The following is a 57,671-nucleotide window of genomic DNA, read 5'->3' as shown; positions in this document are numbered from 1 at the left end:
GATGATGTTACCGAGCAGCAAGCCCAGGTATATTACAAAAAAATGGTGGAACAGTACGATGAAGATCCCGAAGTCATCATGAAGCGTATCCGCAGCAAAGCAAGGGATAATGCACGTACCCCGATGCAGTGGGATGACAGTGAACATGCTGGCTTCTCCCAGGATCAGCCATGGATTCCGGTTAATCCGAATGCAGCCGAGATCAATGTACAGTCCAATCAGGATAACCCCGATTCCATTTTGCACCTGTATCGCAAGCTGATCCATATTCGCAAGGAAAGCTCGGCTCTTATGTACGGCAAATACGAATGCATTATTTCGGAGCACAAGCAGATTTTTGCTTATACCCGTGAATGGGATGATGAACACTGGATGGTTATCCTGAACTTCTCGCGTTCGGAAGCGGAATTGCAGCTGGATCAGCATCTGGCCGATCGACTGAAAAATGCCGAGCTGATTATCGGTACTCAGGGTGCTCATTCCGAGCAGATTGCCGAGGATGCCAGAGAGCATCGCACCGTAACATTGCGGCCGTATGAATCCCTTGTTTTCCGCGGCCTGTCTATTCTGGACAGCTAGTTCGCGCTTACGTCGTATACGGATATTTTTTCTGTATTGTGCGTTGTGCGTTGTGCGTTGTGCGTTGTGCGTTGTGCGTTGTGCGTTGTGCGTTTAAGTCTATAGAAAAACAACTTCTTTTTGAATCATCAAAAAAGGCATTCCATTATGCAGCTGGAATGCCTTTTTATTGTGAATTGATGTATTTGGTATTATATCCGAAACAGGACTGATCTGCAGGATCGCAGATTTGCTCATCGCTGCTATCCGTCATACGGTATGCAGCATCCGAGCGTGTCCTACCAAATCCAACCTGCTGTTATGCTACCAGCAGCTGGATCACTGTCAGGATCAGACCGACGATAAATCCACAAATCGCGCCGTTGACCCGAATCCACTGCAGATCATTGCCGACTTTCTCTTCCAGCATATGCACCAGTGTATCGTTGTCCATCTGATCCAGATTTTCTTTGACCAGCTGACCGAGACGATAATGGTTGCGTCCGACTACACCGATAATTCCTTGCAGCAGGCGCTCTTCCCAGGCATTGATTTTCTCCTGGTCTTTGCTCAGGTCACGAATAATCGAGCGATACATAATGAACAGGTGACGTCCGCCGCTGTCGCGTTCGCGCTCCAGCATACCGACGATCATACCGCGCAATTCTTCCAGACGCTCCATCATAAAGATATTGGCTGCATCGCCTTCAAGCGTAGCCCGCGTCCAGTCCTTGATGCGGTCCCAGTTGTTCTCTTCATCCACGACCTGGAACAATTGTACCCGTACCTCACGCAAAATGGATTCGCGATATTCGCTATCCGCTTGCTGCAGATTGGACACGGTTGACAGCAGAATATTTTGCAAAATACCACCGAGGCTCTCCGCGTTCATCATACCGGCAAACGCCTGGAAAGCAAATCCTTTGAGACCGCCCAGATTGACATTTTCAAGCTGCTCGCTGGCAATCTCGCCCAGCTTGTCCCGGCTCGCCGGGCGAAGCGCCCATTCATGTACCTGGGTCAGGATATGATCCAGTGCCTTCTCATCATAACGCTCGTTCAGCGCATGCGTAAGTACCTTATTGCCTGCCGCATGCAGATCGGCTTTTTGGGCATAATCAGCCAATCCGGAAGCGATAAAGCGCGATACCGGCTCCAATGGAATACGGCTGATCGGCGGAATGACCAGATCAATCAGCTCGCGCCGGATCGTTTTTTTACCCAGCTGACGTGTAATCGCGGACACGGCGAACGGGAATAATTTGAAATGACGAAGCTTGGCTTCAATACTTTCTTTGTTTAACAGCTCATTCTCCATCGCCGAGATCAGCGAGCGGATAATTTTATCCCGGTTACGGGTTAACAGGGAGGTATGCGGAATAGGCAGACCCAGCGGATGACGGAACAATGCGGTAACCGCGAACCAATCCGCAATCCCCCCGACCAGTCCCGCTTCAAAGCCTCCCTGAATAATCTTGACCAGCAGGGTATCGGGCAAAAACAGCGTGATAATAAAACCCACCGCCATAACCGCCAGCGATATCCCTGCCAAATATCTGGAATTCATAGATTTCCTCCTCGTAACGCCTGAATCTGACAGCCAACCAGCATTTTTCATAGTATACCATACTACGGAATCCAACATATATTAAGCATATCAAGATACAGGTGAATCAATATCTTCTATTTCAGCTGTATTCTGATGAGCAATCCGGCCCAAAGCTGGTTAATGAAGTAACAGGCTGGCAGATATGATCCCAAGTTGCAGTCTTTCTGTTCATGCTACATGATAGATAGACAGATATCTCTGCGCCAATAGCGTTACATAGATGTTTGGCAGCAAAGGATACGATGGAACAAACCGAATATGTATCCGCATCAGCTGATTGTCACAGGTTTTTACATGTCTTGATTCCTGAGGAGGATGTAGTATATGTACATTTATCTAAGCTCACGCAATATTCATGATCAATTTCCCGAGGCGGCCCATCTGCCGGATGCGGTAGAGATGCATCATAACGGGGAGACTCGCTATGTTATGGAGATCGACGAGATTTTGCCTGTTGATATTCCTTCCGAAAATACATTTCGCTACGAGACGCTCGATAGCAGCGGTGTAATTGGTGGCGGCTTTGCGGTACTCAACAATATCCCGGTTACTGCAGATGGTCGCTCTGCTTTTGAAGCCCGCTTTATGAATCGGGCACGTAAAGTGGAAGACGAACCCGGCTTTGTCGGTATTCGTGTGCTGCGTCCGCTGGATGATGATACGTATGTGATCCTGACGCTGTGGGATGCCGAGGAGAACTTCACTGCCTGGCAGGAATCTCAAGCCTACAGCCATGCCCACCGCAAACGGAAAACCGAAGAAGGGATTGATGTGCAGCAGCCTTCTATTTTCCCGCGTCCTTCCTTTGTGAAAACGTATGTGATCGAAAATTAATCTGCGGCTGATCCACAAACAGATGATGCTTTATCACTCTATAATTAAAGACCCAAACCCGGATAACGACTCACCGGATTTGGGTCTTTTTTGATTGGTATCTTTATCCCTGTTGCTGTTCATATATAGCATGGCTGCATGGAAATAATGTAAATTTTTGCGGAATTCCTGTAACCCCAGCCGCTTAAAGCCGTAGAAGAAGGTAGATAATATTCCATATTGTTGTTAAAATGGCATTGTTATTGGAATACGTTATTACATTTAGAAATCGAGGGGTTATGTATGGGAATGAGTTACAACATGCAGCGCAAAAGTCAGTTGGACGCACGCGAACTGATGCTGTTGGAATCGGAAGTCAAAACGTATGGTAAAAACATGGTTGTCGCTTATGTACTATGGTACTTCCTGGGCATTTTTGGAGGACATCGTTTTTACATGGGTAAGATCGGAACAGCGGTAACACAATTAATCCTTTCACTGACGGGTGTAGGTATGATCGTTACAGGCGTATGGTGGGTTGTGGATGCCTTCCTGCTGCATACTTGGGTAAAAGAACGTAATGCTTATGTAGAAAGCAGTATTATCGATCAGATTCTCATTCAAAAGCCAATCACGCCGCCAAGCTACAATTACTGATTCCATTATGTTAACCAGATACGAATTATCTCCACAAGAACTGATGCTACTCAACTCGGAATTACGGCCCAGAGAGAAATCTCTGGCACTATCCTACCTGATGCTAATTGGCGGACATCTGGGGGTTCACCGTTTTTATCTGAGACGTACAGTCAGTGCAATTATTCAGCTTGTATTGTTTTTACTGGCTATGGCTGCTTATTTTGGATTTGCTTTTGCCGCAGAATTTAATGAAGGATTACGCTTGCCATTCCTTATTCTGATGCTGGTAACCGGCTTTCCTTTATTTGTCTGGATTGTGATTGATCTATTCATGATTCCGCGTATGGTACGCGATTTAAATCAGCAAGCAGAACATGAGGTACTCCAGCAGATCGAGTGGCTGAGACAGAATCCTCCACCAGCACGTGAAAGTATGGCTTCTCCTACAGCGGCTCCACAGCCAGGATACCAGCCACCACAGCTCTAAAAAGATTTGCTACGATAGCAGTATAATCTGACATGTAAACACATAGAACATACCAAAAAACGCTCTGTCATCGACAGGGCGTTTTTTTATGAGCAATTATGTTCAATAACAGGTTAGTATCTGACGATTGCCTCAGGAAGATACTTTCAGCTGACTATGGAACAGATCGCTATAGAATCCACCCTGCTCCAGCAGCTGATCATGAGAACCTTTTTCCATAATCTGTCCGTCGCGCAGAACGAGGATCTGATCCGCTGACCGAATAGTATTCAGCCGGTGGGCAATCACAAAGCTGGTACGTCCCTGCATCAGCCGCTGCAGTCCTTCCTGAATACGGATCTCGGTTACTGTATCGATACTGCTGGTCGCTTCATCGAGCACCAGAATCGCCGGATTGGACAGCATTGCTCTCGCAATCGTAAGCAGCTGGCGCTGACCCTGACTGATCCCGCCGCCATCGCGCCCAAGATGATGCTGGTACCCATCCGGCAGACGACGGATAAAGCTGTCGGCATTCGCCATAATAGCGGCCTGCTCTACCTCGGTATCTGTAGCTTCCAGCCGTCCATAGCGGATATTATCCATGATTGTTCCCTCGAACAGAAACGAATCCTGTAGAACAAATGCCATATGTTCACGCAGACTGGCCCGGCGCATCTGCTTGATATCCTGTCCATCTATCGTAATCATGCCTTCATCTGCATCATAAAAGCGGGAGATCAGCTGAATCAGCGTAGTCTTGCCTGCACCGGTCGGTCCGACGAGTGCAATCATCTCTCCCGGCTCCGCCTTAAACGAGATATGCTGGAGGGTATCCCGGCCTTTTCCCGTATCGTAGCCAAAAGATACATCGCGGAATTCCACTTCTCCCCGAATCTGCTGGACTGCCGCAGCCTGCTGTTCATCAGCTTCCTCGACCTCTTCATCCATAATCTCGAATACCCGCTCGGCTCCTGCTATTGCCGACAGCAGCGTATTCCACTGGTTCGCCAGATCATTTAGCGGACGAGTAAACTGGCGGGCATATTCAACAAAAATGACAATTACCCCGACAGTAATCGCACCACGGATTGCCAGCAGTCCTCCTGCTCCGGCAATCAGGGCAAAGCTCAGATTATTGAGCCCGTTCATCAGCTTGGGAATAAACCCGGAGATCGTCTGGGCCCAGAATCCGGAGAAGCGTATCCGGTCATTGCGTTCACCGAATTCGCCAATCACCCGCTGCTCCTGGGCAAAAGCTTTAATAATCTTCTCTCCCGACATCGTCTCTTCGATATACCCGTTCAGCTCACCCAGATTACGCTGCCGTTCCCGGAACAGCGGACCGGTACGCCGGGTGATCCAGCGCATTCCCAGCGCCATGAGCGGCACGACGATAAAGGTCAGCAGCGTCAGCAGCGGACTGAGCCACAGCATAACACCGAGCGTACCAATAAGCGTCAGCACACTGGAGAAAATCTGGATCGCCGAGCTGTTCAGCGTCGAGCTGACGTTCTCGATATCATTAGTCACCCGACTCATCAGCTCCCCCTGCTGTCTCTGTCCAAAAAAGGGAATCGGCAGGCGATGCAAATGCGAGAACAGATCGGCACGCATCCGGTATACGGTCTCCTGGGCAATCTCGATCATCCAGACATTTTGCAGCCAGGAAGTGACCGAATTCAGAATATATACTGCACCCAATGCAGCGAGAAACCAGATCCAGCGTCTGCCGGCATCCTGTTCCAGAAAATCGTCAATTGCGATCCCCACCAGATACGGCCCCAGCAGTGTCAGTGCAGAGGTCAACAATACCATAAACAGGACAAGAAACAGCTTGAGGCGACGCTGGGACAGGTACTTCCAGATTCGTGCCAGTGTACCTTTCCAGTCTTTGGCCCGCCGCTTCTTGCCTGCGGTCTGCGGTCCCTGCGGGGTATCTCCCGGTTCTTCGGCTGCTACAGCCGGCGGTCTTGGTACACGAAAAGGATCAGTGAATGATTTCCACACGGCCAAGCTCCTCCTCTCCAAACTGGGATGCATAGATTTTCCGGTACAGCTCCGACTGCTGGAGCAACTCTTCATGATTGCCCTGCGCGATTAGCTGTCCATCGCCAAGCAGCAGTACTTTGTCCGCCCGGATCGTCGAACTGATCTTCTGGGTAATCAGAATGGTCGTACAGGACAGGGTGCCAAGGCTCTCAAGCAGCAGTGATTCGGTACGCACATCCAGTGCACTCGTGCTGTCATCCAGCAGCAGAATCTGCGGACGGCGCACCAGTGCTCGCGCGATAGACAGACGCTGCTTCTGTCCGCCGGACAGATTGACTCCGCGCTGACCGAGCAGGGTATCATAACCGTGGGGCAGCTGAGTAATCGTATCGTGAATCTGGGCCATACGAGCCGCTTCGGCGATTTCTTCCATCGTAGCATGCTCATTTCCCCAGGCGATATTGTCACGGATTGTACCGCTGAACAGCACAACTTCCTGGGGTACATAGCCGATCATTCCGCGCAACTGCTGTTCACTCATTTGCCGGATATCTTGTCCCTGCAAATAAATATGTCCACTGCTGACTTCGTATAATCGTAATAGCAGCTGTACCAGTGAAGATTTGCCCGATCCGGTAGCGCCCATAATCGCAGTCATTCGACCTTCGCGCGCCGCAAAGGAAATATCACTCAGAATTGGCGTCTTCACACCCGGGTATTGAAAGTACACATTCTCAAATGCAATACCAGGCTGTTCCTTGTTTAATAAGGAATCCGCTGCCCGTGATTTCGTTAATTCTCCATTTTCATGTACAAGGCTGCCGGATCGGATAGAGCTTGCAGCACTGGCTGTATCCTGACGCTGACCATTATCCCGTTTTGCTTTCTGATCGGCATGTATAGAATCAGGATCTGCGTTGCGATATGCCGATTGTACCGGTACATCCGCTACGAGACGGCTGCTCACTTCTTCCGAGGCACTCATTACTTCGTCCATCCGTTCAGCCGAAGCTCTAGCTCTGGAGAAGGAAGCTACGATCATCGAGAACGCCGATAATGCGCCCATCGTACGCATGGAGTAGTTGATAATAGCGACCACTTCACCGACTGAAGCGCTTCCACTCATAATGTCACGATGTCCAAACCACAGCACTGCAATAATACTGGCATTCATAATGAACAGGATAAACGGCATCGTCGTCTCGGTCAGACGCAGCGCAGCGACCGTATCGGTCATCAGCTCACCGCTGTGCTGTTCAAAACGCTTGCGCTCATGATGGCGACGTACAAATACACGAATCAGCCGCATCCCGGTCAGATTTTCCTGCATCACATTGTTGACTTTATCCAGACGACGCTGTACCAGCTGGAATCTCGCCGCAGCCCGCTTCATGACCGCGATAACGAATAATAACAGCACTGGAATACCTACGACCAGCAGCAGGCCCAGCTTTACATTGACGATCAGCGCCATAATACTGCTGCCTACTACCAATAGCGGCATCCGCAGCATAAAGCGCAGACCCATAAACAGCATATCCTGCAAAATGGTCACATCATTGGTCAACCTTGTAATTAGCGACGAAGAGGAAAAACGGCTGAACAGGGCATACGAGAAGGACTGTACTTTGGTATACAGCGCTTCCCGAAGATCATAGCCCAGCCCCTGGCTTGCATAGGAAGCATAGAACGAACTGAATATACCGGCGACAAAAGCAATAATTGTACCGCCGACCAGAATTCCGCCCCATAGCAACACTGTCGAAGCATCCTGACGGCTCACTCCATCATCAATAATTTTGGAGATGAGAAAGGGCTGCAGCAGTTCCAGCGCCAGCTCGATAAACATCATGAGCAGCGCCAGCACAGCGGCAACCCGGTACTTTTTGAGAAAGGCAAACATAAGCGACATGTGCATCCCCCTTGTGACAAATCTACCTTACAGCATCAGGACGGAGATACGATGTCGATCTCTTCATTCTGGGACTGTTTCTTCATATATACCCCTTTTTTGTACACTGACTTGATCGTAAAATGATTTCCCAGCTTTTTATTCGTACGGTAAATCAGTGAATTGACCTCATCTACGCCGACCAGCTCGGCATCTTCCACACAGCGCTCCGGCCAGACCTCGCGTACAATCTGTTCACGGGTTACAAAGTGGTCGAGGCAGTTATACAGCATTTTGAACAGCTGGTATTCCTTTTTGGACAGTGTAATACTGTCGCCGCCGACTTGAATATTTTGCAAATAATCGTTTAACCGCACTTCGTTTTCCAGCAGATCACTGATCCGGTATTCGCGGGTCTCTTCAAAATCTACACCCCGTTCCAGACGCAGGCCGACCAGTCCATTTACCAGAGTCAGCTGGTCATTCTCGCTCACCGGATATTTCTGATAAGGCTGCAGACGCTGCCCGTTCAGCTCGGTCCCGTTTTTGCTGCCCAGATCTTCGACGTATACGGTATTATGCTGGCGGGTAATCCGGCAGTGCTGCTTGGAGACCAGCTGATTATATAGCGGCAGATCGAGTTGGATCGTTCCGGTATGTCTGCCGATCATTATTTCTTTTTGACTTTCTACATAAACAAACGAACCATGGCCTTCCTGGCCGGCTGTGTCGACAATCAATTTAATCATGTCCGGCATGTTAATCTCTCACTTTCGGGAATTTTGCCAAAGCTGTAATCTGCGTGTTGCCGCAGGGGCAGTGACAATTTCATCAGATTCATTTCATTGTTTGCTTGCCGTGTGGCTTTTATAGTGTATAGCAGAGAGACTGCACCACAATTCATATCCTAACCATCGACCAACATTCTTTTCATTCATTATACTATACAATTTGTGGAATATATTTCAAAGTGGAGACTGTTACTATGAAACCAAGACAAATACTTATCTATGGACTGCTTTCTTTTCTAATTGCCAGCAGTATGGCACTGTATGTATATCTGGATCATCGAATCATGCCTCAAGGCAGTACAGATGGCGGAATACAACAGTTGCGCATTCAGAATCTGGATGATCTACAGCAGCTGATGCTCGACAAATCCGATCAATCACCCACATCTGAAGCTCATTCCCTTTAATAGTCGATCAATCCGCCAGTTGCTGGCAGTTACAGCACCCTGTTTTCTTTTGCAAATAGGATGTACATATCCTGATCCTGTCGATGACCATCGCAAAATTTGGTCTATTACAAAAAAGCGCCTGCTTTATGCAGACGCTTTTTACTGTACCTGACACCGGCACTTTTGTATTGCAGGAAAAGGGAGTATATCCTCTTAGGTCCATGCCCAGAAAAATCCGTCACGATCCCAGGCAACTCGTCCACCGTGAGATTTGCGGAATGCTTTTTTGATTTCCTTGTCCAGTGAAATATTGCCGCTCTCGCTGGTAAACAGATATTGTTCTCCATATTCGGCGCGGACATGAGCAATTACGTCCTCCTGTTTCAAAACGCCCTGCTCGCGAATCTGGTCAACCATCCACTGTGCAATTTGCTGTTCGGTTGTTACTGTAGGCTCCATACGGTCTTCCTTTCCATGCTTGTTTCTTGGCGGGATAGCAGCAGATGATTTTGTGAAACCATAGGCTCTCCCTAACAGTAGTATACTGTAACCATCCGAAAAGGAGTGCATCCTGATGAAAAAATATATTTTATCTCTCCTGCTATTGGCTGGATTGCTGTCCGGCTGCTCTGCAGTCGATCAGGTCAGCCAGTCCGTGAATTATGTAAGTGAAGTTACTACGTATATCAATAATACGTCCCAGCTGTCCCAGCAGCTGCCCGAGCTGGCGCAGCAGGCGATTACCGATCCTGATGCACGTCAGAGCCTGATCCAGGAATTGCAAAATGCGCAGTCCCAGATCAATCAGTTCCAGAATCTACAGGTTCCCGGCTTTGCCCAGGATCTGCACCAGCAGCTAGCCGGTTATACCGACACACTCGGTACGGAAGTGAATGGACTAATTGATCAGGCACAGGCAGGCAAGCTGACTCCCGAAGCACTGAACAATTCCCCTATTTTCCAGACGATCGACCAGATCACCGGTCTGATGAACCAGTTCCAGCAGCTTGGCAATAATTAATAGTATTTCACAAACTATCTGAGTTCAGCATACACTGTATACAGATCGTTACCAGATGATCAGGAACCTTGCCCATTAGCGAAATAAGGGTCCTGATCATTATTTTACATAATCCTATATGTGTTATACACCACAGGTTCAGGAGGTCCGACTATGGAACTGGCAACAACACGCTTATGGATCAGGGAATTGGTCATGGAAGACTGGCCGGCTGTACACCGATATGCTTCCGATCCTCGGGTGACTCTTCATACGATATGGGGACCCAATACAGAGAAGGATACGATGCAGTACGTACAGTCCATGCTGGATGCACAGCAGCAGGAACTCCGTACAGTCTATGAGATGGCCGTCATTCGTCAGGAAGACAACCAACTCATCGGCGGCTGCGGCCTGCATCTGTATGATCAGCAGCAGGCTGAGATTGGTTACTGTTATGATCCAGACAGCTGGGGCAAAGGCTATGCTTCGGAAGCCGCCGCAGCTATGCTCGAATACGGATTCAACCAGCTGAATCTGCACCGAATTTATGCCAGATGCCGACCGGATAATATCGGTTCTGCCAAAGTTATGCAAAAAATAGGCATGACCTACGAAGGTCATTTGCGTGAGCATATGTATTATAAGCAGCAGTGGCAGGATTCGTACCAGTACTCGATGTTGCAGACAGAATTCCGCGAGAACCCCCTTTTTTAAAAGGAATTTAAAACGGCAGAGTAATAGCGCTAGGCCAATATCCTATATACCTATTGCCGTATCAATTAAAGTATTTATTACTCTGCAGAAATAACAAAAGCTTCCCGATCCGCTAATGCGGAAAGAGAAGCTTTTTCTATTCGTTATCCTTATTCTAATGTAAGTAAGCTGAAGAGAAACAGATCACAGCCTGCTGCCAACTTTATAGCAGCCGTGTATACAATTATTCTTAGCTTACTTGATCAGCTGGATATTGCCGATAAACGGCAGCGGCTTGCGCTGGCCATTGGCTGCATTAATGATACCGATGATCATAAAGGCCAAAGTCGCCAGGAAAACGATAGGAGACAAGATCAATGAAATAAAGGGAATTACAGTCAACACAACCTGTGCGGCTACTACGATAATAAACAGCACCAATCCTTGATTGGCATGATACATGGCAAACGGTGAATTACGTGCGGCTAGAAGCGGTACAAAGAAAAGGATATAAGCCAGAATCGCCATTACCTTGTTACTTTGCACATCGTTTGGATCACCCTGCGGGTATGGATCTTGAAAATTTGACATGTGAATTACCTCTCTAATCGTTATATTTTCAGTTCATGATTAGCGGCAGAAAAGTAGACGTAAATTATGCTATTATGTAGGGTTGCCGTATCTTGAAATTCATCCAGAGTATACCATCAACAGACAGGTTTGGATAGATAGTATTATGCATATTCACTCGGAAGGAATACATGTATACTCTTGGCAGCTTGCTAGCATTAAAATGTCATATGACAATAGGCTACTGGTCAAACTGACATTACAAACAGTAGGATATGACTGTAACCTGCAAAGCATAGCGATCAATTGGATCCAAATGACATGTATCGCAGATGTCCTGTGGATCAGGATAGAATAGCTGGAAAAAGGGTGCATATACAAGTATATTCCGAATGATATTGCATTCTGTACTTGTTACATAATGTCATAGTGAAGATTTTTGGGAGTGGATAATAGTGGTGTACGGGATAAACAAATGGATTCAAAAGTGGTTTTGGTATGACTGGCTGATGCTGGGCATCCGTCTGATTTGCAGCATTTCCTTGCTGTTTGCTACGATCGATAAATATACTCAATTCATGCTGCCGTTCTGGCTTCTTGTGTTATGGCAGCTGATTGCTTTTACTGTTCCATGGGTGTGCTTGCAGCTCAATCACAAATACTATTTGCTTGGTGAGATCGTAATTTCAGGTGGATTATGTCTGTACCTGGCTTCCTTTTTTCCAGCCGCTTATCTGTCTTTCTTGTTGTATGCATTTTTGATAGCGGCCAATAGCAAGCAACAATCCTATTACTGGTCTGCTCCTCTTGTGATACTGCTTGTGCCTGTTATATTTACGCAGGTTACCGAACAGAGTGATTTTTGGGCGATTCTGCTGCAATTCGGACTAGCGTATACGTTCGGATTTTCTTTCCATTTATTAATGGTCAATCACCAGCAAAGCGAGATTATACGTGATCAAAATGCAGTATTGGAGCAATACCTGTCACAGGTGGAGCGCATTACACTGGCCGAAGAGCGGAGCCGGTTATCCAAAGAGCTGCATGATACGATCGGTCATGCCTACACTGCTCTGATTATGGGACTCGAAACCCTTCGTCCGGAGCTGGCAACGACTGCTGGAACCGAGCGGCTCGATTCCCTGCTTCTGCGGGCTCGCCAAAGTATGGATGAAGTCAGAAGCTATGTACACCAGATGCAATCTCCGCAGGAGGAATTGCCGCTAACCCAGTCTTTACAGGCGCTGGCACAGGAATTTCAGGAACATGCTGGTGTATCGGTTCGTTTTAAGGCATTTGGAGAAGAGCATATGATCACCAGACCAGCCAAAAGTACATTGTATCGTTGTCTACAGGAGTCATTAACAAATGCAGTACGCCATGGGCAAGCAACAGCCATCACCGTTTCTCTTCGTTATGAACTTCAGCAGACCAGACTCGAAATTCAGGATAATGGACACGGGACAGAGCAATTGCGCGATGGATTCGGCCTGCGTGCCATGAAAGAACGTGCAGCACATGTACAGGGCCAGATCGCCGTCTACAGCCAGCCTGGTGAGGGCACACTTGTGACCTGCACCATTTCCAGGCCAATAGACACCGGGGATGAGGTGATCCGTCTGCTGCTTGTAGATGACCAGCCTTTTATCCGCGATAGTCTGCGGATTATTCTGGAGCAGCAGCCTGATCTGCAGGTCGCCGGAGTTGCAGAGAATGGCGTGCAGGCTGTTGAGCAGTGCCGCCAGCTTCAACCCCAGTTGGTGCTTATGGATCTGGATATGCCCCACATGGACGGAATCTCTGCAACCAAGATCATCAAGCAGACATGGCCGCATATCCCTATTCTGATTCTTACTACATTTGAACATACCGAGCAGGCTTTGCATGCTCTGCAAAGTGGAGCAGATGGCTATTTGCTAAAATCGATACAGCCGGGAGAACTGGCTGATACGATCCGTACTGTTTATCGCGGTGGAACATTGATCGACCGGGGCATGTCACAAAAGCTATTTGCGCAGTTAAACGATTCACGGACAATACCTGCAACTGCAGCCTATGACCTGACGCCGCGAGAACTTGAGATTCTCCAGCTCGTCTCGGAAGGATTACGTTACAAAACGATTGCCTCCAAACTGTATTTGTCCGATGGAACGGTACGGAATTATGCTTCATCGGTCTACCTGAAGCTCGGTGTTCGCAACCGAGAAGAAGCTGTACAAAAATCCCGGGAGCTGGGGATTTTACGATGACCGGAATAGAGAGGCCAAGCGCAAGTGCAAAAGGATTTCCTTTTGCATTTGCGCTTTTTTTGGTTGTTTTATGAATTAGTGTTGGATAGGCAAGGTATAATAATCAAAAGCCTGATCCAACCATGCACTGGCTTCCTGGCGCTTCAACAGCTGTTGGGGACGAAAATCTACTGAGCCGTCAGCGTTGATTTGGGTATCCGGGTCCGTAATACCTTGAGAGACAAGCGCCTTAATTGCTTCGGTAGCCCACGGTTCTGTCTGGTCATTCAGTATAATGTTGAATCGGGGTTCTGCCTGTTTGAGATTCTGGATCATAAACGCTGCTATTTCCCGGGTAATAAGTGTATCCTGCGAATCATTTGGCAATCCGGCGAGCATTTGCTTTCTATTGGGTCCTATCATAAAAGGCTGCCGGTACCATCCATGGGCGCGTAGCAGTATTTCCGAAAATTCACCCTGGGTCATGGTTCCATTCGGATCGAATAGATGAGCAGACTTGCCATGCATAACGTTCAAGGCATGAAGATGGTTAATGTAAGAACGATATTTGCTGTTTGCCGGTACATCGGAGAAAGGCGAATCAACTTTTATTTTCTCCGCATAGGCGACTAGATCAGGCATCCGCATATAATATAAATAAGCTATTTTACCGGCTTTGTCTGTATTAAATGTTAGTTTATTGCCTGCTTCGTCTTCAAATAACAACGGTTCAAGCATATGAAGTATATGTTTGCCTGATGTGCCTGTCTCCAGTATCAATCTTCCGTTGGAATAAGACACTTGGGATCGCAGCGCAGCAATGCGCGTATTCTGATACAATCCTACGTATTTCCTGGCTTGCTGCGCATTTATGATTTTGTGGATCGATTTGTGTGTTTTTGATTTTTGCGGATAATAATGATTCATGAATGCTTCGTATACGTCCAGACTCATCATCGAATCGTTATTATACGACATATACATAGCTGTATTTTTCTCGGGCAGAATAACGACCAGAGAAGAATGTCCGGTTACGTTGCCTCCTTTGACAATAACATGCTGGCCATTCATTTTGTCTTTAAAATAACCTTCAAATCCGATGGTAGTAACCGGGATGTTCTTGGAAGGAAACAATTGATACGTATGCATCTGCTGAATACTTTTGGAGCTGACTATTTTTTTGCCTTTGTACGTTCCTTTGTTCAGATGCATGATAAGATACTGGGCCATATCCTTGGCAGTGGATACCATACCGCCTTCCGGCTTTTCTGTTGGTTTGAATCCTTCCAAAGGTATCCGTTTCCCATCGGGTCCATAATGAGCAGCCATCCGGTTTAACAAGGACGGCGTAAATTGTATACTCGTCGATGACATGCCGAGCGGTTTGAAAATATTCTTTTGCATATATTGCGAATAGGATGTGCCTGCCACCTGGGCTACTGCATATCCTGCCAGCATAAATCCAAAATTGTCATAGGTATAAGCTTCTCCCGGAGGTCTGACCACAGTCGGCATATGGGATTCGATATACGACTTCAGCGGGAAATAGCTGTGCACATATTCCGGATACGATTCATTGGCAATATCCGGTTCATCAAATCCGCCGGAGTAAGTAAGCAAGTCGAACATCGTCAGTTTTTTGCCTGTCGTATTCGGAACTTTGATTCCTCCCAAATACTCCTGAATATCATGATGCAAATTTATTTTCCCCTTGTCCACCAGCTGCATCGCTGCAAGTGCAGTGAATGACTTGGTAACCGAACCGATCTGAAACACCGTGTTCGAATCTACAGGAGTTTTCTTCTCCCTGTCTGCATACCCATAGCCTTTACTCAGCATGACTTTACCATTGGTGACTACAACAAAGTTGGAGCCTACCGTGTTGAATTTCTTCATCTTGTCCGCAAATACCCTGTCTGCGAATTTTTCCAACTCCTCCGCATTTTGCGGCCCCTCCCTGTCTATATGGGAAGAGGTATAGGTTATTACCGGAGCAGCAGCCGAATCGCTGCGTGATGTCATACAGCCGGTCGTGAATATAGAAGACACGAGTATGACGGCAAGACTGGTATACAACATTTTTTTCATGAGTGGTTCTCCTTGAAATGTATTTTGCCGGAGCCTATCTGGCATCACCCAGTATGGCAAAATGGCTGTCATACCCACCAGTTACATTTCGTCATGCATTACATTTCTGAGCCGGTTGTTATGCTGGAGGAGCAGCCATGGCATGAAAGGAGAGTTTCGCGGTTATCTTTTGAGACATATCTTGTAGTCCGGTTGGTTCCAGATCAAAATAGTCGAACCCAAAAAAGCAGAGCTGCTCCGTCTGGTAACGGATCGCTCTGCTTTTAGTATTCCTATGCGGTATGGCAAATTCCTGTCGGTTCGCTATGCTTCAAGTCTGCCGCCGCTGTCCCCTGATCTAACGCAAATTTAATTCGTTGCTTTGACGAGCTGGACAATTTCATCCGGGCTAAGTGCCTGGTTATAGATACGTACATCATCCAGACTGCCTTTCAGATAGGCATCGGCAGCGAAGCGGCTTTTACCCAGATAGGCTTCACGAGTCATAAGATCTTTTGGATTAAAGGTCATCTTGTCGTTTGTGCCGGCCTGTTGTCCATTGAGGAACAATGTGCCTTTATCCCCTGCAATTGTCACCGCGACATGTACCCATTTGCCTTGTGGCAAAGCTGATCCTGTCACAATATTCTGGTCGATATTATTCTGATGGATCGTAAACTGCATTCCGGTTCCCTGCGACGGGGTCAGGAACATAAAGCCGTTCATTCCATTGCCAAAGTCCATAATCCGCTGCCAGGCTGCACCGCCATCCCATTTCACCCAGGCAGCAAACGTAAAGTCCTCGCCATCGGTGACTGTTCCTGGCAGCTGTACATAATCATCCCGGCCATCTAGCGTAATCATGCCGCCACTACCGTATACATTCCGGGTTACGCCATTCATCAGCGTACCGTCGTAATGATTATAGGTGCTGTCTGTTACGGTCGTGCCGGAGGTTTCATCGAATTTGTAATGGCTCAGCAGAGGTCCGCGTCCCTGCTCCAGTACGGTTACTTTGAAATTTTTGTTCTTTTTGGAGCCACCTTTGGTGATTGTGGCGATCAGGGTTACTCTGGCATTGCCTTCACCGGCTGCCGGACGGGTCACCTGTCCGGTATTCGAAATGATCTCCGGCTTGTTCGAGCGCCAGCTGATCTGGGAGCCGCGTGTCCCTTCCAGCGGCAGATTCAGATCGTAGAAGACTCCACTTATATCGCCCAGGCTCAGATCTTCATCCACACTGGAGACGATCTGTTTGTCCTTGACCTGTTCACGCTGACTGCCCCATACGCCAACACCAGACGAAGACAAAGCGGTAAGCGTGAGCACCGTTTTGCCGGAATCGGCATTGGTCTCATGCAGGAATACACCGGTATACGTAACGCCGTTTACTTTGAAAATGCCTGTGTTCTTGCCTTGCAGCTCCCAGGTTCCGCTAACGTCGCCGGTAATCGTACCGTCGCTGTTCAGCTGGGCGGATACGGAATGATGAATATCCGCGCTGATATTTTTGTCCTGTGTAATCCACTGGTAGCTTCCGGCAATCTCATTTTTGCTGATTGCGGCCTGTGGCTGCTGCTCGCCAGCGTAACGATATGGAGCCACGACCGGCCAGCCGTCTTGGTTCATAAACATCTCATGCGTACGCACTTCATGCGCTTCGCCCCGTCCCGGGAAGCGGGAATGGAAAATCAGGAAATAACGTCCGGTCTGTTCATCATAGTAAGCGGAGTTGTGACCTGGCGATACTGCGCCTGCACCCGATCCTTCACCCGGATCGCCAATTTCACGGTCAAACTGGTAGTTGCCGATAATTTTGACACCGTACGGCTCGATCGAATCATCGTCGAACAGCGGCTTGGTTGGATCAGCCTTGACGTTGGTCATCTCATTGCCTGCGGCATCATAAAAAGGTCCATCCGGTGTTTTGGAGCGGATCACACGCAGATTGTATCCCCCAGTCGCATCCAGTCCGCCGAATGACAGGTACATGTAATAATAATCCGTATCCGGGCTGTACATCATATAAGCGCCCTCGATCCGGCTATGATTGCCGCCGATTACCTTTTTGCCATATCCCTGCCCAGGCAGAGGTCGGCCGGTCACCGGGTCCATCTGCATTACGAAAATCCCCCCGGAATATGAGCCGTAGACCATCCACAGCTTGCCGTTTTTATCGAAAAACACATCAGGGTCTACCGCATTCGGATGAACACGCGCATCGTAGATCGTACCGTCTTCACTCTTTTGATCCCACATACCGGATTTCAGGAAAATGCCTTTATCCTTGTACGGGCCTTCAATTTTGTCTGCTACTGCGATCCCCATTGCCGAACGCGGCGAATCGCCTTTGCATGCGTTGTAGTACATATAGAATTTGCCATCCGCCAGCTGGATCACATCAGCAGCCCACAGCGTATCGGTCTGTGCCCAGTCCAAAGCTTCCCGCAGTTCGGTCGTTACATTGGGGATGAGCGGATTGCCGTCGGCTACTCCGGAAGAGATCATATCCCAATTCATTAGATCCTTAGACTTGGCAGAGGCCAGATGGGAGCCGAATATGTAAAAGGTATCTCCCACTTTGATCACAGATGGATCATGAACAGACGCTTCTTTGTACAGGGGTGCAGCTGTGCGGCTGGCCTGAAGAGCTGCCATCTGCTGCTGAACATATCCGGTTGATTGTATATTGATATGGGCCTGCGATGGAGTGACTTCGGATGCGGCAGAGATGCTGCCCGGCAGCAGCAACGCTGTCCCCAAAGCAAGAATCGTTGTTTTGTGCCATAGCGGTTGTCTGGATTTCATTATTTTCTTCCTCTCTGTATATAAATAGGGTGATACTGGAATGCTAATCAAGATGCTTATTTTCCCAGTATCATTAATAAATATGTTTACTTTTTCAAATTAAAACGCTTGCATAAAATAATACATGTTTAGATAGCGCTTACAAATATAATAATTGACTTATTTACAAATAGGCAAGAAATATATTTATATATGTGTATATTATAAATATATTAGTTAAACAAATAGTCGGTTTTGGGTTCCATATCGTTATATGTACAAGTATCATTCGTATTATATTCATACTTTTCCTTGCCGATCTTCACTTCCCTTTTTTCATAAAAAAAGCCCTGCTATCTTGGTCGATAGCAGGCCTCGTATATTTAGAATTCATCTTGTTATAAAGCTGCGAATTAAGCCTAGTGGCAAAGGATTGTCCTGTATTATCCTTGCGGTATACTCTACTCTGCAGCAAGCGTACGATGTTCTATCTGCTGCTGCAGATAATCCATAAGTTGTGCTACCGATGTAAACAGCTGATCCGGCTGTGCTTTGCGCAGTTCCTGCTCATCTCCTGCCGGTGCCCAGCAGGCAGAGGCAACAGGGATGCCTGCTTCACGCGCAGCCTGTATATCTCCCGGCTTGTCTCCGATATATAATGCTTCGCCGGCAGGAATGCCTAACTGCTCCAGTACATTCCGTATCCCCTCTGGCTTAATCTCTTTCTCGGCTATTCCGTTCTCCACTACTTCAAAATACGAAGCAATACCGAACTGATGCAGCGTATAATCACTGGTCGGCTTGCTTTTGCCGGTTACCATTGCAATGTGTATGCCCTGATTTCTCGCCCATGACAGCAGCTCACGAATACCTTCAAATGGTGCCGGACAGATCGCATCATGCATTTCCTTATAGCACTGAATATAATCATGCAGCGCTTCTTCCCGGTGATCCTGGAGCAAAGCGCGGATAATTCCTTTTTCCGACGGGCCAAAAGCATCCATAATCTCCTGGTCGCTGATCTTCCTGCCTGCCCACGGTTCCAGCGCCTGGTGGAAAGCTTCCAGACAAAGCGGTTCGGTATTGCCAATCGTTCCATCCAGATCAAAAATAAGGCATGTAATCATGTCATGACCTCCTTGTACTGTGGAAGTATATTACCCTGATTACATGCCAATTATGACAATAGTGATGTATAAAGTTGTGGTTATTTCTGCGCTTGTACTGGCTGTGTATCAGTTGAGATAATGACGTGCTCCCGCAAATTCTTTTTTATAAGCAGGGGTATCCACCGAGATAATCTCGACCGTTTTGCCTGCTTTTGGAGAATGCATCATTTTGCCGTCTCCGATATACATGGATACATGATGTACACTGCCTTTGCCATTATCATGCGCGAAGAACATCAGGTCGCCCGGCTGCATATCGTTCCAGCTTACCGGTGTGCCTTCTTTGATCTGGGCGGAAGCATCGCGCGGCAGAGCAATCCCGTGGAAACTGTACAATGTAGAAGTAAACCCGGAACAGTCAAATCCATACGCGGAGATACCTGCCCATAGATACGGCAGGCCGAGGAACTGCTTGCCTGTCTGAACAAGCTCTGCTCCGGTCGGCGCAGGGATATCGGATAATTGGTCATATACATCCACATCCTGCTTGCGCAGCCAGGCGGTACCGTTATCCGGCGTGTGCACCTGCAGCCAGCTGGCTTCGGTTGCTACGACCGGCAGACGCGTATTGAAGCTTAGCGTCAGCAGGCTGCTTTTGCGATCCGTATCATATAATTTGGCTGTCTTGGCACTGACGATAGCTACCGGACATTTGCTGTAGGCAGCACCTGTAGTCGTTGTAAGAATCTGCTTGCGTGGGAGCCAGCCTGGATAACCGTATTTGCTGCGTGGTGTGGATTGTCCGATCACAGCGACATACGCCCAGTCTCCCCGGACTTTCAGCAGACGAACCTCCTGTCCGTACAGTGCCTGTGTTTCTGTTTTGCCGGTCAGCCAGCGGCGTTGATCGGCTGTAGCCATATTGGCTGTCCACTTCTCCATATTGACCGGATTGGATAGTGACGGAGCGTCCAGCTGACGTGCCAGACCCGGCTCTGTCCACAGGGTAGCTACAGCGACATTGACGTAATGCTTGCGTGCAGTCTGATTCACGGTACAGTCCTCTTTTGCTGCAGAATTGGATGTGGATGCTGCCGAGGTATAGCCTGCAGTTGTCCATGCAGCCAGCATCAGCAGACAGACAGAGAGCAGCAGCATAACACCTGCCCAGCGCCCCTTGCGTCGGATCATCGTAGTCGAGCTATTGTTCATAGAAGTAATCTCCTTCGGGTTTTACGTACGGTGTATAGCCATATGCAGAACCCGGATTCCATTTTTTGTATTATTTTAACATAGTGGATAGAGTGACAGTTGGTATTCCACAATAAAATTCGTTATTGGTGATCATTTATTGTTTGCGCCGCAATTCCTCTTCCAGATCTTCGTCAAAGCGAATGCACTGGATCAATTGGAATATGGTGGCCAGACCCAGAGCCCCCCATATGCCGGAAGTATCTACGCCCGGCTGAATCTCTGACAGCGTGTAGAGCAGAATCGTATTGCGCACAATAGCAATCACCTGGGTCTGCCAGAACTTCAGACTGCGTCGCAGCAGCGGATATACATACTCTACTGTAGCTGGCTGTACATAGAGCGCGAGTAAAAATAGACCTGCTACCGTCCAGACAGAATAGATCAGTGCGCTGTCCCTTCCATCAAACCGGATCAGGTGAACCAGTGAACCCAGGTAGAAAAAGGCATACGCTGCAAAAGAAGCTCCTGCTACGACAACGACCAATCCGAGCGAGATCATTATCGCCATAGACAGACGATCGAACAGACTCGAAGGGCGGAACATCTTTTCCAGCGGATCCACCGGTTGGCTGGATTCCGGATCACGCCGCGGAGAGCGGACAAATTTGAAATAGGAATACATACAGATCAGCATAAATACGATTACGCAGGTGATTAGCAGGTTCTTCTCGATATGCTTCCGCTCCCTTCTGATAATAATCCAATACTGATCTGATCACGGAATAATATGTATTTCATACTATCATAAACCCCTTCTTCTTTCCTCTATACCGGCCAATCCTTTTTGTCCAATTACCGAGCATTTTCTGCAAATCAGTATGTTTCTTCACTCTAATCATTTCATGTCATAATGCAAGTTACTTTATTATGATGAGGCTTCTAAATCATCGCATAACCTGTCATAATATAAATATAATTGATCGTTGTCAGGAAAGGAATCTTTATACTATGCCGCTTAATCATACTATTTATACACATTCCGATGCTCACCAGCCACTGGATCTTCATCTGCTTTTTTTCGGCAAGGAAGAATGCTTGCCCGGTCATGCAGGGGGCCCGGTATACGGGATGCTTACATTTTGCATTATATTCATGGAGGAACCGGCATACTACGAATGGGAGAGAATCAGTATACACTGCGCGCGGGTCAGGGATTCTTGATTCCGCCGGATACGATTGTGCAGTACGAGGCAGATCCGGACGACCCCTGGGTATATTCCTGGATCGGCTTCCGTGGTCTGCAGGCACTATCGCTGATGGAACGGGCACAACTTACCGTATCAGCTCCCGTCTACCGGATGCATCATGAATCCATATTCAGCAGCTTCTATGAGCTGCTGCTGGAGACAGCCAATCAGCCTGCCGGAGATATCCAGGCCCAGGGTATCCTTTATCAGCTGATGTATACGCTGATTGCCCGTCTGCCGGTAAAACCAGCTGCCACCAACCACTCCCGCTCCAAGGAATCACATATCCGCCAGGCGATCGAATATATCGAGAACAGCTACAGCCAGAAGATCAGCGTAATGGATATTTCGCAGGCAGCAGGTCTGGATCGTACCTATCTGTCCAGTCTGTTCAAAGCCCGGTTTGGCATGTCCCTTCAGGCATTTATGCTGGAGTACCGAATGAATCGCGCTGTAGAGCTACTGTACCATACCGATCTGTCAGTCAGTGAAGTCTCTCGTTCGGTCGGCTACGAAGATCCTTTTCTGTTCTCCAAAATGTTCAAAAAAATCAAAGGCGCTTCTCCGCGTCGTCTGCGCGAGGAACTGCTGCAGACCGGACCTTGAGCTAATCAGCTATCCGGCTTTATCGTAAAATACAGCTGCCTACAGAATAGACGGACGATCATGCATCATTTCTGCGGGAGGCACTCCCATTTTACGCTTGAAGATCCGGTAAAAGTACGACAATTCCTGATAACCCAAAAATTCGGCAATCTCGGCGATCGTCAGTTGGGATTCGGCCAGCATATACACTGCTCGCTTCATTCGCTGATCATGGACATATTCGCTGATAGTCTGACCGGTTATATTTTTGAACAGCGAAGCCGCATAATTGGGGGTTCGCTGGATAAGTTCTCCCAGATGCTCCTTGGTAATGCGACGGCTATAATTTTGCTGAATATGCTGCTTCATCGTATCGACCAGACGCTGCTTGTCCTCGCGGATAATACCTCGATCATATTCGCGGTTCAGTTCGACGAACAGCTGTACCAGCATCGAATCTGCCAGTAGCCGGTAATACGGCGGCTTATCCCACCACTGTATAGCAATATGCCGGAGACGGTCATGATACAGATCGTAGCCGCCCGGCTTGATCTGCAGTAGATCCCTACTTTTCAGCAGAGGAAGTATATCCTGCTGCACCTTAAAACGGATCACCTGCTTGGTATGTACACGGGTAGGAACGCTTTTGCCATAATAGGCAGAGCCCGGCGGAATCAGCAGCAGTTCTCCTTTATCCAGAATCCGCTTTTGTCCGTTTACCCAGTACACACAATTGCCATATGTAATCAGCACCAGACAGTATTCGTTATCACCCAGATGCTGTTCTTCATACCAATCCATTTGATGCTGTTCCTGCACCTCCAGCACTTCCAGCATATGCTGCACCTCCCTGTCTGGCATAGGATTTGACTCTTTATTTCCAACACCCTGAGTTTTAGCTGCATTTTCCCGTAAAATGAGCTTTATCCTTATCTCTAAATCATACTATAGTACATTGATTGTACAATAGTTCATAGATACCTGTGTATGTTACAGATACAATGAATTATATACTACAGGTTGCCGGATAAAAGTCCTCCACGCATGGCAGGACACACGGGATATTCGGACAGCCGCTATTACGACAGGGCTGATCCCTACACCAGCCTGCATACTCAAGGAGGATTATTCAATGTTAAGAACCAAAATTATCTGTACTATGGGACCTGCTTGTGACTCAATCGAAATGCTCAAGGAAATGATCAAGGCCGGTATGACTGTGGCTCGTCTGAATATGGCTCATGGCGAGTTGGAAGATCACGTAATGCGTATCCGCAATGTACGCCAGGCTGCTGCCGAGCTGAATACATTTGTACCGATTATGATGGATATCAAAGGACCCGAAGTACGTATCGGCAAACTCAAAGAAGCTTCTTTTGAACTGCGTACCGGCAATCAGCTGATCCTGACGACCGAAGAAATTCTGGGTGATGCCGAACGTATCGGTGTTAACTATCCGCAGCTGAACCAGGATGTTCACGCCGGTGACCGTATCCTGCTGGATGATGGTCTGATTGATCTGACTGTACGTGAAGTTCGCGACAGCGAGATTGTATGTGATATCGTGAGCGGCGGTACGATCAAGCCGCGTAAAGGTGTCAATCTGCCGGGTATCCACACTTCTCTGCCGGGCGTTACCGAGCGTGACGTGATGCATATTCATTTTGGACTGGAACAACATATCGAGATGATCGCGGCTTCCTTTGTCCGCAAAGGTGATGATATCCGTGAAATCCGTGATATTTTGGCGAAAAACAATGCTGAAGATGTACAGATTTATTCCAAAATCGAGAATGCCGAAGGTATGGAAAACCTCGATGATATTATCGAAGCTTCTGACGGTATCATGGTAGCGCGCGGTGATCTGGGTGTCGAAGTACCGATCCAGGACGTACCGGCTCTGCAAAAAGAAATGATCGACAAATGTAATGTAGCTGGCAAGCCGGTTATCGTCGCTACCCATATGCTGGAATCCATGCAGGTAAATCCGCGTCCTACCCGTTCCGAAGTCAGTGACGTTGCGAATGCTGTTCTTCAGGGTGCCGATGTAATCATGCTGTCCGGCGAATCCGCTGCCGGTAAATATCCGGTACAATCGGTACAGACGATGGCAGCTGTAGCCAAACGTGCCGAGAGCATGCTGGATTACCAGGAGCAGTTCTCCCGCAAAAGAGCACTGCAATCCACCAATATTACCGAAGTAATCAGCCAGGGCGCTGTTAGTGCATCGCTGGAACTGAACGCCAAAGCGATCATTATCTCGACCGAGAGCGGATTTACTGCCCGTATGATCTCCAAGTATCGTCCAAGCGCTCCGATCATCGCCGTTACCCATAACGATGCGGTACTGAACAAGGTGTGCCTGCTGTCCGGGGTTATTCCGGTCAAAGGTGAAGCCGTATCCAGCACGGATGAAATGTTCGAATCGGCAATCCGCAATGCGGTAACTACAGGTCATATCTGTGCGGGCGATATCGTTGTTCTGTCTGCCGGTGTACCGATCGGTCAATCCGGTAATACCAACCTGCTCAAAATCCAGCAAGTATAAATGACTGCCTGCAGTCTCCATATATAGCAACAAGCCCCGAATCAATATAGATGATTCGGGGCTTGTTGCTATTTAAAGTAGAATTGGATAGTAAGCAGGCATGATTAGATTTTTCGTGCGTACTCCACCAGGGATTGGGACATATGATTAATCTCATCCATTGACGCATTCAGCTGCTGGGTCAGTGCTGCCTGCGACTGGGTCAGCGTCGTCATGTTGGCGATCTGATCCAGAATCTCTTCGATCTGGTCTTTCATCTCGGTCAGGCTGCTTTCGATATTCTCTGTAGCATCTGCACTATGAATTGCCAGCTTGCGCACTTCATCCGCAACAACCGAGAATCCTCTTCCATATTCACCAGCCCTCGCGGCTTCGATCGAAGCATTCAAGCCCAGCATATTGGTCTGGTTGGCAATTTCACGGATAAAGGTGGAGATGTTTTTGGTTTCTTCTGCGCTATTCTGTGCTTTGTGTGCAGCTTCGGTAGAATGCTCCTGTGCACTCGCCAGATCCTGTGCCTGTCCGGTGACCGAATTGATCGCCGTCGACATTTCACCGATTGATTGGGACAACTGTGACATACGCGAAGTCATTGCTTCAACGACATCGTTTTTGTTTTTCTCATACGTAATATCGCGGATCGTGCCAGCTACACGCAGTGGTGCCCCCTGAGCATCCCGCAGTGTTGTACCTCCTGCATGATACCAGCGGTATTCGCCGCTTTTGAGCTGCAGACGATAATCGATAGCAAATGGCGTGCGTCCGGTATGGTCATTCAAATGCGCTGCAAAAGCGTTCAATGCTTCTTCTTTATCTTCCGGATGCAGACGATCGCTCCAGCTGCTCAGTACATTCGGGAAATCACGCTCATCCTGGAAGCCCAGAGCCTGACGGAATTGCGGAGACCACCAGAATTCGTTGTTCGGGTTGACCGGATCGCCGGCTTCCACCTGCATATCCCATGGCGCTTCTACCAGTGCCTTGTTGATCAGATCGTACCGGTTTACCAGAGCCTGCAATTCTTCGTCCTTGAGTCTTCGTTCGTGCACATCAAACAGCGCTCCGGCTACACGCAGAGGCACTCCGCTATGATCACGAATCGTTGTACCGGTCGCACGATACCAGCGGTAGGTGCCATTTTTCAATTGAAGACGGTATTCGATATCATAAGGCGTTTTGCCGCTATGATCGAGCAGATGATTCACAAGTGCTGCCAGTACCCATTCCTGATCATCTGGATGCAGACGAGAAGCCCAGCTATCCAGTACATTTGGGAACTCTTGCTCATTGTGATAACCCAGCATATTACGGAATTCATCGGTCCAGGTAAAAGCATTATTCGGGTTAACCGGATCGCCAGCTTCCACTTCCATGTCCCACAATCCCACATGAATCGCTTTGGTTACCAGATCCATCCGCATTTTTACATCATTTTTTTCGGATTGTACAGCGAGCAAGGCTTCATTGATATTGCTTACGATTTCCAGCATCGTAGCATCTGCGCTTTGCAGTTGCAGCTGCGCCGAAGATTTGCGGGCATCTGTTGCCAGACGGCGGCTTGCTTCAAGCAGTTCGTTCATGGATACATGATTACGTTTTGCAGTAAAAATAGACATTGATTAGCTCCTTTATGCAGACCATTACTCTGCTCATCCTGTAATACGGCATTCGCTACCGCTGGCTTTCCTTTTCCAAAAAATAATTCGTATCCGCTGTTAAATGATTCCTTAGAATTAGTCTTTTCGAATTACTCTAATTCTATTCTCGTAATTATTCGGCAAAATATTATAAGTCTTTGTACCCATTATTCGACTTTATATAACATTTTCCGATCAAAATATAAAAATTTTATTTAATTCTTGTTAAAAATTATGTATTCCATATTCCAGCTTCCAATTTTGACGCAGATATCCGACAGTCAATGATTCTGTTCATCCGGAAATGGTACAATCCAATCAGGAGTGTCAGCATGAAGGATCGTTTGGAAAATAAAGTAGATCTACTGGTGAAATGGACAGGGAACATATACTTTGCCAAAGGAACCTATAAGAATGTATACGTAACCGGAAAGGAAGAGATGACATGCAGCCATTTACCGAGAGAGCCGTACATATTATTCGCTCTATTCCTGCAGGCAAGGTGATGACCTATGGACAGGTAGCCGCAGCGGCAGGTAGTCCGCGTGCTGCCAGACAGATCGTTCGAATTTTGCATTCCATGAGCCGCAAATATCGTTTGCCTTGGCATCGCGTTGTTAACAAGTACGGTGAAATTGCTGTAAAAGAAGAAGAATCCAGCTTTGAACAACGTGCCCTGCTGGAGGAGGAAGGCGTAATTTTTAATGGCGAACGGCGAATAGATCTGGTCACCTATAGCTACTGGCCATCGGATGAAGAACCTAACCATTCTACCCAGGAACATTCATGAACAGCCTGTATGCAGCGTACACCCAATACAAACGCCAAACTGCACAGCAAAAAAGCAGTGGGTAAGAACAATATTCAGCTGCATCTATGCATCAGAATATCGTTCTTATCCACTGCCTGTTTATTTATAATGTGGTTTTCCCAACTTACACGGTTCTGACAATATCCTCACGCACTGGAGTAAATGTATCCAGAAGGATGCCAGGAGCCAGCGCACGGGCAGAATGAACCGCACCAGCCGGAATATTCAGCGCTTTGCCTGCACTCAGCTCATAGGCTTTACCGTCGATCACAAAGCGGAACAGTCCTTTCATACAGTAAGTCATCTGCTCATGCGGATGCGAATGCTCGGCACTCTGCGCACCGGCTTCAAAGTGGACTTCCATCATCATCAAAGACGTTCCCGGTTCAAATACTTTACGTCGTACCCCCGGCTCCACCAATTCCCAGATTCCAATATTACTCAAGCTCGTGTTTATCATTTCTTACATCTCCTCCTTGTTTGTTAGTATGTTGTACATTAACTCAACAGCAGGTGTTATATTTAAAAGCTCCGATTCATGTGATACATATTGTACCACTTTTTTGAAACAAAGAAACAGTGTATACTTTCACAAAAAATAAAATAATAAAGTAGTTACTTTTTACCATTATTCTTGGAAAAAGTCGATTTTTATCGTTTTCAAAGCCAAAAAGGCCGGTAAATACGATCACCGGCCTTTTTTATATCACATTATCCCACAGATATGACACATTATTGTCACATATATAAAAGTATACTAATCTTTTGTTTGCCAAATTGTAAGGGTTAATTCTCAACAAAGTTCCAGTCTTCGCAAAAGTATATCAATACGCCCGGATCGTTCCTCCATCTACCAGCAGGGATTGTCCAGTCACATACGTATTGGCAAAGGAGCCGTAAAAAGCAACCATCCGGCCGAATTCTTCGGGTGTACCCAATCGTCCCAGTGGAATCTGGCGCAGCGATTCGGTCTGTATTTCTTCGATTGCACGCTGTTCCATGTCGGCGCGCTTCTGGTCCAGCTCCATAATGCGCTCGGTTGCTATACGGCCCGGTGCTACCGTATTGATCAGGATATGATCGGCTGCATATTCCGAAGCCAGACTTTTGGTGAGTGCCTGAATGCCGGCACGGAATATATTGGAGAGGATCAATCCATCAATGGGCTGCTTGACCGAAGAAGAAGCGATATTTACGATTCGTCCGCCACCTGCTGCCTGAAGAGAAGGAATTGCTGCACGGATCAGCCGGATCGTACTGAGCAGATTCTTCTCGAACGCACTTTGCCACTGCGCATCATCCATATCTGCAAACGTCCCGGCAGGAGGTCCGCCTGCATTGGTTACCAGCACATCGAGCCGTCCATATTTGTCCAGCGCACTCCGGGTTCCCTGCTCGATCTGTTCCGGATCACTGACATCCATACGGACCGTATGTACCTGCTGTCCGGTAGCTGCCTCAATCTCCTTTGCCGCTTTTGTCAGATGCTCCATACTGCGGCTGGCTATCGTCACCAGTGCGCCTTCTCTGGCGAACTCCAGTGCACTTGCCTTTCCGAGACCTTTGCTGCCTGCTGCCACAAATACCGATTTTCCATATAATCCGAGTTCCATGCTTATTCCTCCTGTTCGTATTGTGCATTTTAATAAAGAATAACTATCCAATTTCTGTATAATCCGCTTCCAAAAACAGCAGATTTTCCGTTATTTATTATGAAAATGAGAACATACGAGCGTTTAATCGTTTCGATTTCCATTCGCCTATCTGAACTTCCAATACTAGCTCTGTCGTATTTTACAAATACGTCCTATAATTATTATAAATTTGTGAAGAAATGACGATATACTTTATATACTGTCCGCATACATGCCCTTACTTTTGCACTCATCCACATACATAGTCATTCTACGGCAGTTTATACGGAAGTGAATCATGTGGCCAGTGCCGACTAATGAGTGGCTAACTCCAGAACAGATGGAAGTGACAAATATTGAGGCTATTACCTATCACCTCGCTCCAGCCAGGGATGCGACTCGCAAAAAAAATATATAATGATGATGGCGTTGTTCTTCTCTCCGAGGGGGTAGAACTGACCTCCGGCATTATTCGCAAGCTATATAACCATGGTCTGGACTATATCTATATTCAGGATAAAGATACGGATGATGTAATTGTCCGCGATATTGTCTCCCCGGATACCAAACGCCAAGCACTACGCGAGATCCGTACACATTTTCGGAGTCTCGCTGATCCAGCGTTTCAAAAAGCAACCTATCCGATTATCGGCAAGTCCTTTGCCGGCATTATCGATACGATTATCAGTGAGATCAGTGCCGACCCGGAAGTTATGGTTATGCTGATGAGCATGCATACCAAGGACAACTATCTGTATTACCACTCGCTCAATGTATGCATCTACACGCTGCTGCTGGGAAAAGTACATGGTTACTCCCAGGAGGAAATGAAGGTGCTGGGTATCGGCTCTCTCCTGCATGATGTAGGCAAAGCCTATATCCCGAACGAAGTGCTGTTCAAGCCGGGCAGACTGACCGATGCAGAGTATAATATCATCAAGCTTCACACCGAGTACGGCTACAAAATGCTAAAAGACGAGCCTGGCATCCCGCTGCTGGCTGCGCACTGCGCCTACCAGCATCATGAACGGCTCAACGGCAGCGGTTATCCACGCGGCCTGCAAGAACACGAAATTCATGAATATGCCAAATGGATCGGTATTGCCGACTCCTACGATGCGCTGACGACCAGCCGGGTTTATCGCGCGGCCATGCTGCCTCATGAAGCGCTGGAAGTACTGTATTCCGGCTCTGGCAGTCTGTACGACAAGGACATGCTGGCGATCTTCAAAAGCCGGATTGCTATTTATCCAATTGGTCTTACCGTCACGCTGAGCAATGGCTTGAAAGGCGTGGTCGTGCATATTCATTCCGCGATTCCACAGCGCCCGATTGTACGCATTTTGTATAACGAAGCCGGTGAACGGATCATGGCACCTTTTGATATGGATTTGCTGGCGCACCATACCGTAATGGTGACCGCGGTAGAAGGCATGAACGCCCATATGCCTGCCCCTATCACTTGAACTAAATCATCAGTAGTTCCCGGATATCCTGCTCGGTCAGCACAGGCGTTGCACTTTGACCGGGTTGGATAATTTCGTCGATCAAATCTTTTTTGCTCTGCTGCAATTCCAGCATTTTCTCCTCTACCGTTCCTCTGGCTACCATGCGAATGACCTGCACCCGATTCTGTTGCCCCATCCGGTGTGCCCGGTCAGCCGCCTGTTCCTCTACAGCCGGATTCCACCACAGGTCATACAGTATTACCGTATCGGCTCCCGTCAGATTCAGTCCGGTTCCTCCCGCTTTGAGTGAAATCAGGAACACATCCTGCTCTCCTTCGTTAAATCTTCGGCACAATTCCACCCGCTCTGCTGAAGGCGTAGACCCATCCAGATAAAAATAAGGCACATTGTACTGACGCAGTTCTTCGCGAATACGGGATAACATGCCTGTAAACTGGGAGAAGACGAGTATTCGTTTGCCGGCATCCCGGTAATCGTTCACAATCTCCAGCAGCTGTGCCAGTTTGGCAGAGCCTCCTTCATAATCCTGTACAAATAGACCGGGATGACAGCAGATCTGGCGCAGACGGGTGAGGCCGGCCAGTATACGAATCTGGTATTCAGCAAAATTTTTCTCATACAGATGCTCCAGGGCATCCTGCTGCAGCTGTGCCAGATAAGCGGCATAGATTTTTTTCTGTTCGGGCAGCAGCTCGGATACATGCGTCGTCTCCAGCTTGTCCGGTAATTCTTTTAATACGTCTGATTTCATCCGTCTCAGTATAAATGGACGGACCCGCTTGGCAATCGTGCGAGCTTCCAGATCGGCAAATTCCTTGCGCGTACCGAGCAGTCCTGGCATAATCACATGCATAATCGACCACAGTTCATAGATGGAATTTTCGATAGGTGTACCGGTCAGCGCAAATCGGTGTCGTGCCTGAATCTGCTTGACCGCACGGGCCGTCTGGGTGAGTGCATTTTTGAAAGACTGCGCTTCATCCAGAATCATCGTATGAAATGAACCCTGCCCGGCATATTCCATATCCCGGCGCAGCAGTGGATAGGACGTAATAATAACATCTGACTCCAATCCACTATTGTCCGAGCGATGGATCTCCTGCCACTGCTGCTGACGCTGCATTCGGCTGCCATCGATAATCGTCGTACGAATATCGGGCGCAAAGCGGCGGAATTCATACTGCCAGTTGTACGTTAGCGAAGCAGGCGCCACAATAATTGCCGGCTCGCCGCTACTGCGAATCTCCGATAATACCGAAGCGATAAAAGTAATACTTTGCAGCGTCTTGCCCAGCCCCATATCATCTGCCAGAATACCGCCAAATCCATAATGCGCCAGCGTCCGCAGCCATTGATAGCCATACTGCTGATAATCCCGCAGAATCGGTGCCAGCGATGGCGGAACAGGCGCATCATACAGATCGGGATGGCGGATACTTTCCAGCAGTTTTCTTACCGAACGGTCAAAGCAAAACACTTCATTCTGATCTGCGGCATCGAGCGCTTCCAGTCCATGGATAACCGGGATGCGAAACAGTACTCCGTCTTCGAGGGCTTGTTCATCAGGAGGCAGTGCCATACCCGTACGGCGGATAAAGTCAGCTGCCTGCCGAAACTGCTCGTCTTCCAGCGGCAAAAAGGCTCCTGTAGGCAGACGATAATATCGGCGCTGCTCCTGCAGCGATTTGAGCACCTGGATAATAGCCGATTCCGGAATACCATCCAGTTCAAATTTGAATTCCAGCCAGTCATGACGGGAATCCGTGTGCACAGTAATGCGCGGCGCAGCGAGCGGGTCCTGGATTCTCGATTTCACTACAGAAGTGGCATAGATCTTGACCAGCTGCTCCAGACGGGGGACGATATGATACAGGAACTCATACTCCGCCTCTTCATCGGTGAGGAAATAACCGCCCTCGGTAGCAGCAAAAGAAGCTTCGTCCATCAGCTTCAGAATTTCTTCTTCTTTTTCGCCATCACGCAGCAGGATTCGTTCGTCCTCCTGTGCCGGTGTAGGATTCAGCGGATTAATAATGACGTCGCCATATTGGAACTCCAAACCTGCCAGCAGCCGGTCGCGTACACGGTCGAGATACAGTCTTGCCTGCAGCGGGGTCTGTACGACAATCTCCGATACCCGGCGGGTCATCTGGACATTACCCAGTCGGGTGAGTCCCGGAATAACCTGCTGTACCAGCGATTCCAGCTGCTCCGGTGGAATAAGAAGCCGGTGCTGCTCAGTATTCGAAGCTGCCAGCAGCTGCTGCAGTCCGCTTAACCGGCGGCAATCCTCTTCATTGAGCGAGATAAATTCACCGTTATACATAACCATTCCATACGATTCCAGCACGATCATCTGCTGAATCCCCTCTACACGCAGCTGATACATCGTATCCACTGCAAAGCGACCGCGGGAGGACGCAGGTAGCTGGCTCGCAGTCGCTCCTGGCTCTTTTCCCTCATTCAGAAGATCCAGTTCAAAATACAGCGGCAGTGGTCCCAAATGATGGGTGATACCTTCAAACGTCTGCTCCTGATATTCCAGCCGGGCGACTGGTGCATGCCCAATCGCCTGCAGCAGATGGGGCCAATGGGATACCGGGATGATCAGCATTCGCTGGTTGGGCTGACCTGCTACACCAGGCGCCGAACGGCGGCTACTTTTACCTTTCCCTGCCCATTGGTCTATCGACTGATCCGGCTGTTCATCGCGCTGAATCAGCAGCAGCTGCCGGATAACTTCATCATCTTCCCGGCTAAAGCTATGCAGCTCCGGATCATAGGTGAATCGTGCCGAGAATACGTAGCTTCTCCGGCTGCGCACACATTCCAGAAATTCATGAATATGCTGCACAACATAAGGACGCTTCAGTCCTGCTTTCATTTCCAGACCAAGCCGGTATTGTCCATTGCCATAAGCAACAGGTCGGCAGATCCATTCCACCTGCAATGCCGTACGAGTCTCAAAGTAGGTTCTTCGGCCGCCAGGTCGTCTGGGCGGGCTTGTGAACAGACTGAGTAGTTCCTCGGCCAGCTGGTTGTCTTTGCCCTCGTCGGCAGGAACCGGCAGCTTGTCCGGCTCCGGATTGACTGCTGCTCCTACAGAGCCTGCGGTATGCAAAAGCGGCGGCATGCCCAGCTCTCCCGACTCATAGACATGAATCATCACCGCTGCCACATGCTGGCAGTAGGCGGTATAGGAAGCCAGCGATGGGCAGGTACAATGCGCATGTGCCTTGCCTGCTTCATCAAAATGCAAATGCACCTGCTCCTGCTGATTCGCCCGAATCTGCACGCTAGCTTCATATTGTCTCCGATGATCATCGTAACGGGTAAAAGACACCTTTCCCGAACGATAATAAGCCATTCCTTTGTTGTAGGCAGTTTGGCCGCACCATCGCTGAATAGCAGGCAGATTAAATTCAGTACTCATGGGCTTCCTCCTGTCCGGCTGGTTGATTCAGCCTGTTTTGCCGTGCAATAGTTTCCGTTTCAGGATCATCACCACGCCTCATAAATGGGCGGTGATGATCTGTATAGTATCTCCCTGGCGAATCATACCTTCCCGCTCTACCGAGCAGACGATACCGCGACGTTTTTTGGCGGCTGGCATAAACCGGGAAGCCACTCCTGGCTGTTCGAGGATACTTTCTATCATTTTGGCAGGCTTGCGGCAGGGTACATTTTCCCCTTCACAGATCAGACCGGTTCCATCTGGAAATAACAGCCTTGCTCCTGCAGGCAGCAGGGTCAGCTGCTCCAGTCCGCGTATCATCAGATTGGCACCAAGCCACTCCGGCCGTATCTCCGGCAGATTCATACGCTGCGCAATCTCCAGACATTCTTCGTAGGAAACGATACTGATCTGGCGGCGATTCGCAATCATTGTGCCGCGTTTGTATATTTTCTGACGAGCATCTGCACGGCGCAGCAGTCCATAATGCCGATCGCCTGGAATTCCGGCCAGCTCGACCGGAATCTCCGGCAACGCGCGTGTCACAAAGCTGCCTTTTGTATCTGCAACCAACACACTTTCTACGGTAATCGATTGGGTAGATTCTATCCACGAAATGGATGGGTTCTGGCTCATGAAGTTTCTCCTTTGATCGTGACCATAATAGTCCGTTTATCGCTTCTTCGATTATGACATACCCGGCAGACCATTCACCAGACACAACCTCTTTTACAGACAAAAGCCTGTGTGCACCTCAAATCATTGCTGCAGCCCAAATTGCATACGGTTGTTCAACCCTGAAGTGCATAGATATAGTTATGCAAGACCCTTACGGATCGCTCGGCAAAGCAGGGATCTGTTGGTACATGGGCAGCAAAAAGACCTGTTATGAAACAGATCGACCAGAGTATTTATACTGCCTATGCATAGTTAATCTATATTCCTGATACCGGACCGTATCTGCTGGCTTTTCTGGAATATACAGATAAATTAGCCCTATGCGACGTTCCATAATTTCCCACGTATAGGTAAAAGAACTACAACTCGCTCTGTATTTTATACTGGCAGAATCAGGAGGATACCAAATGAATACCCAGGTAAAATCAACAAACGATGCTTGGTCACGAAGTCACTGGATAGAAGCTGCTGTGGATTTGGCAATATCTTTTCCCGGCCTGGTATATCGGGCGGCTGTCTGCGTATTAGCCTGCCTGGTTGGCAGCTGATCGCCTCTAGAAAAGGGGAGAAGATATCCCAGACTATATACGTGTTACCAAATTACATGCCTGTTATCAAACAAAGACCCGTAACCCATAATATGGGCGCCGGGTCTTTGTTCGATTTGTAAACTGATAAATCTACAGTATTTGCTGATCAGGAAACAGGAGGCTTGATCTGCCGAAGTCTTGTCGCAGAACGACGGCGGTAGACGATCGTCAGCAGGATCGCCAGTCCGATAAATCCATACGATACCACACTGGAGAATGCCAGAACTACCGCTGTACTCAGCTCCGCAATCATGAATATTTTGGTCAGTGCTTCCAGTACCAGAATGATCCCCCACATCAGCGTCATATTGCGCATAACGTTCCGGAAATACGGATATTGCCAGTTCTTTTCCCCATCTACATTGGGTGTGAATCGGCTGACCATATGATAAATGAGCGGTCTTCTCATCAATAACGATCCCAGAAACAACGCTCCTACCCCGGCTGTAATAAAGGACTCACGCATCAACAGCAGCTTCTCGCTGCCTCCGAGCAATACCATCACGAGCGACAGAACAAAGGTAAACAGCATAATGCTTCCAAATACATCCAGATTCCGGTGCCGGTACAGATGGATCAGATTATCCAGCAGAGGCACCACGGTCGCAATAGATAGGGCTGTAAGACTGCTCATGTACGGTTTGAGCAGAATATAGATCAACCATGGAATCAATCCATTGATAATCAGGGTCATGATAATGTATTTTCGGCCAGGCATTGCGGACATAGCCCCATCTCCTTTAGTTCAAAAAATCATAAGAATTATGTATACAGGAATTATATATTTAAATTTATGCATAATCATCCCACTTTAAGCTTAGATCGTCTACGTCTATAGACCGAAATAACCCGTAATTCGGCTGCCAACCATACTATATACAATCATTTCCTCAAAATAACAAAAGTTGACAATTATATTCCGATCGACATATAGTGTTAACTGTATCCACTAGGGGCGCCTGTACGGGCTGAGATAAAGCATCTGCTTTGGTCCCTTTGAACCTGATCTGGGTCATGCCAGCGTAGGAAAGTGGTTGAGACTTCGTTGATACGACGATACGGTTTCTGCCGCTTCCTGCCCGGAGGCGGCTTTGTGCTGTCCATGGGAGGAGGCCGGGTAGACGAATCGTCAATCTGCGTATGTACATAGATAGCAGGCAGATCGAAACAGATGGTGAATAGACTACGGAATGTGCATGGAGCGCAGGCAGCAGATGTACCTGTACTCGTTGCGCGGAAGCATTTTGATACTGATTATCGGTCTATTTTGTACCCCCATCCAGGGAGCTAACCTCTCTTTGTCTCCTGCCGGAGCTGGAGCTACACAATCGGCCGCTCTATGCCTGTTGCTGGACGCTTCATCGTACCGCAGATATCTGCTCGCACGGTCTCCTCTTCCCTTTGTGCTTCCATCCCTGTATTAGTACGTCTCCTGGCGGATATCTACATTCGTGAGGAGGTTTTTTATTTATATGACTATTTTTCAGACCCCATTACCCGGCAGCCGTAAAGTATACATTCAGGGTTCACGTGCCGATATTCAGGTACCCGTACGCGAGATTGCTTTATCAGACAGCGAGATTCGCGGAGAGATCGTTCCCAATGGACCGCTGCATATTTATGATTCCAGCGGTCCTTATACCGATCCCGGACAGGAAGTGAATATCCGGCAGGGACTGGCTCCGCTTCGGCAGAACTGGATCGCAGAGCGAATGGATACGGTACACTACGAAGGCCGCCATGTACGTCCCCAGGATAACGGATTCCAGAGCAGTGAGCGCGAAGCCCGGCAGGGTGCCGAACTATTCCCGCAGAATGATCGGCAGCCGAAGGCGGCACTGCCTGGCGCCAATGTGACCCAGCTGCATTATGCACGACAGGGGATTATTACGCCGGAGATGGAGTTTATCGCCCTGCGTGAAGGCATGGAGCCTGAATTTGTCCGCTCCGAAGTGGCTGCCGGACGGGCGGTCATTCCGTCCAATATCAACCACCCCGAGAGTGAGCCGATGATTATCGGTCGTCATTTTCATGTAAAAATCAATGCCAATATCGGCAACTCGGCTGTCGCTTCCTCGATCGAAGAAGAAGTAGAGAAGATGACCTGGGCGATCCGCTGGGGAGCCGATACAATCATGGATCTATCTACCGGCAAAAATATTCATACAACAAGGGAATGGATCATTCGCAATTCACCGGTACCGGTAGGTACGGTTCCTATTTATCAGGCACTGGAAAAGGTCAATGGCCGGGCGGAAGATCTGAGCTGGGAAGTATTCCGTGATACGCTGATCGAGCAGGCCGAGCAAGGTGTGGATTATTTTACGATTCATGCCGGTGTACTGCTGCGCTATATTCCGCTGACAGCCAATCGGGTGACCGGCATTGTCAGTCGGGGCGGATCGATTATGGCAGCATGGTGTCTGGCGCATCATCGGGAGAATTTTCTATATACGCATTTCGAAGAGATTTGCGAAATTATGAAGCGTTATGATATCACTTTCTCCCTCGGTGACGGGCTGCGTCCCGGATCGATTGCGGATGCGAACGACGAAGCCCAGTTTGCGGAGCTGGATACACTCGGTGAGCTGACCCATATCGCCTGGAAGCACGATGTACAGGTAATGATCGAAGGACCGGGGCATGTGCCGATTCATCTGATCAAGGAAAATATGGACCGCCAGCTGGAAGTATGCGACGAAGCGCCCTTTTACACACTGGGTCCGTTAACGACCGATATTGCTCCCGGCTATGACCATATCACCTCCGCGATCGGTGCAGCGATGATCGGCTGGTATGGTACCGCGATGCTCTGCTATGTTACACCCAAGGAGCATCTGGGACTGCCCAATCGCGAGGACGTCAAAGAAGGCGTAATCGCCTACAAAATTGCCGCCCATGCCGCCGACCTCGCCAAAGGCCATCCGCAGGCGCGCAAGCGGGATGATGCCCTGTCGAGAGCACGGTTCGAGTTCCGCTGGCGGGATCAGTTCCACCTCTCTCTCGATCCGGAACGTGCTATGAGTTACCATGACGAGACGCTGCCTGCCGAAGGGGCCAAAAGCGCTCATTTCTGCTCTATGTGTGGTCCCAAATTCTGCAGCATGAAAATTACCCAGGATATCCGTGATCAGTATGGTGATACGCAGGTCGAACAGGCGATGCAGGAAAAGTCGCAGGAATTCAAAGCAGGCGGCAGCCGCATTTACAGTTGAGATAGACTGATTGCCAGAGCAGCAATCAAGTATCGCTACTAGCGTATGATTAATAACGTATTACTAAAATACGGCTAGCACAGTGATTGAGCAGCAATATAGCCAATACGCAGAATACAAGCTATTCATAAATCCTGCCGACATACTACCATACCCGGAAGGAACACTGCCTCCAGTGATCTTTCCGGGTATGTGTATCCTGCTAATATCTATTCAACTCCGTCTGCTATATGAATATGCAATTTTATATTGCGTTTACAAAATAAGGTTTTTCATATGACAAATGGGATATATGATCAATGTATCATATGAATACATATTAGGAGTGTGACGATCTTGAATACCTTTTCCATGAAAAAAGCAGCCCTGTCCCTGGGCGCTGCCGCTGTATTAAGCGTGCCTTTATTTACTATCGGCTTCACTACTGCCGATGCTGCTGCTACGACTGCTGCCAAAAAAGTAACAGCTCCCAAAAATGTCATCCTGTTTATCGGCGATGGTATGGGCGAAGCGAGTCGTAATGCTATCCGCTACGCTACTGTCGGCAAAAATGGCACATTGGAGATGGACAAAATGCCGGTATCCGGCCTTGTACGTACCAGCTCCAGCGACAGTCTGGTGACAGACTCTGCCGCTGCCGCGACGGCTATTGCGACTGGTGTCAAAACGTATAACGGCGCCATCGGCATGGATGCCAAAAAGAAACCGGTAACCACTGTAATGGAACTGGCCAAAAAAGCCGGCATGTCTACAGGTGTCGTAACGACCAGTCAGGTGACAGATGCGACAGGCGCTGCTTTTGGTGCACACGTCGAGAACCGTTCTGCCCAGAGCGATATCGCCAAGCAGTATATTGAGAACAGCAAAATCGACGTTCTGCTCGGCGGCGGCGAAGACTTCTGGTATCCAAAAGGAACCGCTGGTGCTCATCCGGACGCTCCAGCCGAAGATCCGTCAGAAGGCAGCAAAGGCACCCAGGGCAATCTGGTAGAACGCGCCAAAAAGCTGGGCTATGACTACGTAACCGATACTGCCGAGATGAAAGCTTCCAAAAGCGGCAAGCTTCTGGGCCTGTTCGCCAACGAAGAAATGTTCCAGGCACATAACGAGCTGGGCAACAAATACAATCCAACCGTCTCCCTGCCGGACATGACTACCAAAGCACTGGACGTACTGTCCAAAAACAATAAAGGCTTCTTCCTGATGGTAGAAGAAGAAGGCACCGACGAGATGGCGCATGATAACGATGCCGCATTGACGATCAAAGCCGGCCAACAGCTCGACAAAGCCGTCAAAGTCGCCAAAGACTATGCCAAAAAGCACCCTGATACTCTTGTACTCGTAACTGCTGACCACGAGACAGGCGGTATGGTTATCGAGGAAGTCGATGCTGACGATGAGTCTGGTGACGGCGAATCCAAGGAAGATGGACCATTCACGATCGCTGGTTCCAAAGAACAGTTCTATGTGGACTGGACTACAGGCGGACACAGTGCAGTCGATGTAGCACTGACAGCTATGGGCCCGGGCTCCGAAGAATTTACCGGTAACTACCAGAATACAGCTATCCACGACAAACTGGTCAAATTGCTGAAACTCAAGTAATTGCCGCAGCATCGATAGATACACCGGAATCAATCATAGGTATGTAAAAAAGCAGGCTGTCCCTTCGCGGGAAACAGTCTGCTTTTTTAGCGATTCGAAAATAAACCAATTAGTTCTTTTCGATATACGAACGTACAAAATCAGGCTGTTCCTCGCTGAGTATATCTATTACAGCCTGGAATAGATTCGGCGGATATTCTGCAATTCGGTGGCACAGATACAGATACCATTCATGACCGTATGTCAGATAAATGCGTACCGGCTGACCGCGATCCAGTAGACGCCGGCTTAATTCCGGGCGAATACCATATAATAGCTCATACTCTGCATAACGATCTGCTCCGGCAGTCTGCAGTATCTCCAGCATCCGGTCGATCAGTGCTTCATCATGTGTAGCCACTGATACCCGGCAGCCCTGCTGCAGCACATACTCCACCAGTTCCACATAACGCGTATCCAGTGCCTCCGAGCGAGGCATAGAGATCGATTCCGGCTCTTGATAAGCGCCTTTGACGATACGCACCCGGGCACCGGCTGGCAGCTGGGCTACAGCATCTTCCGGCGTCCGGTGCAGCTGGGCCTGCAGCGTAATACCGATATTGTCCGGATACTGCCGGACTGCACGTGTATAGACGGACAGAATACGGTCGGTTTTGGCAGACTCCTCCATACTAATAAACAGCTCTATACCAACCGGCTCTGCCTGCTGGGCAAGTTCCAACAGATGACGCAGCGCCAGTTCCGTGTCCAGCAGCAGCCCGATATGCGACAGATCAAAGGATACCCGGGCACCTTTGCGATCCACTCCGGCTTCGCGGATCAGCGCAGACAATTCCTGCACAGCCTGCTCACATTCTTCGGCACTCTGCGTATTTTCCCCGATATATTCGAGCGAGACGGCATATCCTGCGCTTTCCAGCTCCCTGGCTGTATGTAATGCCTGCTGACGCTGTTCTCCGGTAACATAGCGATCGGCGGCTTTTTTGAGCAGTTGGTTCATCACCGGATCACGATCGATATATTCCTTGATATCCAATCGGCGGGCAACCGACTTTAGCGCATCTGCCAGCTGCTTCTCCATGGATTCGCTGTGTGCTGATGTATTTATTGTATTCATAGTATCCCATCCCTTCTTCTGATTTGTTTCCAAGCATATCGGAGAAGGGAACAAAGGGATTGTACAAAATTGCTATTTGAAAAATAATCATTATCTATTCTGTTGATCCTGCCACATTTCATACTATTCCATACTTCTGATCAGCATGCTCAGAGCCATATTCTATCCATGGATCATGCATGATTATCTCTCTCTACCAGACCCGGGTATCCTTATACCGACAGGCTGTATTTTCCTGGCGTCACACCGACCATCCGGATAAATAGACGTGTCAAATGACTCTGATCATAGAATCCAGCTTCTGCAGCAATATCGGCAATAGGCCGCTGGCGGGCCAGCTCGGTTTTGGCATAATTGATACGCAGTACATTCTGATAACGATGCGGCGGTAGATGATTCCACTGCTTGAACAGACGAATCAGATGGAAGCGGCTGATTCCTACCTCCTGTTCCAGCTGTGCCAGTGTAATTTTTTCGTTAAAATGGGCATTCAGATACTCCCGGACTCTGCCTATGTATTTGTGATCCTGGCGATGCGACCGTCCATGACTGATATCTCCGGATTCTGAGCCGGTTAAGGTCTGAAGCAGTTCGATTAGCCCGCTCTCTATCGTCAGTGCATCTGCCTGCTGTCGGAGTTGCTGCATAATCTGACGAATATGCAGGCGGCAAGCTTCATTTTTGCCGGCAGACAGTAGATACGGAATATGGACAGCCTCCAGCTCACGCTGTTCCAACCCCTGCAGCCACTGCGGCTGGATAAACAGCATTTTATACTGCCAGTCCAGTCCCTGATCCGGATGGCATGCATGCAGCATCTGAGGCGGAAAGCTGATCATCCGCCCTTCCTCCACCAGCATCGTTGTGCCGTCACACCATGCATTGGTCTGCCCCTGTTCGATCAATCCCACCGAATACTCTTCATGAAAATGCTTGTGATAGGCCAGATCGTCTGCCAGACAATGCTTGGCTTCGAGAAAAGGCAAATCGGGATGACGGTAAAATATCATATGGGTCATGATCCGCACCTCCTTTGACGAATAGTATGGACAGCAAAAAGCCGCCAGTCAAGGGTTTCCCCTGACCAGCGGCCTGGCTGTACGATCATCATAGATGTCGGTATCGCGGATGACCTATAGGCTATAGATCATCTATAGCCTATGCATGATCTATACCAAAAGCAGTCGTAATCATTCCTATTCTTGCAGAGCGTTCAGTACCAGACTGTTCACATAAGAGTTGAAGATCAGCCCTACATGATATACGCCAGCGATGCGAATATTGTTCGCACCATCCACGATAGACAGGTAGTTGCTGACGATCTGGTCATTAATGCTGTAGATCGAAGTCATATCGATACCTGCTGGTGCAGTACCTGTTGTGAGACGGTTGGCGCCGCCCAGCGTGATCAGTTTGTCGACTTTCTCTGCGCCGCCATAGTTAAGAATATAGTACAGGCTGTTCGCCCCGCCCATACTGTGAGCGATAATGTTCACTTTGGAGCTGCCTGTTCTGGCGAGGATATCATCCACCATGCTACGGATAGCCGGTGCATTCATAACCTGTGTACCGTTCTTGCTTGGCAGATCGATCGAGTACAGCTCATCTTGCGACCAGCCCTGGCTCAGCAGATAGCTCTTGATGTACATAAAGTTGCTGGACGACCCTCCCAGTCCATGAACAAAAAGAACCGGTGTGTGGGTTGTTGCTGCCGAAGCCTGTGTAGTAAATACCGGCAAGCAGAAAATAGTGGACAGCATCGCTGCCAGCATGGTGAATTTGATTGTAGTCATAAAGTTACGCATATTTGTCATTGCTCCTATTCTGTATGTTTTGAATAAATATGTATTATTTTACATTATATGATTCTTATATTCACCACCAATCAATTTAGGAATAGAACGAACAGATTAACTATAAAATAAAATTTTAAATTTGTCAAATGATGTAATAAATAGGGTTATCGCCTTCATTTTACTAAAATAAGAATTGCGCCTAGCCACTGTTTTGCAGTCTATGTTTAAGAAAAAGCCGCTGAAGCAATGATTTCTACTTCAGCGGCTTTTGTATATTCATACAGTTTGCGATATTACTTACGGCCGGAGATTGCGAATCGTAAATTCGAACTCCAGCTCCTGATCTGCTGGAATCTGATACTCTTCGTGTACTGGTGCTCCCCAGCTATCGTCACCGCCAACACCCATTTGCTTGCCAGCTACCGTAACCACTGTATAATGGACTTCCGGCAGCTCGTAGACATGGGCTGCACTTTCCAGTTCCAGCGCTGTATACGGCGAAATATTACATTCTACCGGTGCAGAAGCCGGAGCGGTCAGACGCAGACCATACTGCTCGTCATTCATAATATCAACCCGGCGTACGCCTGTACGGTTACCTGATTCCTGAGGAACCACATAACCGGATACATTATCGGCTGCATCATTGCGGAAATGTACAAGTCTCGCACCAAACGCACGGTCAATATAATTCTCGTCCGGTCCCATCGCATACCAGTCCAGATGATGATAATCGGCCGGAATTTTGAAGGACAGTGCCACGATCGGCAGATTTGGCAGTCCGGCAGCACCGGTATAACGCGATTTGACCTGCAGACTTCCGTCCGAATGCACGGTGTAGGCTGTTGTCATGCGTACATCGGTATGGATGCTGAACATATACTGGAACGTCACTGTTACATGGTCCTGTTCCTGCTGAAGCTCCACATGAGTACAGCGGCGTGCCAGACTCGCAGCCAGCCATGCTCCGGAAGTGTACCCTTGGGCTGTGCCTTTGTCATTGTCGGTCGTTGCGCGCCAGAACATCGGTACCGGCGGTGCAGCGATATATTCCCGTCCACCGTAGCGCAGGGAAGTCAGACTGCCTGCTCCTTTGGAGAACATAATGCTGTAGCCATTGCCGTGAACACCGATATTCACATCACCTTCGGCTACATGCATCGCTCCGGCGGATACAGGTGCTGCCTGCTCGCCTTCTACCACAAATACATACTCGCCAAAGGATACTTCATATCCCGCTTCTGCCCACAGCTCGTCTGCTTTCAGGATTAGCGACGCGTGGATCGCGTATTCGCCCGGTTGTCCGGAGACATCCGGCATTTTCACCTCTATATAGCCTTCCTGACCAGCAGCTACCTGTACATCCAGCACCATTTCATATACCTGAACGCCATTACGGTTCAGACGGTAGAGCAGCTGGTACGCCTCTGTTCCTTCGAACAGATTCTCATTGACCACTTTGACTCCATTTTGATCCGGAATCAGCTTGATGTTCTGGTACAGGAATTTGACTTCCTGCATTTTTGGAGACACTTTGCGATCCGCATATACGATTCCATCCGTACAGAATCCGTAATCGGTCGCACGGTCGTCATAGTCTCCACCATAAGCCAGATACTCCACGCCATAGCGATTTTTTTTCATAACAGCCTGATCGATATAATCCCAGATAAATCCGCCCTGGTACATCTCGTACTTGTTCTCCAGCTCGGTGTATTTGTGCATACCGCCGACCGAGTTGCCCATCGCATGCATATATTCGCAGCTGATATACGGTTTGGAAGGATTGCTGTTCAGGTATTCCTCGATATCGGCAGGCTTGGCATACATTCGGCTCTCCATATCACTGGTTGCATCGTAATCCCGGTTATGGAATACACCTTCATAATGAACGAGGCGTGTCGGATCTTTTTCCCGGAAATAATCGGCTACATTCAGGATCACCTGACCGGCATAGGATTCGTTACCACAGGACCAGATCAGGATGGAAGGATGGTTTTTGTCGCGTTCTACCATCGAGATTGCACGATCCATAACGATATCCTGCCATTCCGGCAGATTGCCCGGAATATTCCAGGATGGCTCTACGGCGCCCATCTTTTGCCAGGAACCGTGTGTCTCCAGATTCATCTCGTCAATCAGGTAAATGCCGTACTCGTCGCACAGCTCATACCAGCGCGTCTGGTTCGGATAATGCGAGGTACGTACTGCATTCATATTATTCTGCTTGATCGTACGGATATCCCACAGCATATCTTCTTCCGTTACTGCACGTCCGGTACGGCAGTTGAATTCGTGGCGGTTTACACCTTTGAAGACGATTCGCTTGCCGTTCAGATGCATTACTTTGTTGATCATTTCGAATCGGCGGAATCCTACGCGCTGCGGAATGACCTCAACCACTTCACCAGCTGCATTGTATACCGTGATGTAGAGTGTATACAGATAAGGGTGCTCTGCGCTCCAGGCAGTTACCGTCTCCAGCTTCGCTTGGAAAGAAGCCCGCGCCTTTCCAGAAGCATCTGCGAATGTAACTTCACCGGAGCAGACGATTTGTCCTGCACGGTCATGCAGCTCTAGCGCAGCGCGTGCTCCGTTAAAAGATTGTCCCTGTTCGAGTGTCAGCTTCACATCCAGCTGTCCCTCGGTATACTGATCGTCCAGACCGGCATTTACATGCAGATCGCGTACATGCACTTCCGGCACCGTGTACAGATACACATCACGGAATATACCGGAGAAGCGCCAGAAATCCTGATCTTCCAGCCATGCCCCTGTACTGCGCTGGTACACTTCTACAGCCAGTTTGTTTTCACCCTCCTGTATGTATGGAGTCAGATCAAAGTCCGACGGTGTAAAGCTATCCTCGCTGTAACCGACAAACTGCCCGTTCAACCATACATAGAATGCCGATTCCACACCCTGGAAAGAAATATAGACAGGCTGCTCGCTCTTCATATTTTCCGGCAAATAAAAATGCTTCACATAGCTGCCTACCGGATTGGACTCCTGCGAAATCATTGGCGGACGCAGATTCTCCTGACCGTCCCACGGATACATTGTATTCACATACTGCATCTGTCCATAGCCCTGCGTCTGGATATGTCCGGGTACCTGAATATCGCCCCAGCCTGCACAGGCAAAGTCCTGCTCATAAAACCCCTGCGGACGACTGGCCGGATTCACCGCATAATTAAACTTCCAGCTGCCATTCAGACTATGACGCCAAGCCATCGCTCCACGCGTCTGCGCCTCGGCGAGAGTCGCATAATATTTATGATCCGAATATGCCCACAGACGGTTTACTGCAAATACACTCGTATCACTCAGCCAATCCAGTGAAGGAGAAGTTACTCGGTCCTGCATCAATTCTGTTTCTGTCTTGCTCATTATCATCACTCCAGTCTATTTATTACATTCATTTTTATTATATGTGTCTGCGTTACGTGTTTTTAATATGATAAAATCGCACATACTCTATTTCCACATTCTTATATATGTTATACAAAACAAAATAGTCCGCGAAAATCTGCAAAAATGTACCCTGTAAGATACTCACAGTAAAGGGCCGGATATTTTCCTTTTCACAGGAAATCGTACATATCCGACCCTTTGTAATAACAATTGAGATTTATCATGACGACATTTCAAGCTCATCGTGACAACAACACTTTGGATTCATTGTAATGATATTCCGGTTTATCCTTTATCCGAATGAACCCAAGCACTATTTACGTGCATTTCAATATGCAGTCAAACGGTTTTATTTGACCGATCCTACCATACCTGCCACAAAGTGCTTCTGCATCAGGAAGAACACAAGCGCTGTTGGCAGCGTAGAGATCACGATTGCGATCATGATCACGCCGTAATCCGGTGAGTAACTGGAGCCCAGATTGGAGATCAGCAGTGGGATCGTCTGGTTCTCTGGTGTCTGCAGGATAACGAGCGGCCACAGATAGTTGTTCCAGCTGGACATAAACGTAATAATTGCGGCGGCAGCATAGGATGTTTTCATCGTTGGCATGTATACGCGGAAGAACAATCCCAGCTCGCTCAGTCCATCCATACGTCCGGCTTCCAGCAGATCTTTCGGGAACATCTTGGTGCTTTGGCGGAAAAAGAAGATCAGGAACGCGGTAGTCATCGTTGGAATAACGACTGCTGCCGGCGTATCAATTCCGATAAACGGAATAAAGTTGGTGATTTGTCCAAACATCCGGTACAGCGGTACCATCAGGGCTGCGAACGGAATCATCATGGACAGCAGCAGAATATTGAAGACAATGTCTTTGGCTTTACTGCGATATACTTCAAATCCATAACCGGCCAGCGAAGCGATCAGCATCGCCAGAATAGTCGTGGATACTGCGATTTTGGCGGAATTCCACATCGCATTCCAGATATCCACGGATTCGGTCAGTTTGGTCAGGTTATCGATTAGATGTGCACCCGGCAGCAGCTTGCCTCCGGTTACTTCTACAGACAGGTTGGTCGAGCTGACGATCATCCAGAAGAACGGGAAGATCGAGACAAATGCAGCAACGATCAGGAACAGATACGTAAATGTTAATTTTGTTTTAGCCATTGCGCTCACCTGCCACTTTGAACTGGATAAAGGAAAGAATAATAATCATAATAACGATCGAATACGATACGGTTGCCGCGTAACCAAAGTCCGGCGAATATTCAAAGGACAGGTTATAGATATACTGCGAGATACTCGTGGTCGCATTACCCGGTCCACCCTTGGTGATATTCACGACTTCATCGAACAGCTGCAGTGTACCGATCGTGGATGTGATCGATGTGAACAGAATGATCGGCTTGAGCAGTGGTACCGTGATGCTAAAGAACTGACGAATTGCCGAAGCACCATCGATACGGGCTGCTTCATAAATAGAACTGTCGATATTTTGCAGACCGGACAGATAGAAGATCATGTTATAACCGGTCCAACGCCATGTAATAGCGATAATGATCGTTACTTTGGCCCAGAATGGATCAGTAATCCAGTCGATAGGGGTATTCGTGAGATGCAGGTTGAGCAGCATCGCATTTACCAGTCCATCCGAAGAGAACAGATATTTGAATACGACTGCATAAGCAACGAGCGATGTAATACACGGCAGGAAGATCGCCGTACGGAAAAATCCTTTGAATTTCAGGTTTTTGTCATTCAGCAGCACCGAGATGAACAGTGCCAGAATAACCATAAGCGGAACCTGGAAAATCAGATAAATGAATGTATTTTTGACGGCTGTGAGGAACATGCTGTCTGTAAACAGACGCGTATAGTTATCAAAGCCGTTAAATTTCAAATTCATGCCTGTTCCTGTCTGGAAAGACAGAATCAGTGCCTGGATCATTGGATAGAAGAAGAAAATAAAAATCAGTAATGCGGCAATTCCTACGAACGTCCAGCCCGTTATGCCTTCTCTTACACGATTGCCCATCCGGGCGCGAGTCGTTTTTTTGCCTGTATTCAGAGCAGGATCTGCTGTTTTCATATCGTCTCATCTCCCTCATATCGCCGGTTTGCCTTATCTGTATGGTTTGCTTACCTGCGGGTTACACGCTATCCATAAATCTGTCTATAAGGAAAAATAAAACCTTGAACGTTTAAGCCCAAGGTTTTATCTCCTGATTCATTCATGCTGTTGATGAATTATTTCAGCTGGGCTTCAGCCTGTGCCTGTACATCTTTCATCATTGTATCTACATCTTTGCTGCCGCTCAGATAGTTTTGTACTTCTACCGTCATGATGTCTTCGATAGCATACGTATGCAGACCGTAGTTGACGTTAGGTACTTCTTTTGTCCATTTTGCAAAATCAGCGTATACTTTTTGTCCACCGAAGAACTCGTCCGGTTTGTCATAAGCTTCGTTCTCGGAAGAGGTTTTCAGTGTACCGATGATACCGATTTTGGTCAGCATTTCCTGGTACAGATCTTTATCCGAACCGAATGTGGATTTCAGGAAATCAGCTGCAGTGTCCTGTCCGTCTACGTTCATAACATACCAGGAAGCACCACCAATGTTGGACGCATGTACAGAGTTAGGTACGCCTTTCAGTACCGGGAATGGAACAACTGCCCATTTACCGGATTGTGAAGCTTCAGCTTTGACGGATGGTGTGATCCAGTTACCTGTAGGTACGGAAGCAACCGCGCCGCTGTTGAATGCAGCCAGGAATTGGCTCCAGTCGGAATTCGCTTTAACGATATTTGCATCATACATCGCTTTGTAGGTTTCCAGAGCTTTTTTCAGAGCTTCGTTACCTGCGATATTAGGAGTTTTACCGTCTTCTTTCAGGTACCAGCTGCCTGCAGACTGAATCATGGAGCGGATCAGACCAAGGTCATTTGGATCCTGTGTCAGCATGTCTTTGCCTGTTGCCGCTTTTACTTTTTTACCGATTTCGATAAATTGATCCCAATCGATATTTTGCAGATCAGCTACTTTGTAGCCTGCTTGTTCCAGGTAATCCGTACGTACATACAGACCGGTTACACCAGAGTCAAAAGGTACGCCGTATTGCTTGCCTTCATAGCTGGTAGGACCTGCTTTGTAATCCGCAAAGTCAGCTGCTTTGATAGAAGAAGACATATCACGGAAAGCGTCTGGATACGCTTGCAGGAATCCCTGGGAGCGATAATCCTCGATCAGTACAATGTTTGGCAATCCTTTGGTTGTACCGGAGTTAAGACCTGTGTTAAGTTTTTGCACGATATCAGCTTGTGCATTTTCCACGATATTAATCTTCACATCAGGATGTGCCGCCATATATTTCTCTTTTGCCAGGTTCAGCGCGGCAATGTTAAAGTTCGGATCCCATGCCCAGACCGTAATTTCTTTTTTACCCGGGTCAGAGCTTGCGTTACCGCCACCGCCGGAACATGCGGACAATAACAGTACGCTTGCCAGTAAAAGGAACATCAATTTTTTCATTCTGTTCAACCCCTGCTCTTTGTATGATGTGCATCTGTATACCGCGTTATTCCGTACAGGAATGCGCTGGTATGGAAGCATTACGGCTTTCATGCAATGCCTGAACGTTGTGTCTCGTCAATTTGAAAGCGTTTGCTTGTTTATGGATTTATCTTATCATCACGCTCTGTTCTCCGGTTAGGAATATCTTTGTACGGATTTGTGATATCGTTGGTTCTCCTCAAAATGATAGCGTTATCATTTGTACTTTTTTTAGGTATTGGTAAAATTTTAATATATTCATCTTTTATAAATGTAAACGTATACTTTTCTGTAAATAAAATGTATCTCCCGTTCTGCCTCTGCAGACTTCGTATTATGCTGGTTGTGATCTCTGACTTGTTCCGAGTATTTTTCGATATTCTTTTCTCTTACAAAAAGGTTAAGCCCGTCCGTTACCTATTGATTTCTTTTCAAAAAAAGGCCGGATACAGGAAAATATACTCCTGTCTCCGGCCGCTTGGCAGATGTATAACGAAAACTGTTCGGATTGTTGTACATGCTGTATGGATTCCACAGCCATCCATCTATTTTGCTGTGAATATTTGCTGCAAATCATAATACTATGTTTGAGTATAAAGCTTACTTTTTGACTTCTCCGGTAATATTGCCAAATCGGCTCGGTGTCTGATTGCTGCCTGCACCTGTAGATGGTGCAGCCGGGCTGATATAACCCGAACGGGTTGCACCCGTGACAGGCAGCGTATCATAAAAAGCAACTCGGCCGGTTATGCTTGGCGTAGTGCCTGCCTGTGCGGCAATCTCATACGGCAGGAAGAATATAGGCGAAGTTGACGTCTGATTCATGTTCAGCTTGGCTGTCCACACCAGTTCACTGTGATTATCCTGCATTTCATAATAAGAGATCACATCACCACGCTGTTCGAAGAACGGGAAGCTTTGTCCTTCGGGGAAATAATACGTATATCCTGCATTGCTGTCATCCGACGGTGCATAGCTTTTGAGCTTGCTGATGCGCGGCATGCTTACTGCTGCTTCGCGTCCCAGCGCCAGGTCGCTTCCATTTGCCTGCTGAATAAGCTGTGGCGGCGTTTTGGCGACATAGACGGTACGGCTTGCCGGATTCCAGCTGACTGCTGCCTGTGCAGCCTCTGCCAGGAAGCGCAGCGGTACCATCGCACGACCGCTTCGCAGCGACGGTGCAACTGGCAGGTTCACGGTACGGTCACCAATCGTCGCTGTTGTCTGTCCGATCACGAGCTTGATTACCGTACCATCCTGACTGACTGTAACCGTCTGTGTTGTATTATTCCAAATAGTTGAATTACCTGGTATGTACTGCAGGGCTTTGATCGGTATCATCGTGGTACCCTTTTCCACATACGGCTCTACGCCGGCATATACCGTTGAATTATTAACGACTACCTGAATATCGGGAACAGCGGCCTGTACGGTTCCTGCTCCTATACCGAGAGCGACTACCACTGATAATGCCAGTCTGGAAAATGCTTTGATCATATCCGATTCCTCCATTGATCATCATACAGTCAGTTGTACATTATTAAACCAAACAAAGTTCTATTCCACATGCCACTTTTATCTTACCACCTTTCACCCCTTAACTACTAATTAGGCGAAGGATCACTGCGTCTTTCCGGCAGAATAGGCTATGCGGCGAGCACGTCACTTAACCGGTCTGTAACTCTTTTGCCTATCCTTGCTTTTACAATGAGATGGAGTAGTACCGCTTATATGACCGAGACAGGAATAACCTGTACTCGGCCATTCTCATTTTCAGGTCTGCAACCGATATAATACAGTAACTGTATAATAACCATATCTGTGTCTTCTTTCATTTCCGTTGTTAGAGGACAGTCCGGCCCGACCGCAGGTATAATAAAGGTGAAAGGGGCCAAACCATGAAAATGATGAAATTAATCAGTCTGTGCCTGCTCCTTCTAATCATATCCGGATGCAGCCAGATAGTCTCTCCCGGTGATCTGCTGCATGCTCCCAATCGCACCAATGAAGAGCAGACTTTATTCAAAGCCGTCCAGCCTTTTCTTCCTGCAGGATATCGGCTGACCATACCTGCTTCCTATGATCAGGGCAGCGCTATTCGCCTCGCCGATCTGGATGGAGACGGACAGCAGGAATTGATCGCCTTTTATAAAAAAAGCCAGCTGGATTATGAGATTAACGTGCTCATTTTGCATCAGCAAAACGGAGTATGGGAACAATCCGATCTCATTACACATAGTGGATTGAATATCGACTATGTCGGGATTCTTCCGGTAGCCAGCCAGAAATCTCCCTATCTGCTGCTTGGATTTGCAGGTGGAGGAAACGGACTGCCCAAAGAACTGTATGTATACTCCTACAGTAATTTCAAAGCTTCCCAGGTATTTAATCGTACCTACGATCTTATAGCTGTAGGAGATATGGACGGCAGCGGCCTGTCACAAATTGCTCTCGTTCCTCCCTTTGAGAATGTAACGAATTCTCAGACTCCTGCAGAAATTAATTCACAGCTCCTTCTATTTGGCAGCCAAGACGGCAAGATTACCAAGCTGGCTGCACGTAATATAGATGGAATGATTAACAGCATGCAGATGAGGCGAGCTGCAGCCAACAATCGTAATGGATTGTTTTTGAGTATACCGGCAGGAACCCACTCTGCTTATACGGCCCTGCTTGTATGGAATCATCACACGTTAGCAAATATTCTGACCTCTTCGGGTTCTGTATCGGATGCACTTGCCGAACGGAAGCCTCTTCCATTGAGCAAACCGGATGACAGTACTGCTCCGGTTCATATGGATAAAGTATCTGCCACCGAATATCCAACAGAGAGCAAAGATGTGAACCGCGATGGAATTACCGAGACAGTGCTGCTAACCATACCACCCGGTACAGGAAATATGGCGCCGCTGGTCGTACCCTATATTAGTACGTACTATCAATGGGATGGAGATCGACATCTGACCTTTATACAAGATCGGTTTGAACAATGGGGTTATGATTTCCGTATTCCGGATCGCTGGCAGGGGCATTATCGTATTCATCTTTCGGACGATCCGATCAATCCGCAGAATGAAATTCATTTTATATATCCGAGAAATGGACAGTCTTCGGCTGATCTGCTTGTTCTGCGGCAGATTCCACAGTCAGACTGGAAAAAGCTCGAAGAAAAGCTCAAAAAGCAGAAAGAAGCCTATGTAGTATTAAAACATATCAGTGCAGCGATGACAGGCACTACTGCACAGGTTAGTGTTGCTCTACTGCCCAATCAAAGCAGCCATCTCACAGGAGAAGCGCTTCAGCAGTACAAGCAGCTGCGGCTGAATGTATCGGAAGTTCTGCTGCTGGCAGGCAATACCGGAATCATTCCGGGAAAGGAGGCGCAGTAAGTGAAAGTGCTCATACTTGAAGACGAAAAACCGATTCGTGATTTTGTACGAATCAATCTCAAACGCGCCGGCTTTGACGTTGTCGAAGCCGCAACCGGTGAAGATGCGCTGATGACTATCCATACTCATTCGGATATTGATATGGCTGTGCTCGATGTGATGCTGCCAGGAATCAGCGGATTGGAAGTATGCTCTTCCCTGCGTAGGCTCAATTCCCGGATAGGCATCATTATGCTGACTGCCAGAGGACAGGAGAATGACAAGATTCACGGACTGGATCTGGGTGCCGACGACTATATTGTCAAACCTTTCAGCCCTGGAGAACTTGTTGCCAGATTGAACTCGTTGTATCGGCGTCTTCGCCCAGCTGAAGAGATTCCGGAAGAACATGTACTAGTCAGTCATCCATTTCAGCTGCTGCTCGATCAGCGTAAACTGATGCGTGGCGAGCAGACGATTCTTTTGACGCCCAAGGAATTCGATATCCTCCGACTGCTTATGGAGAATCCCAACAAGGCCGTGCACCGTGATGACATCCTGAATGAAGTGTGGGGCAATTTTTTTACCGGTGATATGAAGACAGTCGACGTGAATATTCGCCGCATCCGTCAAAAAATCGAAAAAGACGATGCACATCCCGAATATATAGAGACCGTATGGGGATACGGTTATCTATGGAGGAAGGATACGCATCATGAAAGGAATTAAAGCCAGACTGCTATTCCAGATAGGCATGCTGCTGCTCGCTATCGTTCTGCTGCTGGAAGCTGTATTTGCTTTTGCGGTGTACTCATATTACTTCAGCAGTGCAAGGCAGATCATGCAGTCACGCGCCGTAACGGCCACGACCTTTTCCAATCAGTTTATGGATGGGTATCCGCTGGTCGACCGGGCACGATATATTTTGGAGAATCTGGTGGCCAATGAGAACAGCCGGGTCGAAGTATTGAACATGGAAGGCCAGACTGTCATCGATTCATACGGATTTTCTTCCTCCGAGCATATTGATACCGAGGACGTACAGACAGCGCTGCAAGGAGGAATCGGTAACTATACCGGATTCTCGCCACTTTTTGAGCAGCGAATTATGGCTGTATCCAGCCCGCTTACCAGCTCCGGCCAGGTGATCGGGGTGCTGCGCTTTTCTGTCTCTACAGAACCGCTGTACAAGGCTGTATTCATACTGATCGGCTGGGCGATTGTTATCGGGATAGCCGTTATTGTCCTGGGATTTGCCTTTAGCCTGATTATTGCACGAAGAATTATTGATCCGGTCAAAGAACTGACCGTCATTTCCCGCCAAATGGCTACAGGCGATTTCTCCGCCAGAGCTGTTCGCCAATACGATGACGAAGTCGGTACACTTGCCGATTCACTAAACCATATGAATGAAGAACTCTCCAAAAACGAGAAGATGAAAAATGACTTTATCTCCACAGTCTCCCACGAGTTGCGCACGCCTCTTACCTCTATCAAAGGCTGGGGCGAGACACTGGTTGTTGGCGGACTGGAAGACGAAGAAGAGTCCCTGCTGGGGCTCGAAGTGATCAACGGAGAGACAGACCGGTTGATTGGTCTGGTAGAGGATCTGCTCGACTTCTCCAAATACCAGGCAGGTGAAATCCAGTTGCGCCGCACAGTTACCGATCTGCACAAGCTGCTCCGGGAAGTAGAGCTTCAATACAGCTATACCGGCAATAAACGCAATGTTACACTCCAGGCGGACCTGACCCAGGAAACGCTGCCGATAGAAGCCGATTTGAATCGGCTCAAGCAAGTATTCGTGAATCTGATCGATAATGCTATTAAATTCTCCAAACAGAATGGAATAGTACAACTGACCGCTGTGCGGCAGGCGAGAAAGGTACACATTACTGTCCAGGATTATGGAGAAGGTATCCCCCCGGAAGATATGGACAAGATCGGAGAACGTTTTTACAAAGGCCGCTCCAAAATGTCCGGCAGCGGACTCGGACTCGCGATCAGCAAAGAAATTGTCCGCCTTCATAATGGACAGCTCCGTATCGAAAGCGAATATGGTACAGGAACTACTATCACCATCATACTGCCATTGCTTCCGGATGACTTATCCCAAGAAGATAGGCTAGAGCTACATGATAAACTTTAAATGATGTTGAATGGTAACGTGGAATATTGACTTTCTACCTTATATGTATATGAATCAATCTTTATGTGTATGAATAAATACCAAAAAAAGCGCATGCAAAACTTAAATTTTGCATGCGCTTCTCTTATATTGTATATTCTAAACAAGCCAATTATTACACAAATGTATATTATTACATAAACGCAGCAAATAATCAATGCCCTATGTGATGATATTAAAGGAGGTTTATTTTGCAAAACTGGATCACAAGTTTTATGGAGGAATATGGATATATCGGAATAGCCCTTATTATCGCTCTCGAAAATGTGTTTCCACCGATCCCGTCAGAAATTGTACTTCCATTCGGCGGCTTTATGACTACCAACTCTTCTCTAACCGTAATCGGCGTTATCATTGCCGCTACAATCGGTTCTGTAGCAGGCGCAGTCATTTTATATGGTATAGGCCGTGCACTTGACGTCGCGCGTCTGGAGAAAATTATCGATCGCTGGGGACATATTCTGCGTATCAAAAAAGAAGATGTTCACCGCGCAGATGCCTGGTTTGACAAATATGGATACTGGACCGTTCTCTTTTGCCGGATGATCCCACTGGTCCGCAGCCTGATCTCTATCCCTGCAGGCATGTCCAATATGAAATTCGGATTATTTCTGCTGTTTACTACAATCGGTACAGTAATTTGGAATACCGTGCTGGTTACCGTCGGTGCTGCTCTGGGAGAGAACTGGCATTCTATCACCAACTTTATGGATATTTACTCCAATATTGCTTATGCGGTTATTGCTATAGCAGGCATTGGCATGATTATCTGGTTTGTACGTCGCAACAAAAAAGCCAGTGCCAAATAAAAGCGAACTTCTATGCTACACTGTATACGATTATTCCCTTTTCTATCTAATACAAATTGTCAAATAATACGCATCTTCAAATAATATGAATCTTCAAAATAATATCTGCTTACTCACTACCATTTTATATTAGTAATCAACATCTCATTCAGCAGTCAGTATGGTATATCAGCCATCATTATCTTCTCAGCAAGCAAGCTCTTATTACAACAAGCAGGATCTTATTACAGCAAGCAATATCTTAATTACAGCGATTGATTTCTCATTACAGGAACCCGTATTTTATCTTCTCAAACGTTAATGTCTCATTTCAATAATCCCTATCTTATTCTTTCAACAACCCTATTTGATTTTCTGATGTTGACTGGTATGATCAGTAAAACAGAGACAATAGATACAGCAAAAGCCAATCCATGACTAAACAACGGATTGGCTTTTACGCTTTATCAAGTCTTTTTACTGTATCTCTATCCAATCTTTTTACTATATCTCCATTCAATAGGATTGGATATCAACACTAGATTTTTTAATATATCAGACCGTGTATCAGACAGTAAATTTTATATATCAGATCGCAGGTAGAAATAGAAAAAACACCTTTGCTATCATTCTCAGATATCCAAAGATACGAGAATAAAGCAAAGGCGTTTCTGTACCGTAATGTCATAGAACAATTCTAGCCCATTACAGGTATTTAATCGGGATGACACGATTTGAACATGCGACCCCCTGGTCCCAAACCAGGTGCTCTACCAAGCTGAGCTACATCCCGATATACAGTAGTAAAAATGGCGCGCCCTAAGAGATTCGAACTCCTGACCTTTTGATTCGTAGTCAAACGCTCTATCCAGCTGAGCTAAGGGCGCATATTGGAGCGGACGACGGGAATCGAACCCGCGACCCTCGCCTTGGCAAGGCGATGCTCTACCGCTGAGCCACGTCCGCAAACAACTAAATTACTTCTTTAAAAAACAATATTGATAACCAATCTGGCTATCAATGTCATTCCACTATGTATTCACTAATGAATAACCTAGAAAAAATGGCGGAACCGACGGGATTTGAACCCGCGATCTCCTGCGTGACAGGCAGGCATGTTAACCCCTACACCACGGTTCCAAAGCTATTGCGGGGACAGGATTTGAACC

44 protein-coding genes, 5 tRNA genes and 1 riboswitch (2 of these 50 cut by a window edge) are annotated in these 57,671 nt (G+C 47.8%); of the genes, 18 read left to right on the top strand and 31 right to left on the bottom strand.

Going from position 1 to position 57,671, the window contains the following annotated elements; all coding sequences use genetic code 11:
- Nucleotides 1-579, top strand: the final stretch of a protein-coding gene (locus AR543_RS04235; RefSeq protein WP_082472112.1) for a glycoside hydrolase family 13 protein. The gene continues 1,158 nt to the left of window position 1, outside the view; only the last 579 of its 1,737 coding nucleotides appear in the window; the start codon falls outside the window, past its left edge; it ends in the stop codon at nucleotides 577-579.
- A 298-nt stretch (nucleotides 580-877) separates the two neighbouring features.
- On the opposite strand, the gene AR543_RS04230 is transcribed toward AR543_RS04235, so the two are convergent.
- The gene (locus tag AR543_RS04230; protein WP_060532090.1) at nucleotides 878-2,125 is read right to left on the bottom strand and encodes a DUF445 domain-containing protein; all 1,248 of its coding nucleotides are present in this window, start codon (nucleotides 2,123-2,125) and stop codon (nucleotides 878-880) included.
- 366 nt (nucleotides 2,126-2,491) lie between these two features.
- Here AR543_RS04230 and AR543_RS04225 point away from each other — a divergent pair, with 366 nt between their 5' ends.
- The 3 genes from AR543_RS04225 (at nucleotide 2,492) to AR543_RS04215 (ending at nucleotide 4,106) form a co-directional block, all read left to right on the top strand.
- Nucleotides 2,492-3,001 carry an antibiotic biosynthesis monooxygenase family protein gene (locus AR543_RS04225; RefSeq protein WP_082472111.1) on the top strand — a complete coding sequence of 170 codons (510 nt, stop codon included), beginning with the start codon at nucleotides 2,492-2,494 and terminating at the stop codon, nucleotides 2,999-3,001.
- A gap of 288 nt (nucleotides 3,002-3,289) precedes the next feature.
- The gene (locus tag AR543_RS04220) at nucleotides 3,290-3,637 is read left to right on the top strand and encodes a TM2 domain-containing protein (RefSeq protein ID WP_060536628.1); all 348 of its coding nucleotides are present in this window, start codon (nucleotides 3,290-3,292) and stop codon (nucleotides 3,635-3,637) included.
- Between the two features lie 7 nt (nucleotides 3,638-3,644).
- Nucleotides 3,645-4,106 carry a TM2 domain-containing protein gene (locus AR543_RS04215; protein ID WP_227871831.1) on the top strand — a complete coding sequence of 154 codons (462 nt, stop codon included), beginning with the start codon at nucleotides 3,645-3,647 and terminating at the stop codon, nucleotides 4,104-4,106.
- A gap of 132 nt (nucleotides 4,107-4,238) precedes the next feature.
- On the opposite strand, the gene AR543_RS04210 is transcribed toward AR543_RS04215, so the two are convergent.
- From AR543_RS04210 to AR543_RS04200, 3 genes are read right to left on the bottom strand one after another with little or no spacing between them, the layout of a single operon-like run.
- Nucleotides 4,239-6,095, bottom strand: a complete 1,857-nt coding sequence (locus AR543_RS04210) for an ABC transporter ATP-binding protein (RefSeq protein WP_060532085.1) — start codon at nucleotides 6,093-6,095, stop codon at nucleotides 4,239-4,241.
- On the bottom strand, nucleotides 6,076-7,989 hold the full coding sequence (locus tag AR543_RS04205; RefSeq protein WP_060532083.1) for an ABC transporter ATP-binding protein: 1,914 nt from the start codon (nucleotides 7,987-7,989) through the stop codon (nucleotides 6,076-6,078). The genes AR543_RS04210 and AR543_RS04205 overlap by 20 nt, the downstream gene beginning before the upstream one ends.
- A 35-nt stretch (nucleotides 7,990-8,024) precedes the next feature.
- Complete coding sequence (locus AR543_RS04200; RefSeq protein WP_060532081.1) at nucleotides 8,025-8,726, bottom strand: FHA domain-containing protein; 702 nt, start codon at nucleotides 8,724-8,726, stop codon at nucleotides 8,025-8,027.
- A gap of 227 nt (nucleotides 8,727-8,953) precedes the next feature.
- On the opposite strand from AR543_RS04200, the gene AR543_RS04195 reads away from it, so the two are divergent.
- A complete protein-coding gene (locus AR543_RS04195; RefSeq protein ID WP_060532079.1) occupies nucleotides 8,954-9,166 on the top strand; it encodes a hypothetical protein in 213 nt (70 codons plus the stop codon).
- Between the two features lie 195 nt (nucleotides 9,167-9,361).
- Here AR543_RS04195 and AR543_RS04190 read toward each other — a convergent pair whose 3' ends face one another.
- Nucleotides 9,362-9,607: a DUF6953 family protein gene (locus AR543_RS04190; RefSeq protein ID WP_060532077.1), complete on the bottom strand. Its 246-nt coding sequence runs from the start codon at nucleotides 9,605-9,607 to the stop codon at nucleotides 9,362-9,364.
- Between the two features lie 115 nt (nucleotides 9,608-9,722).
- Here AR543_RS04190 and AR543_RS04185 point away from each other — a divergent pair, with 115 nt between their 5' ends.
- Together AR543_RS04185 and AR543_RS04180 are read left to right on the top strand one after the other, a co-directional pair.
- Nucleotides 9,723-10,169 (top strand): DUF6376 family protein, encoded by a 447-nt coding sequence (locus AR543_RS04185; RefSeq protein WP_060532075.1) that lies wholly within the window; start codon nucleotides 9,723-9,725, stop codon nucleotides 10,167-10,169.
- A 153-nt stretch (nucleotides 10,170-10,322) separates the two neighbouring features.
- Entirely contained in the window at nucleotides 10,323-10,865 is a 543-nt protein-coding gene (locus tag AR543_RS04180; protein WP_060532073.1) for a GNAT family N-acetyltransferase, read from the top strand.
- Between the two features lie 234 nt (nucleotides 10,866-11,099).
- Here the strand turns inward: AR543_RS04180 and AR543_RS04175 are convergent, their stop codons facing one another.
- Nucleotides 11,100-11,435 (bottom strand): DUF4870 domain-containing protein, encoded by a 336-nt coding sequence (locus tag AR543_RS04175; protein ID WP_060532071.1) that lies wholly within the window; start codon nucleotides 11,433-11,435, stop codon nucleotides 11,100-11,102.
- A gap of 488 nt (nucleotides 11,436-11,923) precedes the next feature.
- Between AR543_RS04175 and AR543_RS04170 the strand changes: the two genes are divergently transcribed.
- Nucleotides 11,924-13,663, top strand: coding sequence for a helix-turn-helix transcriptional regulator (locus AR543_RS04170; RefSeq protein WP_060536627.1), 1,740 nt, complete (start codon nucleotides 11,924-11,926; stop codon nucleotides 13,661-13,663).
- Nucleotides 13,664-13,738: 75 nt separating this feature from the next.
- Here AR543_RS04170 and AR543_RS04165 read toward each other — a convergent pair whose 3' ends face one another.
- The 5 genes from AR543_RS04165 to AR543_RS04145 all read right to left on the bottom strand — a co-directional run bounded on the left by AR543_RS04165 (nucleotide 13,739) and on the right by AR543_RS04145 (nucleotide 21,481).
- Nucleotides 13,739-15,730: a serine hydrolase domain-containing protein gene (locus tag AR543_RS04165; protein ID WP_060532069.1), complete on the bottom strand. Its 1,992-nt coding sequence runs from the start codon at nucleotides 15,728-15,730 to the stop codon at nucleotides 13,739-13,741.
- 348 nt (nucleotides 15,731-16,078) lie between these two features.
- Nucleotides 16,079-18,517 carry an arabinan endo-1,5-alpha-L-arabinosidase AbnB gene (locus AR543_RS04160; RefSeq protein ID WP_060532067.1) on the bottom strand — a complete coding sequence of 813 codons (2,439 nt, stop codon included), beginning with the start codon at nucleotides 18,515-18,517 and terminating at the stop codon, nucleotides 16,079-16,081.
- A gap of 440 nt (nucleotides 18,518-18,957) precedes the next feature.
- Nucleotides 18,958-19,623 carry an HAD family hydrolase gene (locus AR543_RS04155; protein WP_060532065.1) on the bottom strand — a complete coding sequence of 222 codons (666 nt, stop codon included), beginning with the start codon at nucleotides 19,621-19,623 and terminating at the stop codon, nucleotides 18,958-18,960.
- A 108-nt stretch (nucleotides 19,624-19,731) separates the two neighbouring features.
- A complete protein-coding gene (locus tag AR543_RS04150; RefSeq protein WP_060532064.1) occupies nucleotides 19,732-20,817 on the bottom strand; it encodes a C40 family peptidase in 1,086 nt (361 codons plus the stop codon).
- 136 nt (nucleotides 20,818-20,953) lie between these two features.
- Complete coding sequence (locus tag AR543_RS04145; protein ID WP_145953888.1) at nucleotides 20,954-21,481, bottom strand: hypothetical protein; 528 nt, start codon at nucleotides 21,479-21,481, stop codon at nucleotides 20,954-20,956.
- Nucleotides 21,482-21,938: 457 nt separating this feature from the next.
- On the opposite strand from AR543_RS04145, the gene AR543_RS04140 reads away from it, so the two are divergent.
- A complete protein-coding gene (locus AR543_RS04140; protein WP_237087973.1) occupies nucleotides 21,939-22,652 on the top strand; it encodes an AraC family transcriptional regulator in 714 nt (237 codons plus the stop codon).
- A gap of 39 nt (nucleotides 22,653-22,691) precedes the next feature.
- On the opposite strand, the gene AR543_RS04135 is transcribed toward AR543_RS04140, so the two are convergent.
- Nucleotides 22,692-23,468, bottom strand: a complete 777-nt coding sequence (locus AR543_RS04135) for an AraC family transcriptional regulator (protein ID WP_060532060.1) — start codon at nucleotides 23,466-23,468, stop codon at nucleotides 22,692-22,694.
- A gap of 295 nt (nucleotides 23,469-23,763) precedes the next feature.
- Between AR543_RS04135 and pyk the strand changes: the two genes are divergently transcribed.
- A complete protein-coding gene (gene pyk / locus AR543_RS04130; protein ID WP_060532058.1) occupies nucleotides 23,764-25,179 on the top strand; it encodes a pyruvate kinase in 1,416 nt (471 codons plus the stop codon).
- A 104-nt stretch (nucleotides 25,180-25,283) separates the two neighbouring features.
- Here the strand turns inward: pyk and AR543_RS04125 are convergent, their stop codons facing one another.
- Complete coding sequence (locus AR543_RS04125) at nucleotides 25,284-26,789, bottom strand: methyl-accepting chemotaxis protein (protein WP_418304217.1); 1,506 nt, start codon at nucleotides 26,787-26,789, stop codon at nucleotides 25,284-25,286.
- Between the two features lie 472 nt (nucleotides 26,790-27,261).
- Between AR543_RS04125 and AR543_RS04120 the strand changes: the two genes are divergently transcribed.
- Complete coding sequence (locus tag AR543_RS04120) at nucleotides 27,262-27,606, top strand: MGMT family protein (protein ID WP_060532054.1); 345 nt, start codon at nucleotides 27,262-27,264, stop codon at nucleotides 27,604-27,606.
- A 145-nt stretch (nucleotides 27,607-27,751) separates the two neighbouring features.
- Here the strand turns inward: AR543_RS04120 and AR543_RS04115 are convergent, their stop codons facing one another.
- Both AR543_RS04115 and AR543_RS04110 read right to left on the bottom strand, forming a co-directional pair.
- A complete protein-coding gene (locus AR543_RS04115; protein WP_060536626.1) occupies nucleotides 27,752-28,072 on the bottom strand; it encodes a cupin domain-containing protein in 321 nt (106 codons plus the stop codon).
- Nucleotides 28,073-28,451: 379 nt separating this feature from the next.
- Nucleotides 28,452-29,240, bottom strand: coding sequence for an SDR family oxidoreductase (locus AR543_RS04110; RefSeq protein WP_060532052.1), 789 nt, complete (start codon nucleotides 29,238-29,240; stop codon nucleotides 28,452-28,454).
- Nucleotides 29,241-29,653: 413 nt separating this feature from the next.
- Here AR543_RS04110 and AR543_RS04105 point away from each other — a divergent pair, with 413 nt between their 5' ends.
- Nucleotides 29,654-30,727: an HD-GYP domain-containing protein gene (locus tag AR543_RS04105; RefSeq protein WP_082472109.1), complete on the top strand. Its 1,074-nt coding sequence runs from the start codon at nucleotides 29,654-29,656 to the stop codon at nucleotides 30,725-30,727.
- Between the two features lies 1 nt (nucleotide 30,728).
- On the opposite strand, the gene AR543_RS04100 is transcribed toward AR543_RS04105, so the two are convergent.
- From AR543_RS04100 to AR543_RS04090, 3 genes are all read right to left on the bottom strand, one after another.
- Nucleotides 30,729-34,163: a DEAD/DEAH box helicase gene (locus AR543_RS04100; protein WP_060532048.1), complete on the bottom strand. Its 3,435-nt coding sequence runs from the start codon at nucleotides 34,161-34,163 to the stop codon at nucleotides 30,729-30,731.
- Nucleotides 34,164-34,241: 78 nt separating this feature from the next.
- Nucleotides 34,242-34,820, bottom strand: a complete 579-nt coding sequence (locus AR543_RS04095; RefSeq protein ID WP_060532047.1) for an MOSC domain-containing protein — start codon at nucleotides 34,818-34,820, stop codon at nucleotides 34,242-34,244.
- Between the two features lie 738 nt (nucleotides 34,821-35,558).
- Entirely contained in the window at nucleotides 35,559-36,179 is a 621-nt protein-coding gene (locus AR543_RS04090) for a VC0807 family protein (protein ID WP_174703726.1), read from the bottom strand.
- 214 nt (nucleotides 36,180-36,393) lie between these two features.
- A riboswitch (TPP riboswitch) is annotated at nucleotides 36,394-36,498 on the top strand.
- A 426-nt stretch (nucleotides 36,499-36,924) separates the two neighbouring features.
- Between AR543_RS04090 and thiC the strand changes: the two genes are divergently transcribed.
- Nucleotides 36,925-38,667: a phosphomethylpyrimidine synthase ThiC gene (gene thiC, locus AR543_RS04085; protein ID WP_145953887.1), complete on the top strand. Its 1,743-nt coding sequence runs from the start codon at nucleotides 36,925-36,927 to the stop codon at nucleotides 38,665-38,667.
- Nucleotides 38,668-39,018: 351 nt separating this feature from the next.
- On the top strand, nucleotides 39,019-40,272 hold the full coding sequence (locus AR543_RS04080; protein ID WP_060536624.1) for an alkaline phosphatase: 1,254 nt from the start codon (nucleotides 39,019-39,021) through the stop codon (nucleotides 40,270-40,272).
- Between the two features lie 109 nt (nucleotides 40,273-40,381).
- On the opposite strand, the gene AR543_RS04075 is transcribed toward AR543_RS04080, so the two are convergent.
- The 8 genes from AR543_RS04075 to AR543_RS04040 all read right to left on the bottom strand — a co-directional run bounded on the left by AR543_RS04075 (nucleotide 40,382) and on the right by AR543_RS04040 (nucleotide 51,655).
- Nucleotides 40,382-41,389 (bottom strand): proline dehydrogenase family protein, encoded by a 1,008-nt coding sequence (locus AR543_RS04075; protein WP_060532045.1) that lies wholly within the window; start codon nucleotides 41,387-41,389, stop codon nucleotides 40,382-40,384.
- A gap of 212 nt (nucleotides 41,390-41,601) precedes the next feature.
- A complete protein-coding gene (locus AR543_RS04070; protein WP_060532044.1) occupies nucleotides 41,602-42,408 on the bottom strand; it encodes a helix-turn-helix transcriptional regulator in 807 nt (268 codons plus the stop codon).
- Nucleotides 42,409-42,585: 177 nt separating this feature from the next.
- On the bottom strand, nucleotides 42,586-43,194 hold the full coding sequence (locus AR543_RS04065) for an esterase/lipase family protein (protein WP_087071245.1): 609 nt from the start codon (nucleotides 43,192-43,194) through the stop codon (nucleotides 42,586-42,588).
- Nucleotides 43,195-43,482: 288 nt separating this feature from the next.
- Nucleotides 43,483-46,575 (bottom strand): beta-galactosidase, LacZ type, encoded by a 3,093-nt coding sequence (gene lacZ / locus AR543_RS04060; RefSeq protein ID WP_227871829.1) that lies wholly within the window; start codon nucleotides 46,573-46,575, stop codon nucleotides 43,483-43,485.
- Between the two features lie 373 nt (nucleotides 46,576-46,948).
- Complete coding sequence (locus AR543_RS04055) at nucleotides 46,949-47,773, bottom strand: carbohydrate ABC transporter permease (protein WP_060532038.1); 825 nt, start codon at nucleotides 47,771-47,773, stop codon at nucleotides 46,949-46,951.
- Nucleotides 47,766-48,695: a carbohydrate ABC transporter permease gene (locus AR543_RS04050; protein WP_060532036.1), complete on the bottom strand. Its 930-nt coding sequence runs from the start codon at nucleotides 48,693-48,695 to the stop codon at nucleotides 47,766-47,768. The genes AR543_RS04055 and AR543_RS04050 overlap by 8 nt, the downstream gene beginning before the upstream one ends.
- 158 nt (nucleotides 48,696-48,853) lie before the next feature.
- On the bottom strand, nucleotides 48,854-50,137 hold the full coding sequence (locus tag AR543_RS04045) for an ABC transporter substrate-binding protein (protein WP_060532034.1): 1,284 nt from the start codon (nucleotides 50,135-50,137) through the stop codon (nucleotides 48,854-48,856).
- 621 nt (nucleotides 50,138-50,758) lie between these two features.
- Nucleotides 50,759-51,655 (bottom strand): copper amine oxidase N-terminal domain-containing protein, encoded by an 897-nt coding sequence (locus AR543_RS04040; RefSeq protein ID WP_060532032.1) that lies wholly within the window; start codon nucleotides 51,653-51,655, stop codon nucleotides 50,759-50,761.
- Nucleotides 51,656-52,056: 401 nt separating this feature from the next.
- Here AR543_RS04040 and AR543_RS04035 point away from each other — a divergent pair, with 401 nt between their 5' ends.
- The 4 genes from AR543_RS04035 (at nucleotide 52,057) to AR543_RS04020 (ending at nucleotide 56,523) form a co-directional block, all read left to right on the top strand.
- Nucleotides 52,057-53,547: a hypothetical protein gene (locus AR543_RS04035; RefSeq protein WP_060532030.1), complete on the top strand. Its 1,491-nt coding sequence runs from the start codon at nucleotides 52,057-52,059 to the stop codon at nucleotides 53,545-53,547.
- Nucleotides 53,548-54,255, top strand: coding sequence for a response regulator transcription factor (locus tag AR543_RS04030; protein ID WP_060532028.1), 708 nt, complete (start codon nucleotides 53,548-53,550; stop codon nucleotides 54,253-54,255).
- Entirely contained in the window at nucleotides 54,242-55,675 is a 1,434-nt protein-coding gene (locus AR543_RS04025; protein ID WP_060532026.1) for a sensor histidine kinase, read from the top strand. The genes AR543_RS04030 and AR543_RS04025 overlap by 14 nt, the downstream gene beginning before the upstream one ends.
- A gap of 230 nt (nucleotides 55,676-55,905) precedes the next feature.
- Nucleotides 55,906-56,523 (top strand): DedA family protein, encoded by a 618-nt coding sequence (locus AR543_RS04020; RefSeq protein ID WP_060532024.1) that lies wholly within the window; start codon nucleotides 55,906-55,908, stop codon nucleotides 56,521-56,523.
- A gap of 698 nt (nucleotides 56,524-57,221) precedes the next feature.
- Here the strand turns inward: AR543_RS04020 and AR543_RS04015 are convergent.
- The 5 genes from AR543_RS04015 to AR543_RS03995 form a co-directional block, all read right to left on the bottom strand.
- Nucleotides 57,222-57,295, bottom strand: a tRNA-Pro gene (locus AR543_RS04015).
- 17 nt (nucleotides 57,296-57,312) lie between these two features.
- Nucleotides 57,313-57,389 (bottom strand) — tRNA-Arg (locus tag AR543_RS04010).
- A 4-nt stretch (nucleotides 57,390-57,393) separates the two neighbouring features.
- Nucleotides 57,394-57,468 (bottom strand) — tRNA-Gly (locus AR543_RS04005).
- A 98-nt stretch (nucleotides 57,469-57,566) separates the two neighbouring features.
- A tRNA-Asp gene (locus AR543_RS04000) sits at nucleotides 57,567-57,642 on the bottom strand.
- 7 nt (nucleotides 57,643-57,649) lie between these two features.
- Nucleotides 57,650-57,671: transfer RNA gene (locus AR543_RS03995), tRNA-Met, on the bottom strand (it continues 52 nt past the right edge of the window).

Origin of the sequence: Paenibacillus bovis (assembly GCF_001421015.2) — a bacterium.
Lineage (GTDB): Bacteria > Bacillota > Bacilli > Paenibacillales > Paenibacillaceae > Saccharibacillus > Saccharibacillus bovis.
Note: the sequence above shows the minus strand (reverse complement) of the source record. Positions and strands in the feature narration are given on the sequence as shown.

Excerpts from the sequence above, each read along its gene's own strand:
- AR543_RS04230 (WP_060532090.1), bottom strand. The coding sequence starts at position 2,125 with ATGAATTCCAGATATTTGGCAGGGATATCGCTGGCGGTTATGGCGGTG.
- AR543_RS04225 (WP_082472111.1), top strand. The coding sequence starts at position 2,492 with ATGTACATTTATCTAAGCTCACGCAATATTCATGATCAATTTCCCGAG.
- AR543_RS04220 (WP_060536628.1), top strand. The coding sequence starts at position 3,290 with ATGAGTTACAACATGCAGCGCAAAAGTCAGTTGGACGCACGCGAACTG.
- AR543_RS04215 (WP_227871831.1), top strand. The coding sequence starts at position 3,645 with ATGTTAACCAGATACGAATTATCTCCACAAGAACTGATGCTACTCAAC.
- AR543_RS04205 (WP_060532083.1), bottom strand. The coding sequence starts at position 7,989 with ATGTCGCTTATGTTTGCCTTTCTCAAAAAGTACCGGGTTGCCGCTGTG.
- AR543_RS04200 (WP_060532081.1), bottom strand. The coding sequence starts at position 8,726 with ATGCCGGACATGATTAAATTGATTGTCGACACAGCCGGCCAGGAAGGC.
- AR543_RS04195 (WP_060532079.1), top strand. The coding sequence starts at position 8,954 with ATGAAACCAAGACAAATACTTATCTATGGACTGCTTTCTTTTCTAATT.
- AR543_RS04190 (WP_060532077.1), bottom strand. The coding sequence starts at position 9,607 with ATGGAGCCTACAGTAACAACCGAACAGCAAATTGCACAGTGGATGGTT.
- AR543_RS04185 (WP_060532075.1), top strand. The coding sequence starts at position 9,723 with ATGAAAAAATATATTTTATCTCTCCTGCTATTGGCTGGATTGCTGTCC.
- AR543_RS04180 (WP_060532073.1), top strand. The coding sequence starts at position 10,323 with ATGGAACTGGCAACAACACGCTTATGGATCAGGGAATTGGTCATGGAA.
- AR543_RS04175 (WP_060532071.1), bottom strand. The coding sequence starts at position 11,435 with ATGTCAAATTTTCAAGATCCATACCCGCAGGGTGATCCAAACGATGTG.
- AR543_RS04170 (WP_060536627.1), top strand. The coding sequence starts at position 11,924 with ATGCTGGGCATCCGTCTGATTTGCAGCATTTCCTTGCTGTTTGCTACG.
- AR543_RS04165 (WP_060532069.1), bottom strand. The coding sequence starts at position 15,730 with ATGAAAAAAATGTTGTATACCAGTCTTGCCGTCATACTCGTGTCTTCT.
- AR543_RS04160 (WP_060532067.1), bottom strand. The coding sequence starts at position 18,517 with ATGAAATCCAGACAACCGCTATGGCACAAAACAACGATTCTTGCTTTG.
- AR543_RS04155 (WP_060532065.1), bottom strand. The coding sequence starts at position 19,623 with ATGATTACATGCCTTATTTTTGATCTGGATGGAACGATTGGCAATACC.
- AR543_RS04150 (WP_060532064.1), bottom strand. The coding sequence starts at position 20,817 with ATGAACAATAGCTCGACTACGATGATCCGACGCAAGGGGCGCTGGGCA.
- AR543_RS04145 (WP_145953888.1), bottom strand. The coding sequence starts at position 21,481 with ATGTATTCCTATTTCAAATTTGTCCGCTCTCCGCGGCGTGATCCGGAA.
- AR543_RS04135 (WP_060532060.1), bottom strand. The coding sequence starts at position 23,468 with ATGCTGGAAGTGCTGGAGGTGCAGGAACAGCATCAAATGGATTGGTAT.
- pyk (WP_060532058.1), top strand. The coding sequence starts at position 23,764 with ATGTTAAGAACCAAAATTATCTGTACTATGGGACCTGCTTGTGACTCA.
- AR543_RS04120 (WP_060532054.1), top strand. The coding sequence starts at position 27,262 with ATGCAGCCATTTACCGAGAGAGCCGTACATATTATTCGCTCTATTCCT.
- AR543_RS04110 (WP_060532052.1), bottom strand. The coding sequence starts at position 29,240 with ATGGAACTCGGATTATATGGAAAATCGGTATTTGTGGCAGCAGGCAGC.
- AR543_RS04105 (WP_082472109.1), top strand. The coding sequence starts at position 29,654 with ATGCGACTCGCAAAAAAAATATATAATGATGATGGCGTTGTTCTTCTC.
- AR543_RS04100 (WP_060532048.1), bottom strand. The coding sequence starts at position 34,163 with ATGAGTACTGAATTTAATCTGCCTGCTATTCAGCGATGGTGCGGCCAA.
- AR543_RS04095 (WP_060532047.1), bottom strand. The coding sequence starts at position 34,820 with ATGAGCCAGAACCCATCCATTTCGTGGATAGAATCTACCCAATCGATT.
- AR543_RS04090 (WP_174703726.1), bottom strand. The coding sequence starts at position 36,179 with ATGTCCGCAATGCCTGGCCGAAAATACATTATCATGACCCTGATTATC.
- thiC (WP_145953887.1), top strand. The coding sequence starts at position 36,925 with ATGACTATTTTTCAGACCCCATTACCCGGCAGCCGTAAAGTATACATT.
- AR543_RS04080 (WP_060536624.1), top strand. The coding sequence starts at position 39,019 with ATGAAAAAAGCAGCCCTGTCCCTGGGCGCTGCCGCTGTATTAAGCGTG.
- AR543_RS04075 (WP_060532045.1), bottom strand. The coding sequence starts at position 41,389 with ATGAATACAATAAATACATCAGCACACAGCGAATCCATGGAGAAGCAG.
- AR543_RS04070 (WP_060532044.1), bottom strand. The coding sequence starts at position 42,408 with ATGACCCATATGATATTTTACCGTCATCCCGATTTGCCTTTTCTCGAA.
- AR543_RS04065 (WP_087071245.1), bottom strand. The coding sequence starts at position 43,194 with ATGCGTAACTTTATGACTACAATCAAATTCACCATGCTGGCAGCGATG.
- lacZ (WP_227871829.1), bottom strand. The coding sequence starts at position 46,575 with ATGAGCAAGACAGAAACAGAATTGATGCAGGACCGAGTAACTTCTCCT.
- AR543_RS04055 (WP_060532038.1), bottom strand. The coding sequence starts at position 47,773 with ATGGCTAAAACAAAATTAACATTTACGTATCTGTTCCTGATCGTTGCT.
- AR543_RS04050 (WP_060532036.1), bottom strand. The coding sequence starts at position 48,695 with ATGAAAACAGCAGATCCTGCTCTGAATACAGGCAAAAAAACGACTCGC.
- AR543_RS04045 (WP_060532034.1), bottom strand. The coding sequence starts at position 50,137 with ATGAAAAAATTGATGTTCCTTTTACTGGCAAGCGTACTGTTATTGTCC.
- AR543_RS04040 (WP_060532032.1), bottom strand. The coding sequence starts at position 51,655 with ATGATCAAAGCATTTTCCAGACTGGCATTATCAGTGGTAGTCGCTCTC.
- AR543_RS04035 (WP_060532030.1), top strand. The coding sequence starts at position 52,057 with ATGAAAATGATGAAATTAATCAGTCTGTGCCTGCTCCTTCTAATCATA.
- AR543_RS04025 (WP_060532026.1), top strand. The coding sequence starts at position 54,242 with ATGAAAGGAATTAAAGCCAGACTGCTATTCCAGATAGGCATGCTGCTG.